Origin of the sequence: Paenibacillus alvei DSM 29, assembly GCF_000293805.1 — a bacterium.
Lineage (GTDB): Bacteria > Bacillota > Bacilli > Paenibacillales > Paenibacillaceae > Paenibacillus_B > Paenibacillus_B alvei.
The window spans coordinates 230,687-288,357 of the sequence record NZ_AMBZ01000006.1; the positions used below are offsets into that span (position 1 = coordinate 230,687).

The 57,671-nt window shown below is 45.4% G+C and carries 50 protein-coding genes, 4 pseudogenes and 1 riboswitch (2 of these 55 running past the window's edge); of the genes and pseudogenes, 17 read left to right on the forward strand and 37 right to left on the reverse strand.

All coding sequences use genetic code 11. The features are described from left to right. Both PAV_RS37375 and PAV_RS20310 read left to right on the forward strand, forming a co-directional pair. A protein-coding gene (locus tag PAV_RS37375; protein WP_005549432.1) for an ABC transporter ATP-binding protein crosses the window boundary here: on the forward strand, positions 1-35 show its 3' end. Its footprint begins 508 nt before the window's first position; only the last 35 of its 543 coding nucleotides appear in the window; its start codon lies beyond the left edge, outside the window; its stop codon occupies positions 33-35. Further along, positions 32-838 carry an energy-coupling factor transporter transmembrane component T family protein gene (locus PAV_RS20310; RefSeq protein WP_005549433.1) on the forward strand — a complete coding sequence of 269 codons (807 nt, stop codon included), beginning with the start codon at positions 32-34 and terminating at the stop codon, positions 836-838. Before PAV_RS37375 ends, PAV_RS20310 begins: the two co-directional genes overlap by 4 nt. A gap of 54 nt (positions 839-892) precedes the next feature. On the opposite strand, the gene PAV_RS20315 is transcribed toward PAV_RS20310, so the two are convergent. The 5 genes from PAV_RS20315 to PAV_RS20335 all read right to left on the reverse strand — a co-directional run bounded on the left by PAV_RS20315 (position 893) and on the right by PAV_RS20335 (position 6,262). After that, complete coding sequence (locus PAV_RS20315; RefSeq protein WP_167549043.1) at positions 893-2,593, reverse strand: DUF4179 domain-containing protein; 1,701 nt, start codon at positions 2,591-2,593, stop codon at positions 893-895. Then, positions 2,550-3,137: an RNA polymerase sigma factor gene (locus PAV_RS20320; protein WP_005549435.1), complete on the reverse strand. Its 588-nt coding sequence runs from the start codon at positions 3,135-3,137 to the stop codon at positions 2,550-2,552. The genes PAV_RS20315 and PAV_RS20320 overlap by 44 nt, the downstream gene beginning before the upstream one ends. Before the next feature lie 147 nt (positions 3,138-3,284). Next, positions 3,285-4,226 (reverse strand): DMT family transporter, encoded by a 942-nt coding sequence (locus PAV_RS20325; RefSeq protein WP_005549436.1) that lies wholly within the window; start codon positions 4,224-4,226, stop codon positions 3,285-3,287. A 283-nt stretch (positions 4,227-4,509) separates the two neighbouring features. Beyond that, complete coding sequence (locus PAV_RS20330) at positions 4,510-4,851, reverse strand: ArsR/SmtB family transcription factor (protein WP_005549438.1); 342 nt, start codon at positions 4,849-4,851, stop codon at positions 4,510-4,512. Between the two features lie 337 nt (positions 4,852-5,188). Beyond that, positions 5,189-6,262 (reverse strand): hypothetical protein, encoded by a 1,074-nt coding sequence (locus tag PAV_RS20335; RefSeq protein WP_051135171.1) that lies wholly within the window; start codon positions 6,260-6,262, stop codon positions 5,189-5,191. A gap of 164 nt (positions 6,263-6,426) precedes the next feature. On the opposite strand from PAV_RS20335, the gene PAV_RS20340 reads away from it, so the two are divergent. Next, positions 6,427-6,894 (forward strand): DUF421 domain-containing protein, encoded by a 468-nt coding sequence (locus PAV_RS20340; RefSeq protein WP_005549441.1) that lies wholly within the window; start codon positions 6,427-6,429, stop codon positions 6,892-6,894. A gap of 229 nt (positions 6,895-7,123) precedes the next feature. Here PAV_RS20340 and PAV_RS20345 read toward each other — a convergent pair whose 3' ends face one another. From PAV_RS20345 to PAV_RS20375, 7 genes are all read right to left on the reverse strand, one after another. Continuing rightward, complete coding sequence (locus PAV_RS20345) at positions 7,124-7,426, reverse strand: antibiotic biosynthesis monooxygenase family protein (protein ID WP_005549442.1); 303 nt, start codon at positions 7,424-7,426, stop codon at positions 7,124-7,126. 39 nt (positions 7,427-7,465) lie between these two features. Continuing rightward, complete coding sequence (locus PAV_RS20350; RefSeq protein WP_005549443.1) at positions 7,466-7,918, reverse strand: hypothetical protein; 453 nt, start codon at positions 7,916-7,918, stop codon at positions 7,466-7,468. Positions 7,919-8,282: 364 nt separating this feature from the next. After that, on the reverse strand, positions 8,283-8,981 hold the full coding sequence (locus tag PAV_RS20355; RefSeq protein WP_455430105.1) for a PA5033 family protein: 699 nt from the start codon (positions 8,979-8,981) through the stop codon (positions 8,283-8,285). After that, positions 8,912-9,136 carry a hypothetical protein gene (locus PAV_RS20360; RefSeq protein ID WP_005549445.1) on the reverse strand — a complete coding sequence of 75 codons (225 nt, stop codon included), beginning with the start codon at positions 9,134-9,136 and terminating at the stop codon, positions 8,912-8,914. Before PAV_RS20360 ends, PAV_RS20355 begins: the two co-directional genes overlap by 70 nt. Before the next feature lie 215 nt (positions 9,137-9,351). After that, positions 9,352-10,695: a branched-chain amino acid transport system II carrier protein gene (gene brnQ / locus PAV_RS20365; RefSeq protein ID WP_005549447.1), complete on the reverse strand. Its 1,344-nt coding sequence runs from the start codon at positions 10,693-10,695 to the stop codon at positions 9,352-9,354. Positions 10,696-10,799: 104 nt separating this feature from the next. Further along, positions 10,800-12,143 carry a TldD/PmbA family protein gene (locus PAV_RS20370; RefSeq protein WP_040736438.1) on the reverse strand — a complete coding sequence of 448 codons (1,344 nt, stop codon included), beginning with the start codon at positions 12,141-12,143 and terminating at the stop codon, positions 10,800-10,802. Positions 12,144-12,152: 9 nt separating this feature from the next. Further along, positions 12,153-13,541 carry a TldD/PmbA family protein gene (locus tag PAV_RS20375; RefSeq protein ID WP_005549449.1) on the reverse strand — a complete coding sequence of 463 codons (1,389 nt, stop codon included), beginning with the start codon at positions 13,539-13,541 and terminating at the stop codon, positions 12,153-12,155. A gap of 316 nt (positions 13,542-13,857) precedes the next feature. On the opposite strand from PAV_RS20375, the gene PAV_RS20380 reads away from it, so the two are divergent. The 3 genes from PAV_RS20380 (at position 13,858) to PAV_RS20390 (ending at position 18,244) form a co-directional block, all read left to right on the forward strand. After that, positions 13,858-15,948 (forward strand): serine hydrolase domain-containing protein, encoded by a 2,091-nt coding sequence (locus PAV_RS20380; RefSeq protein ID WP_005549451.1) that lies wholly within the window; start codon positions 13,858-13,860, stop codon positions 15,946-15,948. A 164-nt stretch (positions 15,949-16,112) separates the two neighbouring features. Next, on the forward strand, positions 16,113-16,802 hold the full coding sequence (locus PAV_RS20385; protein ID WP_005549453.1) for a response regulator transcription factor: 690 nt from the start codon (positions 16,113-16,115) through the stop codon (positions 16,800-16,802). An 11-nt stretch (positions 16,803-16,813) separates the two neighbouring features. Further along, complete coding sequence (locus tag PAV_RS20390) at positions 16,814-18,244, forward strand: sensor histidine kinase (protein ID WP_005549455.1); 1,431 nt, start codon at positions 16,814-16,816, stop codon at positions 18,242-18,244. Positions 18,245-18,292: 48 nt separating this feature from the next. Here PAV_RS20390 and PAV_RS33665 read toward each other — a convergent pair. From PAV_RS33665 to aspA, 6 genes and pseudogenes are all read right to left on the reverse strand, one after another. Then, positions 18,293-18,744 (reverse strand): annotated as a pseudogene (locus PAV_RS33665) (C40 family peptidase). A gap of 411 nt (positions 18,745-19,155) precedes the next feature. Next, a complete protein-coding gene (locus PAV_RS20395; protein WP_005549457.1) occupies positions 19,156-20,301 on the reverse strand; it encodes an AI-2E family transporter in 1,146 nt (381 codons plus the stop codon). A gap of 3 nt (positions 20,302-20,304) precedes the next feature. Further along, complete coding sequence (locus tag PAV_RS20400) at positions 20,305-20,883, reverse strand: hypothetical protein (protein WP_005549458.1); 579 nt, start codon at positions 20,881-20,883, stop codon at positions 20,305-20,307. A gap of 242 nt (positions 20,884-21,125) precedes the next feature. Then, the gene (locus PAV_RS20405; RefSeq protein WP_005549459.1) at positions 21,126-24,311 is read right to left on the reverse strand and encodes a bifunctional cytochrome P450/NADPH--P450 reductase; all 3,186 of its coding nucleotides are present in this window, start codon (positions 24,309-24,311) and stop codon (positions 21,126-21,128) included. A 188-nt stretch (positions 24,312-24,499) separates the two neighbouring features. Beyond that, a complete protein-coding gene (locus PAV_RS20410; protein WP_040736347.1) occupies positions 24,500-24,718 on the reverse strand; it encodes a cold-inducible protein YdjO-related protein in 219 nt (72 codons plus the stop codon). A gap of 159 nt (positions 24,719-24,877) precedes the next feature. Next, positions 24,878-26,296 (reverse strand): aspartate ammonia-lyase, encoded by a 1,419-nt coding sequence (gene aspA / locus PAV_RS20415; RefSeq protein WP_085981378.1) that lies wholly within the window; start codon positions 26,294-26,296, stop codon positions 24,878-24,880. A gap of 215 nt (positions 26,297-26,511) precedes the next feature. Here aspA and PAV_RS20420 point away from each other — a divergent pair, with 215 nt between their 5' ends. Beyond that, positions 26,512-27,156, forward strand: a complete 645-nt coding sequence (locus PAV_RS20420) for a metal-dependent hydrolase (protein WP_005549462.1) — start codon at positions 26,512-26,514, stop codon at positions 27,154-27,156. Positions 27,157-27,332: 176 nt separating this feature from the next. Here the strand turns inward: PAV_RS20420 and PAV_RS20425 are convergent, their stop codons facing one another. After that, positions 27,333-28,211, reverse strand: a complete 879-nt coding sequence (locus PAV_RS20425) for an AraC family transcriptional regulator (protein ID WP_005549463.1) — start codon at positions 28,209-28,211, stop codon at positions 27,333-27,335. A 218-nt stretch (positions 28,212-28,429) separates the two neighbouring features. Between PAV_RS20425 and PAV_RS20430 the strand changes: the two genes are divergently transcribed. Next, positions 28,430-30,640 (forward strand): GH92 family glycosyl hydrolase, encoded by a 2,211-nt coding sequence (locus tag PAV_RS20430; protein WP_005549465.1) that lies wholly within the window; start codon positions 28,430-28,432, stop codon positions 30,638-30,640. Between the two features lie 109 nt (positions 30,641-30,749). On the opposite strand, the gene PAV_RS20435 is transcribed toward PAV_RS20430, so the two are convergent. Then, positions 30,750-31,418 carry a DUF1232 domain-containing protein gene (locus PAV_RS20435; RefSeq protein ID WP_040736443.1) on the reverse strand — a complete coding sequence of 223 codons (669 nt, stop codon included), beginning with the start codon at positions 31,416-31,418 and terminating at the stop codon, positions 30,750-30,752. 347 nt (positions 31,419-31,765) lie between these two features. Here PAV_RS20435 and PAV_RS37710 point away from each other — a divergent pair. Both PAV_RS37710 and ytaF read left to right on the forward strand, forming a co-directional pair. Beyond that, a pseudogene (locus tag PAV_RS37710) lies at positions 31,766-31,870 on the forward strand (DUF3973 domain-containing protein); the annotation flags it as partial. A gap of 172 nt (positions 31,871-32,042) precedes the next feature. Next, complete coding sequence (gene ytaF, locus PAV_RS20450; protein WP_005549470.1) at positions 32,043-32,690, forward strand: sporulation membrane protein YtaF; 648 nt, start codon at positions 32,043-32,045, stop codon at positions 32,688-32,690. 127 nt (positions 32,691-32,817) lie between these two features. Here the strand turns inward: ytaF and PAV_RS20455 are convergent, their stop codons facing one another. Continuing rightward, on the reverse strand, positions 32,818-33,738 hold the full coding sequence (locus PAV_RS20455) for a DMT family transporter (RefSeq protein WP_005549472.1): 921 nt from the start codon (positions 33,736-33,738) through the stop codon (positions 32,818-32,820). Between the two features lie 100 nt (positions 33,739-33,838). Continuing rightward, positions 33,839-34,017, reverse strand: a riboswitch (FMN riboswitch). A 228-nt stretch (positions 34,018-34,245) separates the two neighbouring features. Here PAV_RS20455 and PAV_RS20460 point away from each other — a divergent pair. The 4 genes and pseudogenes from PAV_RS20460 to PAV_RS20475 all read left to right on the forward strand — a co-directional run bounded on the left by PAV_RS20460 (position 34,246) and on the right by PAV_RS20475 (position 37,845). Further along, the gene (locus PAV_RS20460) at positions 34,246-35,427 is read left to right on the forward strand and encodes a GNAT family N-acetyltransferase (RefSeq protein ID WP_005549473.1); all 1,182 of its coding nucleotides are present in this window, start codon (positions 34,246-34,248) and stop codon (positions 35,425-35,427) included. A gap of 84 nt (positions 35,428-35,511) precedes the next feature. Next, the gene (locus PAV_RS20465; protein ID WP_005549474.1) at positions 35,512-35,823 is read left to right on the forward strand and encodes a hypothetical protein; all 312 of its coding nucleotides are present in this window, start codon (positions 35,512-35,514) and stop codon (positions 35,821-35,823) included. Positions 35,824-35,947: 124 nt separating this feature from the next. Next, a pseudogene (gene pdaA, locus PAV_RS20470) lies at positions 35,948-36,732 on the forward strand (delta-lactam-biosynthetic de-N-acetylase). Between the two features lie 183 nt (positions 36,733-36,915). Further along, complete coding sequence (locus PAV_RS20475) at positions 36,916-37,845, forward strand: DMT family transporter (protein ID WP_005549480.1); 930 nt, start codon at positions 36,916-36,918, stop codon at positions 37,843-37,845. A gap of 81 nt (positions 37,846-37,926) precedes the next feature. On the opposite strand, the gene PAV_RS20480 is transcribed toward PAV_RS20475, so the two are convergent. The 9 genes from PAV_RS20480 to PAV_RS20525 form a co-directional block, all read right to left on the reverse strand. Further along, entirely contained in the window at positions 37,927-39,003 is a 1,077-nt protein-coding gene (locus PAV_RS20480; RefSeq protein ID WP_005549481.1) for a lactonase family protein, read from the reverse strand. A 163-nt stretch (positions 39,004-39,166) separates the two neighbouring features. Then, on the reverse strand, positions 39,167-39,898 hold the full coding sequence (gpmA, locus tag PAV_RS20485) for a 2,3-diphosphoglycerate-dependent phosphoglycerate mutase (protein ID WP_040736350.1): 732 nt from the start codon (positions 39,896-39,898) through the stop codon (positions 39,167-39,169). Between the two features lie 142 nt (positions 39,899-40,040). Next, a complete protein-coding gene (locus PAV_RS20490; RefSeq protein ID WP_005549483.1) occupies positions 40,041-40,976 on the reverse strand; it encodes a Gfo/Idh/MocA family protein in 936 nt (311 codons plus the stop codon). A 26-nt stretch (positions 40,977-41,002) separates the two neighbouring features. Beyond that, positions 41,003-41,581: an SCO family protein gene (locus tag PAV_RS20495; protein WP_005549484.1), complete on the reverse strand. Its 579-nt coding sequence runs from the start codon at positions 41,579-41,581 to the stop codon at positions 41,003-41,005. A gap of 170 nt (positions 41,582-41,751) precedes the next feature. Continuing rightward, the gene (locus PAV_RS20500) at positions 41,752-43,032 is read right to left on the reverse strand and encodes an MFS transporter (protein ID WP_005549486.1); all 1,281 of its coding nucleotides are present in this window, start codon (positions 43,030-43,032) and stop codon (positions 41,752-41,754) included. Positions 43,033-43,313: 281 nt separating this feature from the next. After that, positions 43,314-44,240: a TetR/AcrR family transcriptional regulator gene (locus tag PAV_RS20505; protein WP_005549488.1), complete on the reverse strand. Its 927-nt coding sequence runs from the start codon at positions 44,238-44,240 to the stop codon at positions 43,314-43,316. A gap of 155 nt (positions 44,241-44,395) precedes the next feature. Continuing rightward, positions 44,396-45,622: an MFS transporter gene (locus PAV_RS20510; protein ID WP_040736352.1), complete on the reverse strand. Its 1,227-nt coding sequence runs from the start codon at positions 45,620-45,622 to the stop codon at positions 44,396-44,398. Positions 45,623-46,580: 958 nt separating this feature from the next. Further along, entirely contained in the window at positions 46,581-47,438 is an 858-nt protein-coding gene (locus tag PAV_RS20520) for an ATP-binding cassette domain-containing protein (RefSeq protein WP_005549491.1), read from the reverse strand. A 548-nt stretch (positions 47,439-47,986) separates the two neighbouring features. Then, positions 47,987-48,448, reverse strand: a complete 462-nt coding sequence (locus PAV_RS20525) for a DMT family transporter (protein ID WP_005549492.1) — start codon at positions 48,446-48,448, stop codon at positions 47,987-47,989. A 221-nt stretch (positions 48,449-48,669) separates the two neighbouring features. Between PAV_RS20525 and PAV_RS36395 the strand changes: the two genes are divergently transcribed. After that, entirely contained in the window at positions 48,670-48,795 is a 126-nt protein-coding gene (locus PAV_RS36395) for a hypothetical protein (RefSeq protein WP_005549493.1), read from the forward strand. 63 nt (positions 48,796-48,858) lie between these two features. On the opposite strand, the gene efeB is transcribed toward PAV_RS36395, so the two are convergent. The 4 genes from efeB to PAV_RS36945 form a co-directional block, all read right to left on the reverse strand. Continuing rightward, positions 48,859-50,100, reverse strand: coding sequence for an iron uptake transporter deferrochelatase/peroxidase subunit (efeB, locus tag PAV_RS20530; protein WP_005549494.1), 1,242 nt, complete (start codon positions 50,098-50,100; stop codon positions 48,859-48,861). 17 nt (positions 50,101-50,117) lie between these two features. Then, entirely contained in the window at positions 50,118-51,296 is a 1,179-nt protein-coding gene (gene efeO / locus PAV_RS20535) for an iron uptake system protein EfeO (RefSeq protein WP_005549495.1), read from the reverse strand. Continuing rightward, the gene (locus PAV_RS20540; protein WP_005549497.1) at positions 51,293-52,759 is read right to left on the reverse strand and encodes an FTR1 family iron permease; all 1,467 of its coding nucleotides are present in this window, start codon (positions 52,757-52,759) and stop codon (positions 51,293-51,295) included. Before PAV_RS20540 ends, efeO begins: the two co-directional genes overlap by 4 nt. A gap of 91 nt (positions 52,760-52,850) precedes the next feature. Then, on the reverse strand, positions 52,851-52,979 hold the full coding sequence (locus tag PAV_RS36945; RefSeq protein WP_268593605.1) for a hypothetical protein: 129 nt from the start codon (positions 52,977-52,979) through the stop codon (positions 52,851-52,853). Positions 52,980-53,084: 105 nt separating this feature from the next. Between PAV_RS36945 and PAV_RS20545 the strand changes: the two genes are divergently transcribed. Continuing rightward, complete coding sequence (locus PAV_RS20545) at positions 53,085-53,750, forward strand: glutamate--tRNA ligase family protein (RefSeq protein WP_306416472.1); 666 nt, start codon at positions 53,085-53,087, stop codon at positions 53,748-53,750. 61 nt (positions 53,751-53,811) lie between these two features. Here PAV_RS20545 and PAV_RS20550 read toward each other — a convergent pair whose 3' ends face one another. Together PAV_RS20550 and PAV_RS20555 are read right to left on the reverse strand one after the other, a co-directional pair. Beyond that, positions 53,812-54,702 (reverse strand): DMT family transporter, encoded by an 891-nt coding sequence (locus PAV_RS20550; RefSeq protein ID WP_005549500.1) that lies wholly within the window; start codon positions 54,700-54,702, stop codon positions 53,812-53,814. Between the two features lie 156 nt (positions 54,703-54,858). Continuing rightward, positions 54,859-56,052, reverse strand: coding sequence for a dicarboxylate/amino acid:cation symporter (locus tag PAV_RS20555; protein WP_005549501.1), 1,194 nt, complete (start codon positions 56,050-56,052; stop codon positions 54,859-54,861). Positions 56,053-56,449: 397 nt separating this feature from the next. Between PAV_RS20555 and PAV_RS20560 the strand changes: the two are divergent. After that, positions 56,450-57,120 (forward strand): annotated as a pseudogene (locus tag PAV_RS20560) (peptidylprolyl isomerase). Between the two features lie 193 nt (positions 57,121-57,313). On the opposite strand, the gene PAV_RS20565 reads toward PAV_RS20560, so the two are convergent. Next, positions 57,314-57,671 carry the 3' portion of a hypothetical protein gene (locus tag PAV_RS20565; RefSeq protein WP_005549505.1) on the reverse strand. The gene runs 125 nt beyond the window's last position, so the window shows 358 of its 483 coding nt (coding positions 126-483); the start codon falls outside the window, past its right edge; its stop codon occupies positions 57,314-57,316.

A 57,671-nucleotide genomic window follows, 5' to 3' on the forward strand; every position in this document is an offset into this window, starting at 1 on the left:
CTGTTCCTATCCTCAGGGAGGTGCAGTTGACATGAATTTGCTTGCGCCTAAGTCTGAGACATGGCTGCACCGGGTGAATCCCGCAATCAAGCTTGTCGTTTTTATCATTCTGCTCCTTGTAGCACTGCTTAACCGACAGCTTGATTTTGCGCTCTATCAGCTTGTCCTGTACACGCTGCTCCTGTTCCTATGCAGTGGTCATTCCAAGACAAAGCTGCTCTTATTGACGCTCCCCTTTCTGTTCTTATTCGTCTCGACAGCGTCCACTATGATTCTATTTGGTAAAGGAGAGCATGTATGGTGGTCTTGGGGATTGATCCGCATCTCGGAAGAAAGCTTCTATCGTGGGCTTGTCATCGGGGTGAAGACACTCTGCTTCGGTATGCTTGGGTTGACATTTGCCTTTACGACGAAGCCGATACTTCTGTTCTATGCACTCATGCAGCAGTTCCGGCTTCCGCCGCAATACGCTTATAGCTTCATCGCTTCCTTGCGGCTGCTCCCTGCGATTTGGGAAGATTACCGAACGCGATCACATGCACTCCAAATCCGTGGGGTTCGATATAAAAGCGGCTGGAGAGGAATCTTTGAACGCCTTCATACGTATGCCCTACCATTGCTCGCACAAAGCATTCGGCGCGCTCAACGCGTCGCTGTTGCAATGGAAGCGAAACGATTCCAAATGAACAAATCACGTACGTATTTTTACATTACACGGTACCATAGTATCGATCTTGCCTTCGTATTGTTGGTGTTCACTTTAGTCACGGCTATTTTTTGTTATCGCTTCGTTTTCCTCTATTTCACTTGGTCTATTGAACATGTTATCTCTGGATGATAAATGAAAAGAGGCTCAGTCCTGTTTGGACAGAAGAGCCTCTTCGTTCTTTCCTTATTCCTCGTACTTCCATGACACGGAATGCTTATACGCAGGGAGTTTCATCTTCCAATTGATATCCCGATAGATAAAATCGGTTGCCGTCCGTGTTAAGGTCAATTTCTTCGGCACATGATCCAACCCTAGAATGGTAAAGTCGCCATCGTAATCGATACCACCTCTAACATACGAGCCCCTGACGTCAATTGGATATTCATGTCCCTTCTCATCCTGGGCAATCCACCTTTGCCCAGTACTAACCGTAGACATGGTTCCAATCGCTTTTAACTTTAAAGATTTTTTGATCCCTTCAGCTTTGCTCACATAGGTTTCCTCGAACCCGTTCGGGTTCAACATTTTAAATTCATCACCAGCAGCCTTGAATACGGCTGGACCATCTTCCAAGCTTGCCAACGAGAAACTGATAGAATGATTCGTAAACTTCGGGAAGTGATAATCATCAATCCCTAATTCTCCTAAATTACCGAGATCCTTAAAAGCGCCAAACGTATCTATGCATGTCACTACTTTCGAATCCCCTTCTTCTCCTAACGTACAGCTTGACCGCAAGGGGAACATTGCCGGGCGCTCATCATAATCATGATATTTGTGGTCTCGAATATTGAGAGCTATATACTTGCCCTCTGTATCCTTAATGTAGTATCCGATTTCATGATAAGTATATAGCGCTAGATCCTCATTACGTGGTGCGGCACCTGCAGGAAGCTTCGACTGAAACTCGATTTGAAATGCGCTAGCGTGAAAAATCATGCGCGTCGGCTTAATTCTTGTTCCATCAGGTGCCATATATTCGCCGTTCAATGGAATCTCCCTTACCTTCTTCCTAGCTTCCGTCATATCCACATCAATTGAGAAGCGCCAATCTCCATTTACTAGTGTATATGCAACCTTGTCGCCTTCCCAACCAATTACGTCTATATTTCCGCGTATTGTAATCTGGTCGGTGTCTAATGTCCCAATAAGGCCGAGATCAATCATCCCGTACTCTTTCCCCTTCTCGCCGCCTTCCATATTGTGCAGCCCAAATGACGCATTCGGATCGATAATCGACTTGCCATCCGCGTCAACAACATCAATGGAACGACGTTGCAGGTAATCGTTTTGCGACTTGCCGTCTGGCCGCAGCAAGCGGTAAGCGATGACAATGCGCGACGTATCCGCCACGACTTCCTTCACTTCCAGCGTGTAACCTTTATCTTTCTTTTCAATATTTACGAAATGATGAATACCGATGATATCGGAATTTAGTAACCCTACGTCCTCCGTGCTCTCGATCTGGAATAGTGACTTAATCCAGTTGGCTACTGTCGGTTGCGTGAAGCTGAGGATAGAAGCAAAAATCAAAATAATTGCGGCAGCGACCCATTTTTTTCGTGAAATCCTCTTTCGGGAAGCCATTTGTTCCATTATGGACACATTTCCCTTAGCATCCTCATTCCTTGCTTCTTGTTTCCCTGCAACTTCCTCATCTTCAATAACCGCCATGATGCGATCTGTAAAGGAATCATCCAGCTTGTACGGATACAACGTTTGGTGCATTACACCCTGCTCCTCTATGCATGTCTCCAGTAAATGCTGGCACGGTGTACAGCTCTCAATATGATCCATGGCGCTATCAAGCCGTCCATTTACCATCAGTTCCTCCATCTGCTCATACGTGAGACATCTCCCCGACATCACTGACTTCCCTGACATCATGGCTCCCTCCTTGTTCAATCAACTTCTTCAATGACTTTTTGGCTCGATACAACGCATTTTTCACTTGGTGCATAGTCAAGCTCGTAATCTCGCAGATTTCCTCATACGTACACTCGTTGGTATAGCGGAGCAGGATGACAATACGTTGCGCCGGCGGCAATTGCTGAATGAATTGCTGCACATGCTGCCGAGATTCCGCTCGCAAATACAACATCTCCGGTGTAGTTTCGTCTGCCACGGATTCTTGATCCCATTCGATTAATGTGATCTGCTTGCGTTTACATCGATCCTGATAAGTACGAACAGTGATGGTATATAACCATGCGGCGAAGCTCCTGCATGGATCATGATCGGCCAGCTTACGATATGCCTTGATAAACGCCTCTTGCGCAACGTCCTGAGCATCCTCATGGCTCGCCCCAATACCTCGCAATAGCCCGTACGTTTGCTCCCTATATCGATTGACAAGGACAGCGTATAATTCCTGCCTGCCGCCAAGAACCTGTGCGATAATATCTCTATCTAACTCGGTGCAGCTCATGGCTCTCCTCCCTCATTGTTGTGTGTTCATAGATATAGACGAACCTAGTGCTTGCAACTTCTCATATTTAGGACAATAATTTTTACGCGCAAAAAAGGAGAACCGAAGTTCCCCTTCCTATTTTCTATTCTACCTGATATTGTTTGTCTATTTTTTCACTGCATGCATTTCATTAAAGAATTGAGTAGACGACCGACTTGGTTGGATCGTTGCTAAGCACACACCTGCCAACACGAATAGGAGCCCAGCGAACAGCGACCAGGTCAAGCTGGCGCCATACAGCCACACAGAAAGAAGTGAAGTCACGATAGGTGTAAGGTTCAAATAGATACTTGCCTTGCTCGCCCCAATCTGGTGCACACCTAGATTAAAGATGATATATCCGATAAGTGTTCCGCATACCACCATATAGGCCATCTCCATCCATCCTTGAATGGACATTTCAGGCACCATCTCCCATCCTCCCTCAGGGATAGAACTGAATCCGAGAAAGATTGATCCGAGTAGCGTCATAACGGCAGTTGCAAACACGGGCGATACATCTTTGACTACCTTTTTTCCAACAAGACTGTATACAACCCCGCACAACAATGCACCGATAAATAATAAATCTCCCTCATTGAACGATAAGCTGGCCAATCGCTCAAGCGATCCCTTCGTAATAACCAGCACCACACCGATAAATGAAAGAGCCAAACTGATTCCCAGTTTTCCGTTCCAAGCCTCCTTGAAAAATAAAATAGCCCCTAGAGAAACGAACAGCGGCATCGTGGCGATGATGAGAGAGCCATTAATGGCTGATGTGTAGTGCAGCGCCACAAAAAACAAAGCATTATACCCGAATATCCCTGTTAGCGATATAATAACGAGTCCTTTCCAATTTGTCTTCAGCCCTTGCAGATTCCATTCTGATCGGACAGTAACTAGAAGCAATAAAAGGAGACCAGCCAATCCAAACCGAATCGTAGCGGCAACGAGCGGCGGAATTTCCGTGATCACATGTTCAGCCGTTGAAAATGACCCACCCCAAAATAAAGGCACGAGCAGCATAAGAAAATAAATGCTTTTGTTGACGCTGTGATTGTTCAAAATGAATCATCTCTCCCTGTATATAGATTATATGTTTAAACTTATAAACATAATGTGCAAAAAAATAACCACGCAGCAGCACACAATACGCCTATGGCCATTAGACTACTACGCGCCCATCTCCTCCAACATCAGATCGATGTGGTGGACGACACAGTTCGGACAGAAGAAGGAATTATCCGATTTTATGTAACAGATCCATTGGGAAATCGACTGAAGTTCTTAGAAAAGAACTAGCAGCTACGGACGATTCTTCTCTCCGAACCTAGCCATGCCCCCTTATTCACATACCCGCTTCAATGGACATCATCAAGTCTTTAATCGTCGTCATAAATTCTCTAGCGCTTAAGGAATACAGTTTCTCATTCGCTTGCTTATTGAATGTAATGAGACCGGCTTGTCTTAATATTTTCAGATGATGAGAGACGGCCGGTCTTGATATGTCCATCTGTTCGGTTATTTGATTCACATTTAAGGCGCTATGTTCAAGCAGAAGCATTATGATTTGCTGTCGATTCGTATCTCCAAGTGCTTGAAATATAGGTGTTGCCTGTTGAAACTTCTCCAGCACTTGGTCTTTATTGCTGCAATCGTATTGTGTGTGCTCAACTGTGATAATTCTCACCTCGTATGTTCAAATGTTTAAACATACTCTATTATGAGATCCACTTACTTGAATGTCAAGCGTAGTCAATTGATCTTGACGAACGATGTCTCGTTCATTCAGCCTCCAGCTCATGATCAATCTCAGCCACTTCGTCACCGTGTTCCAATTGCGAGCCGTCACATCCTTACCCAATTTTCAGAAATTGCTGGCTAGCTTGGAATCTAGGACACTTTGCGTCGATATAGACTATAAATTTCTCAGCCAACAATGTGAAACCCATCCTCACCGCCAATGCCATGAGACAGCATGGCAGCAACGTTTGGTTCAGGTTCAGACGCACGGCCTGTTTAGGGTGTTATGAAACCAAATAAATGCCCAACGGAAGATTCGATTCTCCAGCCGTCATCAGTTTACAGGTGAATGAACTCTCCCCAGGGGGAACAACAATCGCAGCAATCAAGCACACATTTGTGTTGTTAAGCATAATGGGTATACCTTTTACTTCTCCATCAACGAGAATAGCACCTGTATAGGCACCCCCACGCGGATTCAAGTAAATGCGGATGGCCGCTTCTCTTTCGGTATGATTATGCAGCGGAATATCAATCGAGTAAATAGCACCGAATTGGCCAAAATTATCGACTGCCCCCTCACCAATATCACTCGTGCTAACCGTGAACAGCAAGTCGGCAGCCGCCGCTCCGTTCATTTTCGTTCGCGCACACACCCGATAGACGCTTTCCGTTCCAACGATATATGCTGGCATGGCTGCATGTACCTCGGAATAAGACCAGCATCCGCGCGGATGGGTGCCATACGAAGGAAGGGGGTCTGAATGGACTAGTCGCAAGTCCGCAGCCATATCCCGGCTTACAACCGTACGGACAACATACTCCATGACATCAGCAGATGAATCTCGTGTTACTGTGAACTCATAAATGAACCCGGCAAAATAACCATGTTCCAATCTCACAGATTCGATTAGTGCCGTCCTCTGACAAGCTGCCTCTTTATCGACAGGAATACAATGCTCCATAGTATCGCTAAGACAAGCCTTTACAAGACATTGCCCTGCATGAATCATTTGATCGTTGATTGGTTGAACAAGAATCTCTCTCCGTACCTGCTGAATAGTAATATTACTTGATGTGGATATATTTTGAATGGTTACTCCTAGTTGCAATGGTTGTCCTGTTTCGTTGCGATGCCAGCCGAATATCCGATGTAGAACGAATTGCTCGTCCGAACGCATGATATGATGCCACAATGTCCCTTCTCTTCCCGGGAGTGACGATGAATTTAATATTTCAGGATTATCGCTAACCAGCAGACATCGTTGAGCAGATGATTCTGCAAGCTCTACATCCATAAATACCGAGATCGGTACATTCATGAAGTCGACTGGCAGGTCGTTTTGATAGTAATTCACAAAATCACTCATCCCCTCAACGTTTATATTCAAGTCTGCTGCTGCATTTACATGCTATGTACAAAAACGAAAAATAGCAAAAAAACCGACCAATGTCATTGCCGGCTGTTCGGATATTTCCCTATATCAGGGGTAAAATACGAAAAATAGAAAGGTGTGTATTTATGGAGGTTATAGGACGTACATTTTTAGCATTTATCGCCATGCTTTTATTCAATCGAATTCTTGGCAAGAAGCAAATGAGCCAAATTACCTTATTCAATTACATCACCGGTATTACCTTTGGTTCCATCGCTGCAGCCATGGCAATTGACCCGCATATATCTCTTCTCGACGGTGTCATCAGTTTGACAATGTGGAGCTTATTAACAATAGGAATTGGCACGCTCACCTTAAAAGTTCCACGTCTTCGCGTTATGTTAGACGGCGAGCCCACGATTATAATCAAAAAAGGCAAAATCCTAGAGAAGACAATGGCGTCTATGCACCTGAACATGGATGATGTAAGCATGCTGCTACGCGAGAAGGACGTATTTTCAATTCGAGATGTCGAATATGCTATTCTCGAGCCGCATGGCGGATTGAGTGTGCTAAAAAAAGTGACAAACAAGCGCCCACTAAAGAAGATTTGAAAATAGGCACGGAACCCATCTTATATATGCCAACCGAAGTTATCACTGATGGTTCCATTGTATATCAGAATCTTAGAGAGCTGAACCTAACGAAAGAATGGCTGAATCAAGCGCTGCACAATGCATGATGCTCGCCTGATCATATTCAAGAAATTTTTTATGCCGAACTTCAAAGCGACGGTACACTGCATATTGACAAAAGAAGAGACGCCGTAAAGTGAAAAGGGAATCAATAAAGCTGCACTGGTATCTGAACATAATGGTTCACGATGGGATCTATCTCATAATACTCATGCAACAGCGCATTCAACTGTTCGTATTGAACAGTATTTCGAAAGCCAACCGCATGCTCCTTCAACGAATGCCACCGGACGATAAGCAAATATCGATCGGCGGCCTCAACGCATTTATGCAGTTCATGGGAAATATATCCTCTAGACGATGTCAGAAGCGGCGATGCGTGACGGAAGCAGCTTTCGAAATCATTGCTCGTACCTGGTTTAATATGAAGCACCGCCACCTCTCTAATCATTTGACAATACGCCCCCTTTAAACATTACCTGCTACGGCATTAGAACCATGTCATGAAATAGGTATGGTTAACGGGTACCTCGTTCCGCTTGGCCCACTTCATCAGTTCTTCAATGCCACTCTGCGACTCTTGCGCAAAGGCAAAGCAGCAGTTCATCGGAATTATATGCTTTGATTTGAGTTGTATGCCGATTGCTGGACAATTTATTCCTTTTAGCTTAATCGCTTGAATCTCACTGCAATGGATCATGCGACCATTAACCGTGATCGTATCAGAAGCCGAGCTAATTTCCACTGTACGACGCGAACGCACCGCATATACCTCTACTGCTAACGATACAAGCACGATAGCTAGAACGGCCATCTGCATCATAAACAACAACGGGAAGGTTCGACCCGTCATCGCTGTAACCTGCAGCATTCCAAAGCTGAACAATAGAGAAGCTCCCAAAACTGCCTTCGTGCGCGTTGGATATTTCACCCGATAATTCATATCATCCGCCCCAATCTGATTCTCAAATAGGTTGTAAGATATCGCATTGGTGTCATTCCTTATTATACCATTAAAGTTAACGTATTTGACACATTTTTTCACAACAAAGACACATTTTTAGTTGCAAAATCTTATCAATAAATGATACCCATTCTTTTCGACCTATCTGTGCCTGATTTTTCACGTTATGCGGCATGTTCATTTTCGGGAGAAAAATTAGGGGGAAGTAAAAAAACTCCATTGGGAATAGCGCGGAACTCGCCGTCTACAATGGAAATTTCCACAAAAAAAGAGAGGGAAGCCCTCTCTCCAAATAGCTTATATCCGATTACAGTAACAAAGTCGTCGCGTCATACACCTATTTTTACATATTATAGATTGTACCGGCACGGTCATTGATGACCCTCATTTTCGTATTATCATTGATAATAATCTCCGCTCCCGGTTGACCGTCCATATTAACAATTTCCGTTACCTTCCAAGCATACGAATTCATCTTATAGTCGCGCGTCGATCGCGACCGATCGTCCACGATTCGAACCTTATCTACAAAATTCAAGATTACCTCTGCGCCCGGCTGACCATTCGTATCGATAGCATCGATTATCGCCCAAGTTCCGCTGTTGGCGGCATACTCTCGGGTCGTACCGTTCGTATCACTCACAATAATCAGTCTAGAGCTGCCATTCACGATAAGCTCGTCTCCGGGCTGACCGTCCGTATCCGCTATTTTTGCGAGTGCCCAGGACACATTCGGCATCTTATAATCTCGGTACGTTCCTTCGCTGTCCCTGATGACGCGAATCCCCTCTCCAATGTTCAATATAAGCTCCGCACCCGGCTTGTTATTCGTTTCGGCCGTGCCAACGATGGCCCAGCTTCGATTGCCTCCGACGGGATACTTGACCGCCCGATTGCTCCGGTCATGAATAATGTACGCGTCTCCTCCAGCCTTGATGGAGATTTCTTTACCTGGCACGCCATCCATGTCTTCTACGGGCCCGACAGCCCATACTGTATTGCCGAATGAATAGGAACGAGTCCCTCCCCAGCTGTCGACAATGTCCCGTTCCGATAGACCATCTGCATTGTGCCGTCCCCTCGCAAGTCATACGTACCTAAGTATGTACCGGATGCTGCTTGGGCTTGAGGAGCTTGAATCGTTAACACTCCTGCCAGCATTGTGGCAGCTGCAAGAATAGAGAGAATCTTTTTCATATGCGCATCACCTTTCCTTGCTTGGATTGGATGCCGTCACCTGATCCCGATCTATCTCCAGTATATTCCTCGTGCAAAACTTGAATCTATAGATTCAAAACGAAAAACGAATCTTTTCTTCCTTTATTCACCATTTTGTAAAATGTGGTACTTTCATTCCAAAGCCTATTTTTACATAAAAAGCTCCGTTTCCAACTGGAAACGGAGCTTTTATGTTATTCAACCGCTTCCGATACCGGCAGATCGTTCGGTTCACTGCGCATGAAGGACCAAATGCAGCCGATCGTTGCCCCTGCAAGCGCAGGCACGACCCAGCCCAGCCCTTCGGAATACCAAGGCAGGTAACGGTACAATTTCTCAACGTGCTCAACTTCAAGCCCCGCCTGTTTCAGTCCGTCCACAATGCTGATCAATGAAGTGGCAAGCAAGCTACCAATATATACAGCCGATCGCCCCTTAAAAACATGGTGCATCAGGGTCAAGACGATAAGGACAATTGTAAGCGGGTAAATGGCCGATACGATTGGAACTGAAAATGAAATAATCTGATCAAGACCAAGATTCGTTACACCCACGCTTATGATGCATAATATTCCGATCCACTGCTTGTAAGAAATGCGCGGCACAATAGAGTGGAAATATTCCCCGCAAGCAGCGAGCAGGCCAACCGATGTCGTCAGACATGCCAGAATAAAGACAATGCCGAGCAATATCGTACCCCATTTACCAAATAAATGCAGCACAATGGCCGTCATAATCTGACCGCCATTCGCGGCTCCTTCAATGATGGAATGACTTGTTGAGCCAAGATAGCCGATCATCATATAAATGATGGCCAAGAACACGCCTGCTATTAGTCCGGCCTTTATCGTGATGGCTGACAGCTTCTGCGAGCTAGATATCCCGCGCTTGCGCAGCGCAGATACGACGACACTTCCTAGCAGCAGAGCGGACAACGCATCCATCGTCGAGTAACCGTCAATGCCGCCTTTGAAGGCAGCTTGATTTACGTATGCTTCTCCCGGTAGAGCATATTCCCCTAACGGATGGAACATGCTCTGTATAAAGACGAGTATGATCATGATCAGCAGGATCGGGGTCAGCACCTTGCCGATTCGTTCAAACAGCTTCGATGGATTCAGGCACAGCCAATAGCTGATAACAAAATAAATAAAAGAGTACACAAATAAAGACCAGCCACTCGTACGCAGCACTTCAGGCAACAGCGGAACTGTTCCCATTTCAAATGCCACACTTCCTGCACGCGGAATAACAAGAAATGGCCCGAGTGCTAAATAAGTAATAAAGGTGAACACAAATCCGAATCCAGGATGGACACGATTCGTCAATGACTGTAAATCACCGGATTTTGCAATCGCAGTAACGCCTAAGATCGGTAGACCTACAGAGGTAATTAAAAATCCGATCATAGCTTCCCATACATTTGAACCTGCGGCATATCCTACAGCCGGCGGAAAAATGAGATTGCCTGCACCAAAAAATAAGGCAAAAAGCATTAAGCCAAAATAAAACGTTTCTTTCTTTGATAGTTCAGTCATGCTGCAACTCTCCTGCTGTCATCTATCAACCGATTATAACAATACATTATAAAAAGCCAGCTTCTTTCCTGTCAAATCCAATTCCTGTGCATCGTCTTGCAGAATTACGCTCCAGAAATGGTTAAACCCTTTACCTTTAAGGATGGCACATTACAGCTGCCTGTGAACCACAAATCATTAGCAACTTCTTCAATTTGCTTTAGGAGATCGAACAAGTTACCGGACACGGTAATTTGGTTAACTGAACGTACAATCGTACCTGCTTCAATAAGGAATCCGATACAGGATAAGGAGAATTCACCTGATATCGCATTCGTCCCTGCGTGCAGACCTTGCAGTTGTACAATCAGCAGACCCTTCTCCGTCCCTGCGATTAGATCATCCAGTGATGCGGAACCCGGTACCACGTACATATTGTGAGGAGCAATCCCTATTTTACTGCGGTATCCCCTTTTTGAGGCATGGCCTGTTGACGCTGCGCCAAACTTACGAGCAGTCTTTAAATTATGCATATAGGTCAGCAGCTTGCCATCCTTAATGATCTCTGTACGCATCGCAGCATGGCCCTCCGCATCAAAGGAACACGCCCCCGGAACGCTATTCATCAACGGATCGTCCACAATCGTAATATTGCTGCCTGCGATCTGCTCACCAATTTTGTCCTTCAAACCAGAGAAGCCTTTATCAACTGCATCTGCCGAGAAAATAGACGTATACGCCCCAAGCAGCGTACTGGCAGCATCATGTCGGAAGATGACTGGATAATTATCCGAGACAACGGTGTCTGCACCAAGCTTAGACACAGCTTCGTGCGCAGCTCTGCGAGCTACAGCGGCAAAGTCGATATCCTCAAATCGTTCCATTGAAAAGTCGTACCAGTCTCCAGTTGTCGTCATGCCGAGCTGTGTTGCCACTACAGATACACTACCTGCCACAGTGCTATAGGAAGCGCGGCAATTCAGCCCCTCCGTATTGGCAATCAGTACATCACTCTCGGTCACTATTACTGAAGAGCTGCGCACTAAAGTGATACGTTCATCGAACTCCAGTGCAATTCGCTCCATGTCCATTGCAGCATCAATGAATTGTTGCGGCGGTGTGCTTTTCAACGCAGCATCATACGTCTTCACCGCCGAATAGGAGGCTGAACCCGCAAATAGCTGATCCAACTCACTGCTCTCCGTAGCTTCCGCATTACTTTTAGCTTCTTGCACAAGGAAATCGATGACATCCTCTTCTATCCGCTCCGAATACGCATTGCCCATTTTTCCATTGTATTCGGCGCGGAAGGAGACTCCGCCACTTTCCTTAATCGTGTAGGCATCAATATCTCCTTTGGACACCCGTACCGATGTTGAACGCGTCTGCTCATAATAAATTTCCATTTTTACGCAGCCGAGTTCCCTGCCCGCTTCAAACAAACGCTGCTGAAATGCTGCTATCTCCATCGCCACTTCCTATTCCCCCTTTCTTCCGCCAACCGTCATGCTGGAAACGCGAACCATAGGCTGTCCGCAGTTGACCGGAATACTGCCGCTCAATGATCCACACATGCCTTGGCCGTGATCAAGGTTATTGCCGACCATATCGATTTTCTGTAGGATATCAATCCCCTTGCCGATCAAGGTCGCTCCTTTGACTGGCTCTTCAATTTTTCCGTTGCGCACCATATAGCCCTCATTAACTGCAAAGTTGAATTCACCTGTTGCCGTATTCACAGAGCCTCCGCCCATCGTCTTGGCATATAATCCATACTCCGTATTTGCGATAATCTCTTCTGGCGAAGAGCTGCCCGCCGCAATATACGTATTATTCATGCGAGAGGTAGGCGCAAATTGGTACGACTGCCGCCGTCCTGAACCTGTAGACGGCATCCCCATCTTGCGGCCGCCGAGCTTATCGATTAGGTAGCCTTTTAGCACGCCGTTCTCGATCAGCACGTTGCGCTGCGTTGGCGCTCCCTCATCGTCTATGTTCAATGAACCCCACGCATTCGGAATTGTACCGTCATCGATAGCGGTAACGAGCGGGGACGCTACCTGCTCTCCTAGTTTGTCAGCGAACACAGAAGCCTTCTTCGCGACAGCCGTCGCCTCAAGTCCGTGACCGCATGCTTCATGGAACAGAACGCCCCCGAAGGCATTATCGATGATAACAGGCAGCTTGCCGCTCGGCGCATAAGCAGCTCCTACCATCGTCGTCGCAATGCGAGATGCTTCTCTGGCGCATCCACGGATATCCATCGACTCGATGAATTCCAATCCTGCATGAGCACCCGGACCCACATATCCCGTCTGCTTAATGCCGCCTGACTCTGCAATGGCGCTGATCATCATTCGCCCGTATGTGCGCTGATCCTCAACGAACAAGCCTTCCGTATTGGCGATGCACACATTTTGCACCCAGTTATATAGAGAAACTGAAGTTTGCGCGATCACTGGATTATACTCCTTGGCAGCTAGATGCGCTTGTCTCATCCATTCGATTTTGCGGTTCTTCGTCACTTCATTTGGCGGAACGAGAATCGGATGCTGATTGACGAATGTCGATTTGCGCAGATCAATTGAAATATCCTTCGCTTGGCCTCGTATCGCTTGAGCCGCAGAAGATGCAACCTTCATTAAATTATCGGAACTGCAATCGTTCGTGTAGGCATATACCGCAAAAACGCCGTTGAGCACCCTTATGCCGACTCCATAATCTCGGCCGCCAAGCGCTTGTTCAACAACGCCTCCGATCATTTCAAGACTCGATGCTGTTCGATCCTCTATAAATACTTCAGCAAAGTCCCCTCCGGTAGCAAGCGCAGCGGTAAGTATGTTTTCAATCAACGTCGGATGAAGCATGACTATAAACCTCCTTGTAAACTAAATTTCTTATTTGCATATGTATGTATTGTGATGTAAGGAATTCCTTGAAAAAAGCTTGCTTTCGGTAGGAAACCTCATCCATATGTACTCTATTATACATGAATATCATATCGCTCGACTCTATCGAATAAAAACAATAGCAAGTGCCTTTTGCTTCATTAAAAAATTCTTACAATTCAAACTGCGCATTTATGGTAATCCTGTGAAGTATAGTGTTTAAAAGCCACAGTCTCATATGTACTGCAAAAGTTCAGACTCCATCGTTCTATATCCGAATTATGAGGAGGGTAACATGCAACGATCTTCTGTACATTCATCTGCAAGTCCCCACATGAATCGTCGCGTACGCAAGCTATTTTTAATACTATCTTTAGCTGTTGCACTAGCGACCGTAAGTTCGGTTCATGCTGCTGATGCCCAATCAGCACAGGTCAATCCAAACGTTTTACAGAGTGCTTCATCAAAAATTTCTACGATCCCAACGACATTGACGAACGGCCCCTCCGATCCAAAGGAGATTGAGTCCTTTGCTGATCAGTTGTTTGCCTCGCCATCCTTACAGAAGCTCCCGGGCGCGGTGTTTGTCGTTGTAAAGAACGGACAAATTCTGCTTAGTAAAGGATACGGCTATGCAGACGTCAAAACGAAAAAACCAATGGACCCCGACACCACAGTTTTGCGTTTTGCCTCTGTTACGAAGCCGTTTGCGTCTACAGCGCTGCTTCAATTAGCAGAGCAAGGCAAGCTTGATGTAAAAAAGGATATAAGTGCCTATCTGGGCGATCTCACAATCCCCCGCAAAGTTGACGGCGCGCTAACTGCCGAGCATTTAATGACCCACACAAGCGGATTCGATTATCCAGAAGCCTCTGACGATCTATCCATTACCTCGAATGCCGATTATGTTCGTAAACATATGCCTACAGTTGTACGCAAACCTGGCACTTCCTACAGCTATGATAATTTCGGCTTCAAACTTCAGGGCTATCTCGTAGAACGCATCACAGGAGTGCCATTCTATGAATATGGCATGAAGCATATTCTTCAGCCTCTCGGCATGACACACAGCAGCTTCATTATGACGCCCGAAGCGAAAAGGAATCTCGCAACAAGCTACACAGGCACAGGCGAAATGATACCTTACTATGAAGTATCACCAGCAGACGGCCCCGATGGGAGTCTTGTATCAACCGGTTCAGATATGGCAAAATTCATGATTGCGCTGCTAAATGGAGGTACATATAAGGGACAGCGAATATTACACTCCGACACGGTACATGAGATGATGAAAATTCGTGTTTCTGCCCACCCCAAGGTGCCAAATACAACATATGGTTTCGAATCGTTGTATCATGAATCCTTCAATGGTCAGCACATAATTGGCAAAGGCGGCAATCTTCCGGGATTCGGCTCGTTTATTTGGCTTATGCCCGAAAGAAATGTTGGATTCATGGTTATCTATAATCGAAACGAAGATTCCAAGGAAGACTTTCGCAATATCGTATTTCGTTCCTTTATGAATCACTACTATCCAGACCAACGGCCTGTTCCCGCAGAAACGACGCTTGACAAAGATACGGTAAAAAAACTGGTAGGTGAATATCGTGATTTGCGTATCGGGTTCCACTCAATTCGAATTACTGTACAATCGGATGGAAAAATAAAACTAATTGACTCTATCAATGGCAATTCTCAATCTTTGTCACAAATCGATCCGCTATTATTTCGTACAGAGAAAGGGAAATATGTTGCCTTCAAGCAAAATGACATCGGCGAGATCTCCTACATGGATTACAATAACGTAGCCTGGTATGAGAAGCTGTCCTTGCCTGACATTCGCTATACCGATGTTGGTACCGATCATCCGTATCGCAGCTATATTCAAGATATCGTTATGCGAAGCGGAGACACCGAACATAAAGGGCTCTTCCGCCCTGCTTCACCAATCACACGTGCTGAATTCGTATCTATGTTCATGAAGTGCTTGCGTATGCAGCCTTCTCAACACCCAAGTTCTTTTTCAGACATGAAGGGACACTGGGCCGAGAAGGATGTCCAGGCAGCTCATAAAGCAGGCTTAGTTTCCGGCTCATCTGGACAGTATTTCAATCCCGACCAGCCGATTCAGCGGCAAGAAGCAGCCATGATTGCATGGCGATTCGCCAAGTATCTCGGATCCCCCCCTCAACAAGTTAAATTGGCAGGCGATACTGACGCATGGGCCATTGACGGAGTTAAGTATGCAGTTGCTATGCGCAAGTACGGCCCTGAAATCACTACGGATGCCGACAGCTCGATAGACTATGAGTCAAAACGCAGCATGCTGCGGCAAGAAGCCGCGGCATTAATCAGCACTATATTTAAGCAGGCTATTTCTTTCTAGATCATAAGAGCTCCCATCGATCCTTTCATTATGATCGTGGGAGTTCTTTATTTACAAACATGATTGCGACATTTTACCTTCTTATCACTCAAGTGCCCCATGCAGAATGCATTATAAACATCGAGGCAATACTATAGGCAAACTTTTGCAAACGTGGTGAACACATGTCAGCCCACTCCATATTATTAGTCGAAGATGAACAAAGTGTATCCCAGTTCATCCAACTTGAACTTGAGCATGAAGGATATGAGGTACTTCTGGCTGAAGATGGCGAACAGGCACTTGAATTCTTTTATCAAAATGAATGGAGCCTGATCCTTCTCGACTGGATGATACCCAAGCTGAATGGTCTGGAAGTCTGCCGCAGAATTCGCCGTACTAGCGATGTCCCTATCATTTTGTTATCTGCTCGTGATTATGTAGGGGATGTCATTGCCGGACTCGATACCGGCGCAGATGATTATATCACGAAGCCGTTTGAAATTGAGGAACTGCTTGCTCGCATACGCACTGCTCTGCGCCGACCCAATCAGGCCGCAAGTACAGAACAGAAGGAAGTATACCGGCTTTCAGACCTGACTTTAGATGTAAAGAAAAGAATCGTTTCTCGTGCAGGTGATCGGATTGAGTTAACGCAACGGGAATTCGAGCTTCTGCAATACTTATTGGAGCATGCTGGTGAAGTCATTAGTCGTGAACAACTATTATCTTCCGTATGGGGATATGACTTTGTTGGGGAGACCAATGTCGTTGACGTCTACATTCGTTATTTGCGCAACAAGCTGGATCGCGGCTATCAACATAAATTAATTCAGACTGTGCGCGGTGTCGGATACGTACTGCGTGAACCATAAGGATCAATGAAATGTCCATGTTCAAATCGTTAATCCAGAAAATGAAGCACTCCTCCAACACGCTAATGTTCCGATTTACGATCTGGTATGTGTTAAGTCTATTAGCTGTAATCCTGCTTATTGGGATATGCATTATGGGTGCAGTAACTCACTTTTTACTTCAGGACTCTAAGCAGGAATTGTTCGCAGTTGAACGCAAGCTGAGGGAGAGCATTCAGGAGGGATTTGTAGATTGGCAATCCTTGCTGGATGAGCTGCTGTACCCCGATCATGCAAATTATGATGTGCAAATTGTGTCCTTTGATGGGCGTGTACTAGCTCAAACCCGCAACTGGGATGAAGATTTTCTTACCGAACAAAAGATTCGATACTATTGGTTGGAAGCTGTTCAGTGGAATAAAGACTTCGGATTATTTATTCAAGATGATGTCATATGGAATCAATCGAATGGTCAGGTCGGGAAAATTTATATTCATGTACAGCTCCATTCAATTGAGCGTATTTTGCTTATTATTATCAAAGTCCTGTTCATTACTGCATTAGCTAGCTCATCGGTAGGATCGTTGCTGATCTATCACATTACACGCCGGAATCTCTCTCCCTTATTCAGCATAATGAATTCGATCGTCCAAATGAAGAACGCACCGAATTTAAGGCAAAGGGTATATGTCCCTGAGACACCTATGGAGCTGACTAAGTTAGCGGAGCGTCTCAATCAGCTGTTGGATGAGCATGAGGAACTGATTGAACGGGAAATGAACTTTGTAACGAACGCTTCCCACGAGCTCCGTACTCCGCTGACCGCATTTCGTGGGCATGTGAAACTGCTAAAACGTTGGGGCAACCAAAACGCAGAAGTGCTGCAAAAATCACTTCATTCATTGGATCAAGAAAGCCAGCGTATGCAGCGCCTTATCGTTCAATTGCTGGCATTAGCTCGTTCGGGCAATAACGCCCCGCCAAAGGAAAAAGTAAATCTCACCGACGTTGTACGAGATGCAATCAAACAATTATGGAAACCTGATTCTCATATCACCTTAAAGCTTCATCTGAACAAGGATACTTATGTATCTGGTGATAAGGAACAATTGCGCCAAGTTGCCGTTATCCTTATCGAAAATGCCGTGAGGTATACAAATGATCCTGGCTGGATTGAAGTTTCCGTCTTTCAAGAAAAGGAACTTGCATGTCTTCGTGTGTCAGATTCTGGAATTGGCATTCCCGAAGAAGAACTGGACAAAATATTTGATCGGTTTTATCGTGTTGACAAGGCACGCTCAAGGGTAACAGGAGGGACAGGCATTGGCTTGTCAATTGCTAAAGAACTTGTCGAGCAGCATCAAGGCCGGATTCGAGTGGAGAGCACCGTTGGCCAGGGAAGTACATTTCTTGTAAGCATCCCGTACTTGCATGAGTCCTCAGAACATACAACAAGCCTATAGCCGCATATTCCCATGCACGCTATAGGCTTGTCTCATTCATTTATCCAATTAAATCACGCGGCGAACTTTCGTGAGGCGTGATTTCCAACTGCTCAAGTTGTCGATTCTTACCCCGCCTTTGCCGTATGTGTGCAGGATTTTTCCGTTACCCATGTAGATGCCGACATGATGTACCGGTGAGTAGAAAAAGAGAAGATCGCCTTTTTTCATATTGTTCTTGCTTACTGCAACGCCAACTGTGGACTGCTTCTTGGACGTACGTGGAAGTTTAATGCCATATTTGCCGTATACATATTGAGTAAACGAGGAGCAATCAAAAGCAGATGTGCTTCCTGCTTTCGCACCGAATTTATATTTAACACCTAAGTATTTTTTCCTGTTGCTATAATCTTGTCTGCTTTTGAGCTTTGTGATGTAGAAGCAGCGCTAACTGTATGGACTGGCATTACTGCACCAGCTGACAATGCGAAGGACAAGCTTAATGTGACACATACAAATATTTTTCCAAACTTTTTTTATTAAACAATATTCTCATCTCCTAGAATAATGGATAGTGTGCTGCGGTCACCAGCGACGTAACAACCATAACACATGATTTTTATCCACCATTTACTAGGAAGAAGGCGGATCACCGCCGTTTCTTACTTTTTGTAATCTATTAGAACAGCATTATAAAATTCTCATCTTTCTCTTCTTGACAAATAGGTAGATGTGAACTGGTCTCCTCCCGAAATGATAAATATCAATAAGATTCAATACTAGAAACATCAGGATTTTGCGGTGCATCTACTACTATTATCTCGCGTGATGCGTATAAACAATGCAATCAAAAAACAGCGCCATCTCATCGCTTACGAGCGTTGAAATGGCGCTGCATTATTATTATTAAATACCTAATCTGCAGAGTCGACTTACATCGTAAGATGATCGTCATAGAGATTAGAGCGACGCTTGAACCAATCAAATAAATGCGTCACAACAACCTTAAGCACTGCATATCCAGGCACGGCCAGAATAATACCCACTACACCGAACAGGTTGCCGGCTGTCAATATGACAAAAATGATCGTAATCGGATGTATGTGAAGTGTCTTCCCCATAATTTGCGGCGAAATGAGCTTCCCTTCCACCAATTGGACAATCGTCCAGACGATGATCATTTTCAGCAACATCATTGGTGAAGTGACAAGCGCGACGATTAGGGCGGGTGTGATTGCTATCGCAGGACCCAAGTACGGCACAATACTCGTACAAGCTGCGATTACTGCTAGAATTAATGAATATTCAAGCCCGATGATTAAGTAGCCCGCATACAATAATATGCCGATGCAGAAGCTTACAATAATTTGACCCCGTATGTAGGAACTGATTTGATTATTCATCTCGGACATCACTTGATGTGATTGCTTGCGCAGCGAAGTTGGCAAGAATGTAAGGATATACTCAGGCAGCCTCCGGCCATCCTTCAGTAAATAAAATAGAACGAATGGAACGATGACAAGGCCGAGAATCGTTTCTGTGACTGCACCTAGAAATCCGCCGATTCCATTGAATGTGTTGTTTAAGAGTGAAGTTGCCCGTTCGGATAAGGAGCTTACGAAGTTGCTGGAATTAATATCGATGCTCTGCTGGATACGGTTGAAGAACTCGCTGCCAATCATGTCGCGGAACAACGTTTCAATCTGGGTACTAAACCCTGGGACGTTGGCTATCAAGTCAATCACTTGCTTCCGAATGACAGGAATAACAGCAAGAACGACGACCGTAATAATGCCGATAATAAGAATATAAAGGATGAGAATGGATATGAATCGTTTGATTCTCCATTGCTCCAGAAAATCAACGATCGGATTCAGCAAGTAATAGAGCACACCTGCTAATAGCACTGGAAACAGAACTGTCTTAATGAAAATAATGAATGGAGAGAAGATAAATGAGATTTTTGTGAAAATAAACACGTTCAAACTAACTAACAGCACAATCAACAAAAACGAGATAAGTTTATGATTCAAGATGAACGTTAACATTCTGACTGGCCTTGTTGCTCGTTTCTCCATGCATTAGCTCCCTTCTGTGTTTGATGTAATCTTAATCAAGAATTGCTCCTCTCCATCCGGAATGATTGCTAACTTCCAATCAAATGCTTTCGCTATCCAACGTACTTGTACATACAATTGACCGTCTCGGATCATAGGACCGCGGTATGTCTCCTTCAATACTTCACAGACATCCGACTCTGGAGCACACTTCTGATCCGGTTGATAAACATGGGTGTAATCTTCGTAATCCTGCTTGCCATTCGGATGTGTGCTGACCCAATATCCACGATAGTCATTCCCCCAAACTTCGACTGTCTTGGTCTTCTGCGGCATAGCGTATACATGGTAATCATATAATCCCGGTTGAAACGCATAGGACATGTCTAGCCCCATCGAACCCTTTATTGCGGACAATGGAACCAGGATCATGCCATGCTCATTGAACACCTCATTCTGTGCTACAGTTACATTTCCCAGCTGAACTGCATATTTTGTTTTCGCAACGGCGGCGGCATCATCAAGACCAACATTCCACCCCAGCAAAGCAATCCCAAGCAGCACGCCAGCGATTAACGTTCTTTTTATATGATGTACAGTCAACTCCAGTCCTCCTTTTTCGTTTTTAAGATTAAATTTCACATCCATATAATACCATAACAATTAACAAGTTGAGAAAGAACATTTTGAAGCATTTTCTGCAAAAAAAAAGCAATGACATGAGACGACAACACCGCCGTTCCATGTCATTGCAAGTTGTTTCTTTCCACTGTGCATATTCCTATCCATCCGATAAAATGCCGTGTTTCTTATGAACGTCGCCAGAGCCACTGCAGCTAAAGACGTTACAACCCCGACCACACATCCTTCGCGAATTTACCTTCTGCTTGTAGGCGTTCCAGCCACTGCTTCGCCTCCTGCTCATGGACGCGGTGCACGGTCTGGTAAGCTTGCCGCAAAGTTGCCTCTACATCCGGCGCCATTTTGCTTCCATCTCCACAGATGTACAAATGGGCTCCTTGATCCAGTAATTCAATGATTTGTTCCGCATGCTGCGCGATAAGATGCTGGACATATGTTTTGACCTCACCTTCCTTACGCGAGAAGGCAGTATGTACGATCACGATTCCATCTTGTACATATCGCTCCAGTTCCTCGCGGTACAAATAATCCGCCTCATTGCGGCAGCCGTAATAGAGAATGGCTTGTCCAAGCGATTTGCCTTCTTGCTGCAGCGCCTGTCTAGCTTGCAAAAAACCGCGGAAAGGTGCAACTCCGGTTCCAGGACCGACCATAATGATTGGCGTGACAGGATCGGCTGGGGGCTGGAATCTCGATTCAGGTGTTCGGACGAACATCAGAATCGAGTCCCCTGCTTCCCGAGCAGCCAAGTAGTTGGATGCAACTCCGCGATATTCACCATTGCCGCTCCACGCCGGGCCGCGCACAACCCCAACCGTGATGCTCGCCCGTTTCTCCTGAATGCGGGGTGAACTGGATATCGAATAATATCGAGCCTTAAGCGGAGGCAGCAGTTCTAAAAACCGCTCGAACGGCATCTCGCAAGCTTCGTATTTCTCTAACAGATCAAGCATGGATACCCGTTTGCGCAACACCTCAGCTACATACTTATCTTCGGTTAGAAGTGATTCCAATTCACGCCTATGAGGCGGACACGCCGTATAAGACGCCAATTCGCGCAGTTGAGCTCGAGTCGCCGCTTCTTGCAATTCTACACTATGGCTTAATAAATCGGACAGGCTGACAGGTTGGCCTGTAGGCAGGTGAGCCGCGCTGCGTCCGCTTGCATTGACGATGAGATGATCACTGCCGTTTAGCCCGAATCTGCGCAGCACGCGCCCAACCTGAGCAGCGTGATTACGCGGCAGCACGCCCAAATGATCGCCTTCCTCATAGGTGACTCCATTAGGCAGTGCGATCTCGATATGGCGGGTACTGCGTCCGCTCCCCTCCTGCTGCAGTTCGCAATTGCTAACTACTTCAGCATGAACCGCTTCATACGATTGGGCCAGGCGACTGCCTGCGTAATCCTTCACGAATTCGACAGTAAGTGTACTGCGAGCACCTTCGGATTGCTTGGTCGGCTGCAACCCTAACACATTCATCATGTCCGGCCACAGCTTCGTACGCCAGCTTTCGACGTTGAGCTCGAAGTCTCCGCTCGCATCTCCTTCCCCACGCATCATAAGCCGTTCAGCGCCCTTTTTCTGCATCTGCTCGTCTACGAATCGCGGTACATCTTGATAGGTGCTAGCCCAATTGCGATCTCCACATCCGAATACAGAGTAGCGAACCCCTTCCAGCTCACCATCATCTAATCGCTCCAGCCACTCCACGAATGTCTGTGCATTGCTTGGCGGCTTGCCATTGTAAGATGAGGTCACAATGAGAACGGCCCCGGTTCTTGGGAGCTTGCCCACATAATCACTCAGTGGGGCGACCTGGCTGAAGAATCCCTGATACCGTCCTTCATCCGCCAGCTCGCGGGCAATGCCTTCGGCCGTTCCGAGATTGGATCCGTATAGGACGAGAAGCGGAGTGTCGTGCGCTTCGGCTAATGGAGCTTGCTGAACATGTTCCTGCTCTCTTGATTCACCAGCCGCCGCTCCCTTTTCAGACCAAGCGACAGCCCCTAGTTTCTTCCGCTGCCGAATGCGAATCCGAAAATCGTCAGGCTTCAGCGTCAAGGCTTCCTTCACCTTTAGTTGATAGTTGGTATGATCGATAATTTCGAAATGCTTGAGCACCATGCCCAAAACGAGCGCAGCCTCCTGCAGCGCGAACTGCTGGCCGATACAAGCGCGCTGGCCATTGCCGAAAGGCTTGTAGGCATGATGAGGAATTTGGCTCGGATCCTCGAAGCGCTCGGGACGGAACTGTTCTGCATCTTCTCCCCATACAGCACTGTCTCGATGCAGCCTCGGCACAAGCACATTCACACTCTCCCCCTTCGCAAGCGGGTACTTGCCAGCCAGCAGCGTATCCTCTTTCGCAAATAGCGAGAATGCCGGGGCGGTCGGCCATAAGCGAAGAGATTCATTAAGTATCATCCGTATGTATGGCAATTGTCTCACCTGTGCATACGTCGGAACAGGATCCGTCAACACTCGATCTACTTCCTCGTAAGCCTTCTGCAAGCAGGCGGGATGCTTCAGCAAGTAATAGATGGCGAACGACAACAGGCCGCTTGTCGTTTCGTGACCCGCGATAAGAAACGTAATAATCTGATAGCGGATGTTCTCGTCATCCAATGACTCTCCAGTTGCAGGATCCTTTCCGCTTAACATATGACTCAGCAAATCCTGTCCGGCCTCTTCCGGCTGTTGCTTCCGCTCTGCAATGATTTTGTCTACGAGCGAATACATGAACTGAATGTCATGGTGAAACTGCCGCTTCGTGACTACCATGAGCTTATCTTGGATATTGAGGCGCTGAAGCTGATGCATCGCTTCGCTTAGAGCGCGAACCATGCTTGTAATAAACGGATGGGGCTGATCGCGATAGAAGCTGTTGAATCGATAATTGAAACCGCAGAGTCCGATTGTATCAAGTGTCAAGCGTGTCATATCTTCGGGTACATCGATACTTTCATCCGGATTGAGCCTCGACCATTTTTGGATAAGCTGCACTGCAATATCGACCATCATCTCATGGTAACCGCGCATAGCCGACTGACTGAAGCTCGGCAGCAATATATGATGAGCCTTTTGCCAGTTCGGCTCTGCTGTTTCGCTTGTGAACAACCCGTCGCCGGTAAATGCCCGCACACTGCGCAAGGGTGCCCATACGTTCTTATCGAAGCGTGACTCGTCGCACGCATCCTTCACCAATTCATGGCCAGAGATAAAAATTTCACTTCTCCCCGGCAAATCAATGCGAAATATAGGGCCATACTCCTCAGCCAACTGCACCATAGATTGAACAGGCGCCTCCAAATTCAACTGCGGTAAATTCCCCAGCAGACCAAACGTTTTCGGCTGAGGAATATGGGGTGAATTTGATTCTGACATTGCGGCATCTACTCCTTACAAATAGACATATTAAAGCATATAAACTTTCGGTCTATTATTCGCAATATCGCACTCCTTCATCCCACATAGCAAAAGAGCCGCTGCAAAAACAATAACGGCTCCACCGAAATTATCTTTACAGAGGCTCTTTTTACATAGAGGCTATATGTAAGTGCAGGTTCGCTTGCTTACCACAGCTCTTCTTTCTTTTTCTTAGGTTGACGCTTTATTTTATTCTGAACGGCAGGCAAATGCTTAATGCTGCGAATCATTGGACCTTTACATAACGGACAACTTTGTTCATCGGAGGAGAACTCGTCTCTTACCCATGCTTTACACTCTGGATTTCTGCATTTCAGAATTTTTGTAGGAATCAATTTCGGCTTCTCGTCTTGACTAATTGTCACTTTCCAGTACATCCCTTTCCAATCAACATTCTATAAATATTTAAGCCGATAAAATATATCATCAGATAGCTGCTTATGTCAAAGTAAAATGTATGCATCGAAACATGAAAAAAGAGGCATCCCGCTAGAGATGCCCCTCATTCACCCTGAATCTATATGCTATTCCCGATCAAATAAGGCTGCACCTGCAATTCCTGGCTTCGTCATTTCATACGCATCCAGAATGGTGTCGAGCTCTTCCTCTGTCAGAACGTTATACAGCAAGCACAGCTCGCGTACGGATTTGCCGTTCTCTGTAGCTTCCCGTGCAATGCGGGCAGATACCTCGTAACCAAGATGCGGGCTTAATGCCGTAATAATGCCTACACTATTCTCCACGTACGCACGACAACGCTCCTCGTTGGCTTCAATTCCTTCCAAGCAATGTGTGCGGAACACTGTGAATACATTGTGCATCATGCTCAGAGATTGCAGCAAATTGAATACAAGTACAGGCTCCATTACATTCAACTCAAGCTGCCCCGCTTCCGATGCCAAGCATATCGTATGGTCGTTGCCGATAACTTGGAAGGCAACCTGGTTAACAATTTCACACATAACCGGGTTCACCTTGCCTGGCATGATAGACGAACCTGGCTGACGGGCTGGCAAGCGAATCTCGCCAAATCCGGCGCGTGGACCTGATGCAAGCAGACGTAGGTCATTGGCCATTTTCGACATGTTCATCATACACACTTTGAGCGCAGCAGATACTTCTGTATAAGCGTCCGTATTCTGTGTCGCATCCACAAGATGCTCTGCATGGACGAGCGGCAGCTGACTGATCTCCGCCAGGAGTTCGACCACTCGCTCAATGTATCGCGGATCCGCATTCAAGCCTGTGCCTACAGCAGTTGCCCCCATATTAACCTCAAACAAATGCTGCTTCGATTGCTCAATGCGATGCATGTCTCTTGCCAATACGCGGCTATATGCTTCGAACGACTGGCCCAATCGAATCGGAACTGCATCTTGAAGGTGTGTGCGTCCCATCTTAATGACATGGTCAAATTGCTTCGCCTTGCTGCAGAATGCGCTGTGCAAATCTTTCATCACGACAAGGAGCTTATCTACGAGCGTTAATACGGCAATATGAATGGCACTTGGGAACGCATCATTCGTCGATTGAGAACGATTGACATGATTGTTCGGGCTAAGGCTGGCGTAATCGCCCTTTTCCTTGCCCAGCAACTCAAGTGCTCGATTCGCAATGACTTCATTTGCATTCATATTCATCGAAGTTCCTGCTCCACCTTGAATCGGATCGACGATGAATTGTTCATGCCATTGACCATTAATGATCTCATCCGCGGCTTGTACGATGGCATTGCACGTGTCTGCTTGAAGTTGCTTCACCTCCATGTTGGCAATGGCGGCAGCTTTCTTTACAATGGCCAAGCCACGAATTAATTCCTTGTTCATCCGCGTGCCCGAAATTGGAAAATTCTCTACGGCGCGAAGCGTTTGAATGCCGTAGTAAGCTTCGGCTGGTACTTCTTTCTCCCCTAAAAAGTCTTTTTCGATACGAGTCGGGTTCATAATCATTGGATTCCCTTTCCTTCTCTCATGAGTAGTAGGTTCATGTATAAGGCAGAAAAAGCAACGCTCGCTTTGATTGTAATACTGTTTCCATAAATGTTCAATTTCTCATTTGAAAAAACATACATTTAATTTTTTATTATTAACGATATAATAGATTTGCAAACATACGTTTGTATAAACAAGTCGATTGTGTACATTAGAAAGGAGTATGTATGAAAGGATCAACACACCTTAGTATCGGTGTGGCCATTGGTGCCGCTGCTGCGGCGCATTACCCATTCTCCATCCAGAATGCGTCCATTTACCTTGCTGTCGCTGCATTGTCTGCGCTCAGCGCGGATTTGGATGGACCGAGTATACTGAGCAGACGAATTGGCAAAGCAGCCAAACGGGTACATAATTTATGCATGTGGCTTGGCGTCTGCTGTGTGGCAGGAGCTATTTATCTATATGCGACGAGCGGATCGCTGAGTCAGGAGGCAATCGTTCTAACCATTGTTATGCTTTTGCTCGGTTTTGTAGCGAAGGAAGGATTAATTCGCAACATTATCATCAGCTGTGTCGGAGGAGCTATGCTCATAGGCGGTGTGCTTCTGGGCTGGGGCTGGCTTATCGGACTGGGAATTTTCGTGGGCTGGGTTCCGTGGCTGAATCATCGCGGCCTCTCCCATACAATCTGGGCTGCGCTGCTATGGGGAGCGATTGGCTGGGGATTAGAACAGCATTTGGAGCTCGAAGGAGTTGCTCTCGTATCGCTGCTCGGATATGGTTCCCATCTCCTTGCGGACACCTTAACCCCTCGCGGCGTAAAGTGGCTCTATCCGCTATATAAGCGGTCGATCAAGCTTCGACTATAAGAGCCGTTTGTTTCTTTCAGAAATGGCCATACTGTTGCTGAATCCGAATGCTGTATTCGAATCATATAGCGACTAGAGCTGCATTTGTCTATCATAAAGGTTGTAAACCAGCACCGACAGGAGCTTCTTCAATGACCGTACATTTCGTACGAATTCAAAGAAGCTCCTGTTTATTTTTAGGAAGACAATAGTGCAATATGATTTTTCCTGCGATATGTCGTTGGGCTCATCTCCATTCGGTTCTGGAATACCCGAATAAAGGTAGGATAAGATCGGAAGCCTGCTTCATACGCTACATCTGTTATTTTCATATCCGTACTGATCAACAGATTGCACGCGTGTGCAATTCGAATCCGCTCCAAGAAGGAATAATAGTTCTCGCCGACCAACTGCTTGAAGGCAGTGCTAATATAAGAGGAGCTATAATTATATGTCTTGGAAAGAAACTCCAGCGTAATCTCCTCTTTGAAATTTTGATACACATAATAGACAACCTCCCACATTCCCCGCCGCAAATGATCGTCCTCAATATGGGAACCCTCATTCAAGTGGGCAATCCGGTATCGGTCGAACCATACAAATAACTCGGTAAGCTTTGCAAGGTATATCATCCGGCTCCAAGGCTTGTGTTCTTGCATTTCCTCATACATGTCTTGCAGCAGCAAGTGAATTCGGTTCGACGTGCTCGAATCCAAATGATAGGTTGTATTCTTGTCTCCCTCTGCTCCCTTCAGCAAACTGTGCAGGGCCAAGAGAGATTCCCCCGCACCAAAAAACGCCTTCAATCCGATTGCCCCGACATAGAGCCGCAGCTCATCCCCTTCTTGTATAGCTAGCTCATGAACTTGATGAGGGAATACGAGAGTAAATGTGCCTGGTGTCAACTGCTTCTCCACTCCGTTGATCATCTCTATGCCAGTTCCCTCTATGACATAAGTAAACTCAATGAATTGATGTACATGGGCAGGAACCGAGGCTTGAAGATGATGAATCTTCAGCGTGAACGGAAAATCACTATAGATTTCCTTATCACCTTGCAAATTGTACGGGAACATGCACACACCTCCTGCTGTTAGCATCCTTTTGATAACCACATTCTAACACAAAAATTGAGAGGTTTTTTAAAATAATGATAGGATAGATAGAGATTTATATCATATAATACATTATGTAAGTCATATTCAATATAACATTTTAAAAAATAAGAACATGTGTCTGTCACGATTGTAATTTGCAAAAACAGCGCACAACAAGTACAAAGGAGCGAAAATAAATGAGCTTGCTATCTCACGTAAACCCATTGCAAGGTACGGATTCGATATATCCTTATTCTAACGGCAACACATTGCCGCTCATCTCCCTGCCTTTCGCTATGAATGCATGGAGTCCGCAAACGACGGAAGCTGGCGGCGGATGGTTCTTCAATCCAAACCATAATCGTTTCGAAGGAATCCGACTTACGCACCAACCGAGTCCTTGGATCGGAGATTACGGGCATATGACATTCATGCCGCAATCCGGACCATTGAAGGCTTGGGCGCCTGAGCGTTCCTCCTCCTTCCGCAGACAGGACATGGTTGTACGCCCTGATTATTTCAAAGTTCGGATGCTGCGCTATCAAGCTACATTGGAATTGGCTCCAACGACGCGCTGTGCAAGCATGCGCCTGACGTTCGATCGCCTGGAGCAATCCCGGTTGATTCTGTCACCATTCCCTGGTGAATCCGCGATGAAGATTGATCCGAAGAATGGCACACTTACGGGCTATACGACAGCTAAGGCTGGAGGAACTCCCGATAACTACCGCATGTACTTCGTTGTGAAATTCGACTGCCCAATCGATGCTGAGGCAAGCGGATTGACAAATCATGAGTCGAAGCCTGTTGCAGGGTTGTCAGGTACAGATGAGCGCCTTGGCGCATATGTAGGACTGCAAGTGCCAGCCAATCGTGTTGTTCACGTACAGGTAAGTACATCCTTCATCAGTGAAGAACAAGCCTTCATTAACCTGAATCGAGAAATTGGCGAGCGCAGCTTCGATGAAGTACAGAAGCTGGCAGCAGATGTATGGGAAAAGCAGTTAAGCGTCATTCAAGTCGAAAGCGATGACAAGGACAAGCTGGACACGTTCTATACTTGTCTGTATCGGACTTCCCTGTTCCCACATCAAATCCATGAATTTGATGCGAATGATAAGCAAATCCACTTCAGTCCTTACAATGGCAAAATTGAAGAAGGCCCGCTCTTCGCTGACATCGGATTCTGGGATACGTATCGTACATCGTTCCCGCTGTACAACCTGCTCTACCCGTCCTTCATGAACGAAATGATGCAGGGCTGGGTCAATGCATACAGAGAAGGCGGTTGGATGCCAAAATGGGCTTCCCCGGGTGAACGCAGCATGATGCCAGGCACGCTCATTGATGTCAGCTTCGCAGACTCTGTTGCCAAGGGTGTTACCGGATTCGATGTGGCTACTGCGTTCGAAGGTTTGCTGAAGCATGCGATGACCGTTGCTGATGATCATCGTGTAGGACGTAAAGGAATGCAGGAGTATTTGAAGCACGGCTTCCTCCCTGCTGATATTCATACACATGAGAGTGTGTGCAACACACTTGACTATGTATATGGCGACTTCTGCATCGCACAAATTGCCAAGCATTTGGGACGCGATGCAGAGTATAAGCAGCTGATGGAGCGCGCTCGCAACTACAAGCACTTGTACGATCCAACGATTGGCTTCATGCGCGGCAAGCTGGAAGACGGAAGCTGGCTTGAGCCGTTCGATGCTACAGAATGGGGCGGCCCGTATACGGAAGGCGGGGCATGGCAGAGCAGTTGGGCCGTACAGCACGACCTTCTTGGGTTAGCAGACTTGATCGGCGGACGCAAGCAATTGAAAGAACGACTGGATGCATTGTTCGCTGCGGATCCAGAGTTCAAGGTTGGCTCTTATGGCTTCGAAATTCATGAGATGTCAGAGATGGCTGCAATCGACTTCGGTCAATTTGCGATTAGTAATCAACCAAGCTTCCATATCCCATACGTATATACCGCTCTAGGTTACCCTTCCTTGACGCAGCATTGGGTGCGCAAGACAATGGATGAACTGTTCAGCGCTCGTCCTGACGGCTTGCCGGGCGATGAGGATAACGGCAGTTTAGCTGCTTGGTATGTATTTGGCGCAATGGGCATCTTCCCTCTTACGCCTGGTGTTCCACAGTACGTGTTCGGAACGCCATTGTTCAAGAAGATGACTGTCAACCTGGACAACGGAAAACAAATTGTCATTGAGGCACCTAACAACTCTGCCGAAGCTAAATATGTAGCTGGTGTGCGTGTAAATGGTGAGCAAGTGTCCCATTTGTATATTGACCACGAACAATTAAAGGATGGAGCTGCCTTGTCCTTCACAATGGCAGAGGAGCCGCATGAGCAGCAATATGATGAATCCGCATTACCTTATGCAATGTCAAGAGCGTAAGGCAAATTCGATTGTTTCGTTCTTCATTAGGCTTGCTTCTTAGTCAATCGACCAAATAGAATGCAACAAGGCTAGGGGTGCTCCGGTCAAATTGCGACCTGGAACACCCCTATTTTTCTGCTAAACGCTGAGAAGCCTGAAGGTCAGATAATCTCTCCATTGCCAGCTGCACAGCCATCGCGTCATCAATATATCCGATTGGGAACAGATAATCTGGAATGATATCCGCTGATAAAATAAAATACAGCAGCGCACTCCCTAAAATAGCCCGCTCTTCTCTCGTTGCTTGATCGCTGCAATATTGCTCGTAAGCATCATGCAATTGATCAATGAAGGGGCCCCACCCGCTCACTTCTTTAACCTTAGCATGAAAATTGTCGCGAATCATCCGGTCACCTTCATCGGTTTGTGCATATTGCTCATATTTATCCAGCTCCTGCCTGACATGCTCCTTCGTAAATGGATAATCGAGCAGTTGTATCGACTTGACTATAAATTGAATGGTATCTTCCTTTAGTTCATCGCCAGTTGGCTCCACAGGAACCGATTCGAGCTTGCCGAATTCAACGCCGACGGCCTCCATCAATTGCTCAACGGGAATGGATAAATGCTTGGCGAATGAAGTGAGATGATGAATTTTGGCAGGCTGCTTACCGTTAATAATTCGAGAAATTGTTGCTGTATCCATTCCAGTTTGTTCACTCAGCTTGCGCATCGAGAGTGATTGCTCTTTCATGCACTTTTTCAGTATATCACCCAGTGGATTGCTCTGTACGATGGCCTTCACCTCCTGTCTTGATCACTTGCAATCCTTGCTCTCATTATGACCAGTATATGCACGGGTTCGCCTTGCCTACCCCATAATTTTATCTTCCATTGTGTCAAAGCGAACAAAACGAACGGGACGATGGCCGCAGACCAAATCCAATACCTGATCATTCCGTACACCAAGCAGTATTTCATCAACATGCCATTGATCATATGCGTAAGCCAACCGCATTCTGTTGAATTTTTTTCAACATTTCGATCGATACCTTATCACAACTCTCAACATCGTGACATATGATACCTCAACAGTGCTGCAAGCAGCACCGAACCATACCCACAATAAGGAGTTGAACAGCTATGTATTACTGCCTGAAATGTTCTCAAGTTCATTACGATGATGGCGCATCAGTAGTGTTTCGGAATGTGTTCTATGTGGATGAGATCACCAAACGCAAATTCCAGCTAGGAGAATGCCATTTGAAATCTCCGTTTCCCTACCCGGCAGGAAGTAAGTATCAGCAAGTATTCGTTCCTACCAGAGAAACCGTGCTGCAGATGCTGCACGAATAAGAGGAACGTCAATCCATTACTCATCGTTTGAATAAGTACGAAAGTAACAAGGGAGAGGTTCAGCATGCAGTGGATTATGATCCTAGGATTAGCAGTCGCATCGAGTATAGATAACTTAGGAGTAGGAATTTCCTACGGCATTCGGAAAATAAAGATTGGAGCTTTATCTAATGCTTTTATTTCAATCATTTGCTTTATCTTTAGCATGGCAGGCCTTATGTTCGGCCAGTGGATATCTAAGGTACTGCCAGGTATATTACCAACTCTATTAGCGGCATTTATTTTGCTCGTGGTTGGCATGCGCATCGTCTTACTCACTTCTCATCATGGGAATACGAAGGAAGAAGCTACAGTAGTCCTGAAAGCAAGTGGTGAAGAAAATTCTGGTTATGCGTTGGAGCGCATGCTGCAGAAGCCCGAAGAAGCAGATAAGGATAAATCAGGAACGATTAATTTGTGGGAAGCAACTATTCTTGGTGTCGCGCTGTCTGCCAATGCGCTGACAAATGGTCTTAGTGCCGGACTAATAGGATTGTCTCCGCTTGCCATATCATTGACCGCAGCAATTGGGAGCTTCGTTACATTATGGGCTGGCGCATTGCTTGGTCATAAACTGGCCAATATTCGAATTGGACGGTACACAGTAGGACAGTTCAGCACTGTGCTTAGCGGCGTTATCATCATCCTGATCGCGATCAATTCTTTCTTCTGAAAACACAATAGAACCCTTCTACAATGCGTTCAGGGGCATTGCAGATGGGTTCTATGTGATTACGTTTATGTTCAGAAGACAAATTCGCAGCGACAGCCGATCACATGCTGTGCCCCCTTATTGTCTGTCAATTTTGTCTTGATACGATATACAACGCGATCCAGATGAGAACGAAACCAGTAATTTGTGCACCCGTGACTACTTGATGGAACACAATCCAGTTCATTAGCATCCCTACCAATGGAAATGACAACTCCGCAAGTGTTGCGTAAGAAGCCTTTGTACTGGATAGACCGCGATAATAGAGCAAGAGACTTACTAGTCCTGGAAGCAGCGCCTGCAAGAAAATATATAACGAAAGTGTTCCCCATTCTGAGGCTGCAAAATTCCAGCTTGGCGACTCGATTGAAGTTAACACAATAAGCAGCGGGAGCGCAATTACAAATCGAAGAGATGTAACGGTCTCATATTCCATCTTGTCGAGAAGCATTCGACCCATTACGGTAGAGCCGCCCCACAAGAATGCTGCCCCTAGTGCCAAAATACTGCTATAGCCAATCACTTCATTATAGTGCCCAATTGGCAAAGACCATCCAAAAGTCAATAAATAAGTACCGATAATGGCAAGCAGAAGCAAAAGAGAGAACCGACGCGGCAGCGTCTCCTTCAATAACAATCTTGCCAAAATGATCGCAAAGACCGGTTGAAGCTTTTGCAGCAGCAGTACGCCATTCGCATCACCGTGTGCAAATGCCTCTGTGAACATGATTGTGGCAATGACAGAGCCACCCCATGACAGGAACAACAGTGCGAGTACATGCTTCCATGTACAGTTGCGCAGTTCCTTCCGGTGAATCCATAATACCGGGATCGCATACAGTGCGAGCATAAGATGCTCAATCAATACGATCTGAGTAGAAGTCATCGACTCCATTACCCATACCCGGAACAGTGGGCCAATACCCCACAATGCCGCTCCCATCGCGACGAACCATACTCCTTTGCGGGAGCTGTTCATTCGTGTGTCGGCCTCGATACGATGTTCCATATTCAATAACCTCCGAGGTTGTTGAATATCGGATCTAGACATGCAGAAGAGACAAATTCGCATTAGACCTGTTGTATGCAGTTGTTCCAAACAACGTGTGCGAGATCTTCTTCCATCCGGACTATACCGTCGGCCTTGGCTTCTCACCAAGTCAGTCGCTGTTCTTCCGTTCTCCGCTTAACCGTTACAAACAACCAAATAAGCGAACAGCGAGTCGCGGGCTCGGGCAGCTACGCCCATACCGCCGGTCAGGAATTTCACCCTGCCCTGAAGATCCATATTCAAACTACATAGTAGCATGTTGTTTAATTATTCACATGCCCTGTCTACATTATATCGAGATTTTAAATTTGAGCAATACGATATATCTCATTTTCATGAAACTTTTCATTGTTTGCATATATATACCAAATTCAAATATATTTCTTTTCTCCATTGCATCCCTTTCCATTTCATTTACAATAGATCGTATACCGCAACCTAATCATCTTTCCAGGAGGGGGCATCATGTCAATCGTTCGTTTGAATAAGGAACAATTATGGGAAACCTTTTCATTGTCCGAATATGCTTTTCAATACAAAATAAAACAAGAAGAGCACAATGAACGTCTTCAAAACCTGGAGCAGCATGACGTATATGGCATATTCGATCAAGGTCGCCTCGCTGCAAAGCTCCATATCATTCCTTTTGAAATCTATCTAGGACAAATGAAGCTGAAAATGGGCGGCATTGCCGGAGTGGCGACCTATCCCGAATATCGGCGCAAAGGCTACGCAAAGGAACTGCTGCTTTATTCTTTACAAGTGATGAGAGATGCAGGAACGTCCCTATCCATGCTCAATCCCTTTTCCTTCCCTTTCTATCGCAAATTAGGTTGGGAGGCTTGCAGCGATCGGATGACATGCCAATTTACACACCATGAATTGATTCCATTCCAGCATGAGCCGAGTGGTGTGGTTCGCCGCTTTTACAAGGAGACACATTCTCCGGATATCGAAGACGTATATGAAGCATGGTCTTTCCGGCATGCTGGCATGCTCGTGCGAGATAGAAAATGGTGGCTTGACTTGTATGATAATCATACTGCGGCAGTATATTATGACGAACATTCGCAACCTCAAGGATATATGTTGTACACGATGAACAACTCTGTGATGCAAGTAAGGGAATTCATGTGCATTACACCAGAATCCAGAATCGGATTGTGGAATTATATTTGCCAGCACGATTCCATGGCAAAACAAGTAGAGATGCGCCTTAACCAGGATGAACGGCTTCTGTTTGCCCTTGACAATCCACGAATTCCACGTACGCTGCATCCGAACTTCATGGCAAGAATAGTTGATGTTGCTTCGTTTCTAGAACATTATCAGTTTGCTCCCGTTTCCTTACACCAACCCATTATTTTGAGCATTCGCGATGTTCATGCACCTTGGAATAATATTTCAATTCTTTTACAGGAGGGGCACGCAACATTACTCTCTCCAAATGACTCACAAAATAACCCATTACTCAGCACAATTAACAATATCTATGTAGACATTCGATCATTGACAGCTTTACTGCTTGGTTATCAGCAGCCACTCGAATTGTATGAGTGCGGGATCCTTACTGGTGATTTCAGCAGCATCAAGGTTCTTGAGCAGTTAATCCCTAGGCTCCGTCCCTACATATCAGACTCTTTCTAGCCCCTTGTTGCGCTAGAGCATTGAGAATCGCAATTCATCTTCGTTATAATAAGCTGTATGAATCTATGTAAGGGAGATTTCTCAATGACTCGTAATCAAGTAGAACAGCAAATTATCGACAATTATGAACGTGATGAACAAATGATGATTCTTATTTTTGCCCAGTGGTGTGTAAACCATAATCTTGATCCTGCCGAACTCTATCATCGCGCATACCCGAAGCAAGGCGACAACTATCCATTGCAGCAGGCCATTGAACTTACCGTACCGAAGGAAGAGGCGGGGCCGATCCCAGATGAGACTTTGTTCGCCGTATTGTCGATGTATAATAACGAAGATCTTGCATTCGTCGTATCGGAAGAGATAGCAAAGCTGAAGCAAGGCCGCTCCAAATAATTTGCAAAAAATTAAAAAGTAAAATAGCGAAAGAATTGCAATTCTGTTCACGTATAAGATCATTGCAAATATGGAATAGTAGTCCATGATTGATACCAACTAACATCAAGGAGTATATTTGCATATGAAACGCATACGAATTGCCGCTCTTCTTCTCTGTTTGCTCGCAGCAAGCATCCATACGACCGCATTCGCTGGGCAGAGCCCCGCCTATCACTTTGGATTCAAGAAGAGTGTGAACGGCAAGCTTCCTTCAATTGACGAGGAAGGCTTCAAACCGACTATCGAGAAGCATGGAGCCATTTTTTTGGGCGATACAAACAAAAAATGATTTATTTAACCTTCGATAACGGTTATGAAAATGGATACACGGCACAAATCCTTGATACCTTAAAGGCCAAGAAAGTTCCCGCCATCTTCTTCGTTACAGGACATTATGTAAAAACACAACCTGAATTGCTGAAACGAATGATTCAAGAGGGGCATCTCATCGGAAATCATTCATGGAGCCATCCAGATATGACAACGAAATCTGATGAGCAAATACGTACAGAGCTGGATAAGGTCAAACAAGCTGTCACTGAGATTACTGGTGTAAAGGAAATGCCTTATTTACGACCGCCACGCGGTATATTTAATGACCGAACACTAGCTATAACGAAAAATATGGGGTATACCAATGTATTCTGGTCAGTGGCCTATCTGGATTGGGATGTCAATGCCCAACGTGGAACGAGCTACGCGTATGATAAGGTCATCAAGCAGCTTCATCCGGGTGCGGTCATTCTGCTCCACTCTATATCGAAGGATAATGCCGGGGCACTGGGTGCGATTATTGATGGCGCTCGCCAACAGGGATATGAATTTGCAAGTCTTGATCAATTGCAAGTGCAGCAGCCAGCTAAATAATACAGCTTCATCACATTTCACGATAAACGAATATCGTACCGATAAGGGCTGAAGAACATCATTATGTTCCTCAGCCCTTATTTGCAATTAACTATAGACTTTATATTTCAAGTTGACTGCAATTCGTGTATACTTGCTCATTGTGATTGCCAATTCATTCATATTCCGGGGTGTCTTTAGCTTATGTCATCAAGAAAAACATCGCAAGTGTATGCTTTGCTCATTGTAGGTATGATCGCAATTTCTTTCTCTGCCATTTTTGTAAAGTGGTCAAATGCACCAGCTTCTATTATCGGCATGTATCGTCTCCTAATTACCAACATTGTATTGCTTCCTTGGGTGTGGGCATACCGTTCCGAGTGGCGTTCTGTCCAGCGTAATGATTGGGTGCTCCTATTCCTGTCAGGCTTTTTCCTGGGACTTCATTTTCTGCTCTGGATGGAATCACTGCGCTATACAACCGTAGCCAGTTCGACGGTGCTGCTTGCCTTAGAACCGATACTCGTTATGGCAGGATCGTTCTGGTTTTTTAAACAGAAAACAACAGCTCCTGCATTAGTAGGCGTAGGGATCGCTCTATGCGGCATGATGCTGATTGGATGGGGAGACATGGCTGTATCCGGTCAAGCGTTGTACGGTGACATCCTATCCATGCTTGGCACGATAGCCGTAGTCATCCATATGCTGCTAGGACAGGATTTGCGCCAGCGCGTCTCTTCATATGTTTATAATTTCACGGTATTTCTTGTTGCTGGTCTAGCATTGGCTGCATATAACCTTTCTGCGGGATATTCCTTCACTGCTTATGAACCAAAAGAGTGGATTTTATTTGCATGCATGGCCATCATCCCAACTGTACTCGGACATATGCTGTTTAACTGGCTCCTGAAGTACATCAGCGCTACGTCCATTTCAATGAGTGTGCTTGGCGAACCCGTTGGTTCTATCATTTTGGCGTGGCTGCTCTTAGGGGAAACGTTAGTAATGACCCAACTCATCGCCTGTCTCCTGCTTATCATTGGTGTATGGGCGTTCCTTATGAGTGATCGGCGTGCTCACCACCCCTCTCCGCCCGCAATAACGGAAGCCGCACCATCCCGCTCCGTATTGTAATTCTGCCGAATGTAAAAAGCCGGTACTCGCAGCTAAGCGAATGCCGGCTTTATTGACTTCAACCATGCTGTATATTGAAAATTAGCTGTTCACGTACACAGGCTTCACACATACAGGCTTGGAAACTTGTACGGAATGCCCTGTATAGGCTATTTTCCCAGTGGCTCTATCTACATGGAACACTGCAATATTATTTGAATCTCGATTCGCAGCAAGCAAATAGGAACCTCCTGGTGTCAAAGCGAAGTGACGCGGATGCCCTCCTTCTGTAGACACATATTCTATAGTCGTCAGCTTTCCTGTATCCGGGTGAACGGCGTATACAACGATGCTATCGTGCCCACGATTTGAGCCGTACAGGTATTTTCCATCTTCAGAAATGGCTATCTCGGCACATCCGTTTTCGCCATCATAATTCGCAGGCAGTGTAGAAACAGTCTCAATTGGTCGAAGCTCTCCATTTTCCGAATGATAAGAAAATACGCTTACCGTCGAGTTCAGTTCATTAATCACATAAACGAATCGCCCATTGGGATGGAAGGTCAAGTGACGCGGCCCGGAGCCTGCTGGAACTTCATATTCTCCTTGCGGAACCAATACATTGCGTTGCTTGTCAATCGAATAACACTTCACGCGGTCACTTCCCAAGTCGGACACATATACATATTGCTCGTCTGGACTGAAAAAGGCAGAGTGTGCACGTGCCTGATTTTGATTCGGATGAGGCCCTTGACCAACATGCTGCTGAACATCGAGCTGTCGACCTACCTGTCCATTTTCCTCCAGCGCCAACAATCCAATACGACCACCATGATAGCTGGATACGATTAGATAACGGCTGTTCGAGTCGCGCTGGATGTGGCATGTAGGAGCATCAAGTGAAAAAACGCGATTCAACTGTGTCAGCTTTCCTGAATCTGTATCGATTGCAAAGCTAACCGCTTCCGCTGTCTTCGTACCATCTTCAGCAGCGCATTCCCCAATTGAATAAAGCTTCTTATGATCGATATCGACATTTATGAATGTCGGGTTCTTCAGTCCCGACACGTCATCCAGCTTCGTGAGCTGTCCAGACTTCTCGTCAAATGAATATACATATAGTCCAGAAGAATCTGCTTCTGCATACGAACCAACAAAAACTAGTGTACGTTGTTCCATGTATGTAACTCCCTTCGGTAATTGTCCTTAAGTAGACAGGAAAATAATATTGTTTCTCTACTTTACACTTGGTGCATCGGAATATCAACATGAGTGTCTTACATACAAAAATTAAGCAAATAGAGAGCTGCTTCTATCGCAGCTCTCCCTGATCTTCCGTATTCTAAATGTGTTCAGGAATGATTCCTGTAGGGATTTCACCATCCAGCCCCAAATAGTAGCGCCGGATTGGCGCTAACTTCTCGTCAAGCTCATATACAAGCGGTGTTCCCGTTGGAATGTTCAGATTCGCAATGCCGTCAGCAGGTATGTTGTCCAAATACTTTACAAGCGCCCGCAGCGTATTGCCGTGAGCGGCGATGATGATGCGTTCCCCTACACGAATAGCCGGGGCAATGGACTCATGCCAATAAGCGAGCACACGCTTCTCAGTATCTTCTAAATTCTCTGTCAGTGGAAACTGTCCCGGTTGTAATGCTGCATATTTTCGGTCATCGGCTTCATAGCGGGGATCATTCAATTCCAAAGCAGGCGGCCGGACATCAACGGATCTGCGCCAGAGATGAACCTGCTCTTCCCCATATTTTTCTGCCGTTTCTGCCTTATTTAGACCCTGTAATGCGCCGTAATGCCGCTCATTCAGCTTCCATGTATGATGAATCGGAATCCACATTTGATCCATTTCGTGGAGTGCAATCCACAGTGTGCGGATCGCCCGCTTCAAGACCGAAGTATGGGCCGTGTCAAACTCAAATCCATGTTTGCGCAAAATTTCTCCTGCTTGTCTCGCTTCAATTAGACCCTGCTCAGACAAGTCAACATCCGTCCAACCTGTAAATCTATTCTCCAAATTCCAAATGCTTTGACCATGTCGGATAAGTACAAGTTTCATCATACGCGGCTCCTTTCCGTGAGCGTACCACGTTCACTACAACCTAGTTGATCATGAATGATTTCGTCCTTCTACTCTCTTTTTATCCAAAAAACATGTAAATGAAACAAACAATGAAATGTAATGTAACTTGATGTAAATCCTTTCAAAGTTTCTTGTTCCTCGCACATAATGTCTCGACAAGCTCGTGCGAGGCCAGCACTTGATCTGCGCGTATAGTGCATTGCTCCGGCATATCAATGGAATCGAGAAAATGATTAATAATGCCGTGGAAGCCGCGACGATAGCTAATAGACTCCCAGCTTCCGAACTGTTTTACCTGCTGGCCGTTTGTTCGATCATGCCATACTGCTTGCTCCAGATTCGTAATTTCAACAGTCCGTCCACCCCCATGCAGCTCAACCTTTTCTAGGTCTACCCCAGCACGGCGATTCATACTGAATATTGCAGTGGCTTGATCGAACAATAAGCTTCCCGTTGCATGCAGTAATTTCCCTGATTCGTCTTGCGACTCGACATAGGAAGCGAGCTGATGCGGTTTCATGCCGAGCCATAACATGAGATCCAACATATGGATCATATCATCATACAATGTATGCTTTGCACTCATCTGCTGCTGTCTTGTCCGATGCTTTTGAGAAATGCACAGGTCGAACCCTCCTGCCTCATCGATCCATCTCTTCGCTTCTGTATACATCGGAGCGAACCGTCGATTAAAACCGACAGCTAGCAGACGTCCCTGTTCCTGAGCGACTTTAGCCATCCGCGTCGATGCCTCTATGTCATAGGACAATGGTTTGTCCACATACACATGAATCCCCTGCTGTAAACAAGTGATTACGATTTCTTCATGCGTTGGGGTAGGCGTATGAACGAATACGGCATCAGGCTTTTGATCCAGTAATGGTTCCAGCTCCGTATATCTGCCTTCCATTCGATATCGCTGGCCAACCGCATCTACCGTGGATTTTGTTCGGCTCATCATTCCTACAATGTCAATACGATCAGATTGACCCAGCACAGGAAGATACGCTTTCTGCGCGATGTCCCCCAGCCCAATGATCCCAATTCTTTTTCTCATCACTTTTCTACCTCCATAACCACCCATCAATCCAACAAAGATTTCACGTCTTCGATGATTTTATCCTCCTGCGGCTCTAATCCATTGTAGCGCGTGAGCACCGTTCCTTCTTGATCAACGAGGAAAATAGAAGTTGGATGATTCACTTGATCATCTCCATCTACCTTTTGCACATGTGATTTGAACGTCTCACGGCTGTAGGATTCAATGGCTGCCTGATCATAGCCTGTAACAAAACGCCAATGCGTTGTATCGGCTTTATATTTGCCAAGAAACTTCTTAATCTTCTCTGGCGAATCAATCGAAGGATCAACACTAAATGACAAAATATGTATATCCTGGATTCCGTTTTCTTTTAATTTGTCTTGAATTTGCGTTAAGTTGAAGGTCATTGGCGGACACACCGTATTGCAGCTTGTAAATGCGAAGTTGACCAGCCATACCTTGCCCTTCATTTGTTCGGTGTTAAAAGGCTGCCCATCTTGATCCGTTGCCTCAAAAGAAGCAACCTTCCAGTCATAATCATTTGGCTTGGGCTTGCCTCCGCAGGCGACTAGAACGACCATCAGGATAGCAATTGCACTGCTAACGAGTATTCTCTTCATACTGGCCTCCACAATACGATACCAACATCGTTTTTTCCTTATTGTACCGTAATTACAAGCCTATTTTTACCACGTATGACCCTATTAAGCTACGATATTGTGACAATTCTGTACATTCATGCTAATACATGCAAGTGTTTCGTGATCATAAAGGAGTAGACCGGCACTCCTTAGCACTTTATAGGCACATCTTTTTCCAATGATAATTCATGAAATGATTTCACACGTAGTTGTAAAAATGGGGTGAACAGTAATGTACAAGCCGAAGCTAACAATCCAATGCCACCCGCAAATAAAGCGAACCGTAACCCCATTGCCCCCCCTATCATCCCTCCAATTAACGAACCAAGCGGTAAAGAACCCCACGAGATAAATCGAAATGTAGCATTCACGCGCCCTTGCAGGGCATCGGGTACAATTACTTGACGTAAACTGAGGGTACTAATGCTAAACATTGAGACTCCCATTCCGAAAAGAAGCTGTCCAAGCATCATAATCAACGCAATACTTAATTCTGATCCTACTGCTAATGGAGCAAGCAAACCGCCACTTGCTGCGATCGTAGCGGAACCCACAATAGTTGGACCTACTCCAAAACGACGTACAACCCTTTGGGCAAGCAGAGAGCCAAATAGGTACCCTACTCCTAGCGTTCCATAAATGATGCCGAGAATGCTCGCACTGATTTTGAGTTCTTGCGATGCATATAGAACATAAATACTAAAAATAACATTCCAGGAAAGGTTAAAGACTGTTGAGCAGCGCACCACTCCCCACAGCAACGGTTTTGTGTAAACCGTATGCAGACCTTCTTTCATTTCCAGCCATATGTTTTTTTGTTTTTTCGCATCTGTCACGACTGTCTCCGACTTGCGAATCCGGGCTATGTACACAGCGGATACAAAAAAGGATGCCGACGTGAACAATATTGCAAAAGGAGCGGTGATTAACTGTTCCAATCCACCTGATAAACCTGGCCCAGCAATTTTTTCGGTAGATTTACTTGTCTCTAGTTTGCTATTCCCATCAATAAGCTGCTCCTTCCTCACAATGGAAGGCAAAAAGGATGTATAGGCAACATCAAAAAAGACAGTACAGATACCCACTATGAAGGCTACCAAATATAGAACTGTCATATTCAGGAATCCAGCTAAGGCTGTCAGCGGCACAATGAGCAGTATTGCACCCCTGAAAAAGTTAGCGGCGACAAGAATTGGTCGCCGGGGAAATCTGTCTATCCATACACCAGCGATCAAACCGAAAATAATAAATGGCGCATACTCGGCAAAACCAAGCAACCCCATTTGCATGGGACTGGCCCCTAAATAGAGAGCTGCCACTAATGGCATTCCTAATAATGCAACCTGAGTCCCAAACTGTGATGCAGTTTGCCCAATCCAGAGCCTGCGAAAATCTGTGTTCGTTAACAATCCTTCCACCTTGTTATTCATGCTCATTCCCCCATTTTTTCGTCACAACGAATTGCCAGTCAAATTTGCATTTTTAGTATAGGGGAAATTGCGTTTCAAGATCTTGCGCTTTCATTATCGCAAATGTTGGATGATTCATTTTGCCCGTAAATTCATTCATTTTCCTGTCCGCTAGCGTAATGGCGCATCGTCAGTCTAATACTATACTTTCTGAGTCTATAACATTATTTACACGATCTAACACTTTGTCTTCCGAGTCTACAACATTATTTTCTTCGAACAGCAAGAAGCACTCTCGCGAATTAGCGAAGAGTGCCCTGGGTATAACCGAATGTACTATGAATCGATTGACGCAAGTGATCGTATAACGGAGTTCTTGTCGCGATTACTTTCAAATTGGACAACATTCCAAGCAAGATTACCTTGCGTGGACGTACCTGAAGCAATTCTTCTTCGAGAACGAGAATCGAATCGAGGATATCCTGCTTATTCAATCCTTCCTTCGAACCATCTGCCGCGTTGTCTACAACCTCCCGCAATTGCTTTACAAGTACAAGCGGATGCAGGTTCTTCATCTTCATTTGATCTTCGTTCCATAAGTCGAACATGCTGCCATTCAGCAGCGGTTCAGGCCGATATTTCAACAGCCCCTCAGCCAAATAATCCATGCTGCTTACGAGATATCTGCTTAACCGCTCTATCTCAATCGGAACATGATCAAATAACCTCATGTACATATAGGTGAAAATTAAACTGCTCAGCAAGGTGGCAGCATCCAGCGCATAAGGAGTAAATGGTTCCCCGTAAATTTCGTGCAAGGACTCCGTAAGCGTATCAAGATTGTACTTGCTTATCTTCTGCATAAATTCGCGTAGCTCTTGGCTTGCTGCATGCTCTGTATTGTCCCGCATCTGCATCTTAACAAGCTCTGGATGCTCGTTCCAGATATGCAGATAGATCTCAATCTTGCTGACTAACCGATCACGCGGATTAAGCTGATTCTCCCGTTCCATCAATTGCATGCGATCTTGCAGCAGCTTCGCTTGATATTCAAAAATAGTCAGCAGCAGTTCATCCTTAGAGCTATAGTACTGATACACGCTCCCTTTCGACATTTTGCAAAAAGAGGCGACTTCCTGCATCGTTGTTTGCATAAAGCCCTTGGACGCAAACAATTTCATGGCAGATAATAGGATTTGCTTCTTCTTTTCTGGCATAAGTTCTTCCATGTAAATGTCCTCCATGACATCATTCCATTGAGTTCCCAGTATGACTAATAAGTTCCCACCATCATAACAAAAGTGGCTGTTACCTGCAACCACGGGAGCAATAACCTATAAACATGGAGATCTTTTCAGATGTCGCTGTATGATGACCAGGGCTATTATAGTGCCTTCGCATCTTTACTATGCTTTGACGCTGTCGAATATGCGGCATCCTGCTTCCAGCTTACCAGCATGCCTGCGCTCGCGAATAACACGATTGCTCCGAAAGCATATGGGATTTGGACATGAATGTCAAACAGTATCCCTGCGATTGCCGGCCCAATAATGTTGCCAAGACTCATGTAAGCATTGTTCATTCCTGCGACAAACCCCTGTTCATCCCCTGCCATTTTCGATAGCAATGTATTGATAGCCGGACGAACGATTGAAGTCGCCACAAAGAACAGCATTGTAACAAATAATATGAGGAAATAATTCGATACGAACAAAAGCAAAATCATACTTATCCCCGAAAGACCGAACATGGCGAGCAGAACCTTCTTTTCTCCGAACTTTCGAAGCAAGCGTTCGATTAGCACGGCTTGGCATATCACTCCGATAATAGCTCCTAGCGTAATCATGAGTGAGATATCCTTTGGTGTAAATCCATATTTCACATCCACATACAAGCCAAATATCGCTTCAAAATTTTGCAGTCCAAACGTTAAGGAGAGCACGAGCACCAAAAGCATAAAGTATGGCGCTTTCATTGAAGCTGCCATCTGCCGAAGAAGGTTATCTTGCTTCTTATGACTGCTTCTGGCTCGCATGCGCTCTTCCATCGACAGCGATTCAGGCAAGAATAACAAAGTGACTGCTGTTGAAACTCCAGCAAGTGCAGCTGCCGTGTAGAATGGGATACGTATTCCGTAATCCGCCAACATACCGCCTATTCCTGGTCCTATGACTACACCGAGCGTCATAGATGCCATAAGCAGTCCAAGTCCCTTCCCACGTTTCTCTTCTGTCGTGATATCCGCCACATAAGCCATCATAGGAGGTGTCATCAATGCTGCTGAAATCCCTCCAAGCAGACGAGAGGCATATAACATCCACATTTCCTCTGCAATCCCGAACATGATCTGCGAAATCGTGAACAACCCGATTCCTGCCACAATAGGCAGCTTCCTCCCATATTTGTCCGACATCTCTCCTGCGATTGGCGAGAACAGGAACTGTGTTAGCCCGAAAGCTGCAACGAGATATCCCATCGCTTGCCCAGTAGCTCCGAACTCAGTTACATATTTGGGCAATATGGGGATAATGAGTCCCATCCCTACCATCGCAATGAACATGTTAATCATCAGAATGACAAGTGAACCTGATCTTTGTGTTGATTCAGACAATCCCTTCAACTCCTCTTTAGAACCCATAAGTTTTATTACTGACCTATTGGTCGAATTCAATACTACTTCACCCTGATCCACCTTGTCAAATCCTTTTTTTCATTGCCTTTGAAGCATAATTGCATCTGCTTGGAATTTCTGCATACTAAAAAAAGCAGCTATCATGACGAGAAATCTCGCCGATAACTGCTTTAATTCATTATTATGGTCAACATAAAATATACAGCAAAAAATGATGTGCATTTCTTTCTTATGGTGAATCTAGTTTACGTTTATTAAGTACAAATAAGAATAAAGCACCTATCATGATCCCGTAAAGTAGTGATGCTCCAATCGCCGATATTTTTACAAAAAATTCCGTATCGTCATAATCAGATAGAACATTTAGCGTTTTGTTTACGGGCGGGAATAGTAAAATTGCATATTTCAGCCTCTCTGGTAATAGATTTTCGAGCGGTGTTGCACTAAACGTAATAACGACTAAAAGACTTAGCATTAGGAAAGACGTTACACGCGAACGAATGAATTTCGAACTAAACCAGCAGGTTAACGAAACTGCTAGCCAGGATATAGATAAATGATAGAGTAAAGACATGAATAATTCTTCAAAGCTAGGATTCCTATCAAATTTGTGAAAGATCGCCGGAAACAGTACTGCGTATAGGGCAAGTGGAATAGTAAAGATCCAGCTATATAATAATTTTGATAAATAAAGACGATATAAGCTGCCGGAGTGTATCATCGTCACTGCTTCTTGGCTAGGTGTCTCGAGATCAATGATTGTATAGCATAATACGCATGCAACAACAAATAGAAATGATGTAGAAAACGCATAGCTTTCCATTACTGGATTAGGTACTACACTATAAACAAAAAGATTCCAAGGATAAAACAAAAGTAGGCGGTCCATATCGATAGGAGCGCATAAAACAGGTATGTAAAAACGAAAACATAGAAATCATGAGTGGGCCATCTCCTTTCGTTGTAAGGTGATGATCTCTACGCCTCTATGTACGAATTCTATCATAAAACCATGATAATCCTTTTGCATAATGATAAATGTAATCCGCCCATTTTCATCTTTCCAAGTAACCTGTGGAAAAAGACTCGTTAGGTGGCCAAGTGCTCCCTTAGTTAAAACACATTCAAGCTCGAAAAATGTAGTGCACGGACGTTGAGAAGCTTCGATACGTTCCTCCCTTAACCTGCCTTGTTGAATCCAATAGATACGACTTTCTAATTGAGTTGCAAGTAAAGGATCATGAACAGCAGCTAAAATAGATGTTCCGTTTGCTTTTATTGTTGTCAGGGAAGCAAGCAAATGCTCGATCGATTCTTTGTCCAGACCAGAGAAAGGTTCATCCAACACAAGCAGATCCGGACTATTGATCGTAGCCTGCATTAAGTTAACTTTTTGCAGCATCCCTTTCGAGAAATGAGTCATCTTTACGCTTTGGCTTTGTTCGAGATTAAAAAACGTGTGCAGCTCCTTAATGCGCTCTTGAAGATCATTTCTTGGTACATTTGATATTTTGCCCATGTGGGTCAGGTATTCCGTTGATGTCATCCTTAATTTTGACAACCGATCGGGCGTATACCCGATCACTACTTTTGAATGCTTCAGTACTCGTTGGCCCGACGTGAATGGAATTAATCCGGTCACAATTCGAAGCAGCGTGCTTTTGCCTGATCCATTGCTTCCTCTTAATATGATACATTCTCCTTGCTTAATATTTAGCGAAATATCCGACAAAACAACTCGATCACCATATTTCTTCGTAACTTCCTTTAATGTCAATAGTGCATCCGATGCCATTTCCCCACCACCTTAAAAATACATATATTTATCATGTTAACATAGTTACCCCTCTCAAGGGATATAATGCCTTCCAATGCGATGAGCATCCAACTTAAGCAGGAGGGAGCCATGAACAATATTGATGTACCGTTCGGTAAGATCCGCTCTAGTTGCCTGTACCTTGTCACTCCGCACCTTGATTAATGTTGACGGAATAAAGGCCCAAGCCCATAACGGTTGTAAATTCCATCGAGCAATATTCGTTGTTCTTATCAATCAGCCTACAGCAAGCGGGCAGTATCTTTCAAAGACGGTTAGACGCAAAGAACCCGAGAGAGGGCACTTGTATTAACGTGTCCCTCTCTCGGGTCATATGATTCTCAAAAGCTCAACTTTCGTAGCAAGAAATGTCGCTAAGAGCATCTGATTTAGTTCCGCATTCGGAGTAAAAAACTATTGTTCTCCAGCAACTTCGTGCGCAATACGGAATCGGCATCATTCTCATCAACAAAGATTGGCCATTGGCAGTCCACTTGTCACCAGACACCTATCTAAGCGCCTTCTATCTAGCCTTGAACACGATGCTGCTCACCTTGTTCGGGGCCGCTTATCTCGTCCTCCATGGCAATAGGCGCTCCCTCTGTCCGGTTCAGTTTTGCATCCGCTTCGAGTGCTGGCCTCACTGCATCAGATTGACTGCTTTCATGACCTCCACCCTGCAAATTCAACCCAATTACGCCGAGAATAATGAGCAGGATAGAGATAACCTTAATCCAAGACATTGACTCAGAGAAGAAATAATATCCGATAACTGCGATCGCAGCAGTTCCCATACCAGACCATATAGCATATGCAACACTAACATTAATCTGCTTTAGTGAAAAATTCAAGCTCGTAAATGCGAGCAGATAGCAGACAATCATCAGAACGGACGGTATTGGCCTTGTAAAGCCATTCGACATCTTCATTGAAATCGTTCCGATAATCTCCAGTGTAATCGCACCAATTAAGTAAAGCCAACTCATCATCCTTGAATCACAACTCTTCCCCCATGTCTATCGGCATTCATCATTATGTCTATGGATAATAGGACAATAGAGCTATTATGTTCCATGCTCCACGACTTGTCAAATGACTAGAATGCATATAAATTAGGCGTTTCCTTCCCCTTATTCGTCTAGTCAGCGTGCTCCTAACCTACATACACATATAACGTAAGATAAATGCATGATGAAAGGAGCCAATGAACATGTCTGAAGTATGTGGTCCAGTTGGAGGCTTTTGTGGAGGTTTCACTAGCATTGGCGTAATTCTTGTTCTCTTCATTTTGCTCGTCATCATTAGCCGTTCTTGGGGTTGCGGTTTCGGTTTCTAACCACACCAACAACCCCGGCTGTTGCTGCCGGGGTTGTTCCTCTACCGTCTGCTTTTTGATTAATTACGATTCAAATAATGCCTGAGCGATATACTGTCCTTGTGCGCACCCTCCTGGCATTGCAAATAATGCGCTTGCCACCGTCTTCGTATACTCGTTCATCTTATCCTTCTGCCCTAGGATTTTTAACATAGGGACAAGCTGTTTGTATGGATTTTGCTGATAACTGATAAACAGCAGGCCTGCGTCCGAATAGCCCGTCTTTATGTCCAATTCGCCTGTGTAAGAATAAGCTCTTCTCACAATCTCCTGTCCGGTTCCTTTTGCTAATCGAACATGCGAGTTTTCAGGCTGTGCACTCATATCAACCGAATCGAATTCATTGGCACGGCCATAGGGAGCTCCAGAGTATTTATACCTTCCGAAGGTATCCTCTTGATCCTGCAACGAAGAACGATCCCAAATTTCTAGAAACATCTTAATCTTTCTGTAGGCCATATAAGAACCGCCGCTCATCCATTCTGGCTCATCCTGCCCTGCCCACACAACCCGTTCCATCTCCATATCCTTGCTCGTATCGATATTGGCCGTCCCATCCTTAAAGCCAAATAGATTGCGAGGCGTTCTCCCTTCCTTCATGCCAAGGAAACCATGCTGCATCCATCTGACGGTTGCAAGGCCAAGTGCATTGCGTGTTAAATTGCGTATTGCATGAAATGCGACCTGCTGATTATCTGCGCATACCTGTATGCACAAATCGCCATCACTATGCTCAGGATGAAGTTCCTCATTCGCAAATGAAGGGAGCGTCTTTAAGAATCGCGGCTGATGCTTGGCTAAGCCATATCGATCTACTCCGTCCTTCAAGAAAAAGCTTGAACCAAAACCAAATGTGATCGTAAGACGACTGGATGAGAAGTCCAATGCTTCTCCCGTATCAATCGGCGGCAAGTACTTATTATCTTGCTTCGTACTAATAGCTTCCCCCTTCGTCAACACATAGCTTAAACTGGTCCAATCCCGGAACAGCTTGATGACATCATTCCGGCGATTCGTCGTCAAATCGAGTGCAGCCATGTACATAAATGATTGCTGTGGTGTCGCGATGCCTGCCTGATGCTTCCCGTAAAAGGAAATCCCCTTCTCTGACTCCTTACTTTCTTCGGTTGTCTCCTTCTGTTTGCCTGCTTCAGGCTTCAGAAGACTGAACGCACCTAGTCCTCCAAGCGCAACTGACGTTCCTGTTAATGCCGTAAGTTTTAACATTTCCCGTCTACTCAGCTTGCTTGATTGCTTTCCATCCATTGCTGGTCATTCCCCTCTTACAACACATTCGCAATTTGAGACATCGTCTGCGACAACGAAGTGAGCTTCTGGCTCATATCGCGAATTTGTTTCTCCTCAAGCTTATCATAGGCGATAAAAGAATCGCCTTGGCGATATTGGTTCAATGCTATTTCGAACTCTTCGAATTGCTTATCTAGTTTTTCCGTTACATCTGAATGTGAGCTTACGAGCGCGCTCTTCACTGTCAAATAGACTGCCTTGGAGCCCTCTACATTGGCTGCTAAGTCAACCAAATCCATACGAGAATAGCGCTCTTCCTCACCAGTAATTTTCGAGATGCCGGCCTCATTCAACAATTCCATAGAGCCAGCAACCATTTGTTCCGGTGTAAGCTGCACATTTTGGATCATGCCATCAAGCTGGGCTACATCCTTCATAAGCTGCTTCGCCACATTGGTTTGACCTTCCAACTTCTTTTCGATCCAGAGAGCCTTCTCAATTCGGTGGAAGCCTCCCCATTTCGCAATATCCTCTACATCGTTCTCACGTGCATCAATGCTTGGATCAAGGTCACCGAAGCTTTCCGCAATCGGCTCGATTCGTTCATAGAAGACACGTGCCTTCGGATACAATTCCTTTGCAGCATTCATATCTCCTTTAATAACTGCATCCGTGAATGCCTTAGTCGCCGAGACAAGCTCTTTGCTTTGCTCCCGTACATATGCTTTATATTCGCCTGCAGCCTTTTGGAGCTGCTCACTTGCTTTGTTATTGCCCTTCTTCGCAGAAGCCAACTCAGACAGCGCCGTCTTCAGCAATGGTATCTCTTTCTTCATCGTTTCTGTATTCGGTTCATCCTTAACTGCTTCAATATAGATAGGTTGAAGATGCTTCTCAATTTCCGTATACTCGAACGGGAATTCCGTGCGAACCCCATTTTCGAACGAAAGCCAAAAGCTGTTCATTTCTTTGCCCTGCTTTTTGACATCGTCCATTTTATTGGCGTTAACAGCCTGTTCCAGTTTGTCGATGAATCCATTGAGCTTATCAACCGAGTCCTTCATTTCACTGGTAATGCCAGAATCCTGTGCACTTTCTTGAACGGCCTGCTTCCCAGTATTCGCTCCATCAGTACCCGTGCTTGAACTGCTGGAGCAGCCTGCAGCCATCCAGAATGTACATGCAATTGTTGTTAATAATAGAATTCGCTTCATAGACTTCGTTCCTCTCTACTCGATAATGAATGATTGCGCTTAGGTATGAACAGCATGCCAAGAATGAACAAGATAATGACAAGCTGTGGAATTGTACTGTACAGCGACGGGAATACGCCCAAAGCCGAAATCGTCGGCATATGGTCTGAAATGCTGGAAGGAATCAGGCCTGCCAGCTGTAAGCTATGTACGCCGCTTCCCATAAATTTAAGGCACATATATAGAACAATAACTGTGGAAATTAAGAAGAATGGCTTCAACGGTATTCGAACACCCAGCTTCAGGATCAGCACACCGACAATCAAGAGAATCACGAAGCCTGTTAACAGCCCGCTAACCAGTTCAAATGTACTCAACTTTCCAGTCAATCCGATCAAGAAAATGACCGTTTCCAATCCCTCACGCAGAACGGCAAAAAAAGCAATGAGCGCAAAGGAGACTATTTTGCCGCTTACCGCTTCCCTCTTCTTTTCCTGAAGCATGCTGTTCCACTTCTCTATATTGGATTTGCTATGCAGCCAGTACCCGACATAGAGCAGCATCAGTGAAGAAAATACCCCAGACACACCTGCCAGCACAAAATTGTTCTGTCCAAACATCGACGCAGATAGCACGTAAGATACGATCAGCCCAATAATAAGACTGGCAGCTAAGCCAAGCACGGTTCCCCCCCATACCCATCGGGAGGATTTCTGTTCATTCGTTTTCTTCGCAATCGTCAGCAAGGAGCCAATGACCAGAAGAGCCTCCAAGCCTTCACGAATGGGGATCAAGGCCGCATCCCACATATTGTAAGCATTATTCTCCAATGGAGTTAGGCTGTCGATCATTTGCTGCAGTGTGCGGATTGCCTTCTCTGGCTTTGAGTCCACATAGGACAGCAGCAGACCTAAGTTTTGCTCGGACTCGTTATACACCTGCTGCGATTGGGTCACTACATCCGCCTCTACCGTAAGCCAAGATTGAACCAGCATTTCAATGCTCGATTTTGCTTCCGCAATTTTTCCATCTTGAATCTGCTGCTTCGTCGTTTCGAGTGATGTTACATACTCACTTAGCGTCATGGCGCCTTTGCTTTTATTTGCTCTTGCTACGAGAATGCTCTTCTCATAGGTCTCTACAGTCGACAAGAGCTGTTCAAGTCCCTCTTTCATCTCGTTGCTATCATGATTCAGCAAGCGATTCGCAACAAGCGCCATACTCGATTCAATTTTGCTGGCTGCCTTCCAATTCTCTTTCTTTACAGCTCGTTTACTGTCATTCCATACTTCCTTAAATTTTTGGAAAGCTAGATTCCCCTCTGTAATGTGAGAACTGCTTGCCGCGTCAACCGCTGTCTTGGCAGCTGATACAAGTTGCTTTGCGAGTTCATAGCTGTCAGATTGTTGTGCTAACACCACATTCGTGCAGCTTGACCATAACACGGCACAGATAATGACCGTCGCGACAACTAACTTCTTCATGCTTCACCTTCTTATTGCCCGAGTCTTATAATTGATAATGATTATCAGTATTGTTAGATTAGTACGCTCAACAGGGATTGTCAATCTTTTTTTAGAGGAATAAGCAGCCAACTGGTTGATCCTGATTGTCATGCGGCATGTAGAGAGAAGCAGTGGTCAATACTGAAAGAATACGATTCGCCTCAAGCTTGACCGCTCGACGCGCTTGGACGATTTCCATATGATAGGGCACATACACATTTTAATGACGGGAAATGGTGATTAAGTTGATTAGAAGAGGGAGGTTCGCTCAACTCCATCGGGATCAATGCACCTTGGCAATGCAATGACAGCATTATTGGCATGGCTGCAAATGCGAAGTGTAAATGGAGAGCTAGTACTGCGTAACAATGGCGGCCCATATGAACCATACACACAGAGCTTGCGCCAATCTTACTATGAAGAGGCCTTGCAAAAGCTGCATGAGAATGATTGGCTCTATCCCTGTTATTGTAGTCGGGCTGAACTGCAGTCTATCGCGCACGCCCCTCATGGTCTGGCTGCTGAAGGCTCCGCTTATCCAGGTACATGCAGAGGCGTATCAATAGAAGCGCAAGCGATTCGCGCTGCACATAAGCAGCCTTCGCACCGCTTTAAAGTCGCGAATAAAGTTATGTCCTTTCATGATGGTGTACTCGGAGAAATGACATCAAGTTATAACAATCGCTTATCCAAAAGGAATTGTTCACTTTCCATCGCTGCTGCTCGACAGGCAAGCACGCGCCCAGAGCATCTTCTTGGATGGCTTGCTTACTGGAGCGGCATCATTGATCGCCCAGAGTCCGTGCAGCCTAACGAACTCGTGGAACATTTCAGCATATCACGGATTGGACGTCATTCTGTTGTTGTCGAACAAGAGGCTATAAAGCAATTAGTCGGGAAGCTCACTTCATTACAAGGCGCATCCAGCATTTCAACAATTTTTCCATATAGACGGGCTCCCTTCGACTGATTGCTCCCCAAATCATTGCTACGACCCTATGATAAGCCGATTTCAAATTACGTAACTTCGCTCAATCACAAGTAAGCTTCGCTTGTTCTTTGGGCTTTATCATGGCGCAAGCCATTCCCGCGAAGATGAGCAAAATCCCTCCGATCTGCAGCGTCGTTGGCCGAAAACCTGTAATGAGCGTGTCCAACAATATAGCGACGGCAGGATCAAGAAAGACCAGTACCGATATCATACGTGTCGGCAGTTCCCGCAAACTGTCAAAGAATAATAAATAAACAAATCCCGTATGTATGAAGCCTGTTGCTACAATCGCAAACCAATTGCCAGCTGTTAATGTAGAGTAAGAAGACATATCAACGAATGGCAGCAGCAGCACGATTCCTAGGCTCGTTTGTATAATCGTAATCGCATACCCGCTTAATTCGACAACTCCCTTGCCCAGCAAGGTTGTCATTGCATAAAAGACGGCTGCCATCAAAGCCCATACTACTCCGGATGATAATAATTCGCCAGCACTTGCCCCTCCCTCGATACCGATAACAAAAACAGTACCTACGAAACAAATACCAACAGACAATACAGACCATACCGTTAGCTTTTCTTTGAATAATATACTGCCCATCAGCACCACAATGACCGGGGCAAGATGATAAATCGAGATGGCTATCGTAATGGACATCCATTCAAAAGATTTGAACAAGAACACCCAGTTTCCAACGAGAAACACGCCACACGCTAACGTTTGCAGCAATTCTCGCTTGCTCCACTTTTCCCTCCGATATTGTCCAGTTGCGATCCAGCAGAGACCCAAAAATAAAGATGCACAGATGCACCGGACGAAGACAAGCTCCATCGAAGGCAGACCGGTATGCTCTGAGAAAAATCCGATAGAGCCAAAAATACACATCGATACGATCATTTTGATCATAGGCAGATAACTCTTGCTCTTCATAGTAGTGAAATCCTCCTTCTCTGTATTTCTCATGGTAGATTTGTTTTCAATAGGATGCGACATTACTGCCTTACTATATATTACCACATGATGGAAACAGAAAGAGAAGGGACAAGCTGTTGCCTGTCCCTTCTCACTATTCGTGTTCTTATACCGTTACTCCATTGTCTGTTCTTTGGTATTTTCATTCAATCTTAATCTCTGCTTGAAGGAGTGAATGATCTGTGCAATCGCTCCGTCTCCTGTCACATTAGCAGCTGTTCCGAAGCTGTCTTGTGCAATATAGAGCGCGATAGCCAGACTGATCATTGCTTCGTTGAAGCCAAGCATCGATTGAAACAATCCGACAGCCGCCATCACGCCCCCACCTGGCACACTTGGTGCCGCAATCATGGATATGCCTAACATGAAAATGAATGGCAGCATCGTGCTTACTGACAATGATGCCCCGTTAATATACATGATCGCACTGGCTACTGAAGTAATTGTTACGGTAGAGCCGGTAATATGAATTGTAGCGCACAGCGGCACTACAAAGTTCGATACCTCTTCATCAGTGCCTAGCTTTTTCACTTGAGACATTGTCACAGGAATCGTCGCTGCTGATGATTGCGTACCTAGTGCGGTAAAATACGCTGGAAGCATCGTACGCAGCATCGAGATTGGGTTGCGCTTGTTTAAAATTCCCGCAATTGTGTACTGTCCGATTATGACAACAAAATGAAGAATTAAGATCATAATAAATACTTTCAAGAATACTTGCAAGATGAAGGCAACCTCTCCAGCCTGCGTCATGTTCATAAAAATACCCGCAATATGAAACGGAAGCATCGGAATCAAAATCGTATGAATTACCTTGCCTATAATCTCTTTAAACTCCAGCGAAGCCGTAAGCAGCACATTGGTTTTTAAAATTGTAATACCGACGCCAATGACGAACGATAACAGCAGCGCAGTCATAATATCGAATGCAGGCGGCATATCCAGTTTGAAAAAGCTCTTTAGCAGCATCTCTTCTGGATTGTTGGCTCTAAGTCCGGATGCTCCTGAGAGCAGCCACGGAAATGATGTTTTCGATACTACGTAAGCGAGTATGCCTGACAAAACCGTCGATACATAAACGATTAACGCCGTAATACCGAGCAGCTTGCCCGCCCCGCGTCCCAACTCACCTATGCCAGGGATAATAAAGCCAAGAATGATTAACGGTATGAGAAAGCTCAGAAATTGCCCGAATATATGATTAAACGTAGCAAATATGCGTATAAACCAATCTGGCATAATAAACCCCGCGCCAATTCCGAGCAGGATCGCAATAACAATGCGCGGAAATAATCCTAATTTTTTCATCATCTACGCTCCTTCCTGTCCACGCAAACAAAACAAATTGATTGTCCATATACAGTAGACATATGTATTCTTCTTGAACACATTTTCCAATATAGCATACAACAGACTGGAACAACACTGACAATTTACGGAATTTTTAATATCGCTTTCGCCACACATTATGTACTGATGTGCATGAAGTCTATTAATCCAGCTATGAAGCATCACCATTTCATTGGTTTCTTAAAGGTAGTAACCACGATGATTTTTGCCCTATTGATTGTCTCCGTAGTTGTTTAGGATTATGCTTCGCTGCTCATATGTGGTAATGTGTTAATGAGACTATGGCAAAAGGGCCTGGACAATCAAGGAGGTTATGTAGTTGAAGCGTACACGCTATATTCAAATCTTCACCCTCATGCTTGCCGTACTGCTTATTGTCGCTGGCTGCGGCAACAAGCCGGCTTCTGAACAAAATGGAGCGGCAGACACCACAAACACGGCTCAAGACAGCAATAAGCAAGCATCGAAAAACGAAAAGGAAGACACCAAAAAACCATCCAATTCCAAAAATCCAATCGTCACAATCGAGATGGAGAGCGGAGACAGCATGGAAATTGAGTTGTATCCGGATAAGGCTCCTAACACCGTGAACAATTTTATCTCGCTTGTAAACAAAGGATTCTATGATGGAACCATCTTCCATCGTGTCATTCCTGGATTTATGATTCAAGGCGGCGACCCGCAAGGCATTGGCATAGGTGGGCCTGGCTATTCCATTAAGGGTGAATTTTCAAATAATGGTGTGGAAAATGATCTGAAGCATACGGAAGGCGTCCTATCTATGGCGCGCTCTCAAGATCCGAATTCAGCAGGCTCCCAGTTCTTCATTATGGTAGCAGACGCACCTCACTTAGATGGGGACTATGCAGCGTTCGGTAAAGTAATCAAGGGTATGGAGACCGCTCAGGCGATCGTGAATGTGCCAAAAGGGGCTGACGACAAGCCTGAAAAGGAACAAAAATGAAAAAGGTTACGGTTAATACATTCGGAATTACGTATCCGGAACCAGAGAAAACGCAGAACTAACGTATAGCATATATTTGATAACAGGGACAAAAGAAGGCTGGCTCCTTCTCATTGTCCCTGTTCTATATCTATATATTACCCATCAATGGGAATCTCGAAATCATGCTGATGTGCTGGTGTGCACTCTATTTATCGGCTCAAGGTGATATCGCAGCCTGAATTGAGTCGCAAGGAGAAGGAGACAGGGGCTGCACTACTTGCGTGCGGCCCGTTGTCCTGTGCTTGCAGCGCTGCGAGATGAATGCGATTGAATCGACGGGTTCAATTTGCGCGCTCGCTTTCCAGAATGACGCCGGCTGACCGCTTTTGCACGAGTCCCTTTCGTGAGCGCGATAGGGCCCATTAACGATTGAAATGTGTTATACATGGATCGCGCTTGCTGGAACATGCCGAACATCTTCTGAATTTTGCCGAACGTGTTCATCAGATCGTCGATTCCGTACTGTCTATTGAACGATGCATAAGGACCGCCTGTTGCATCGCCTGCCGCTTCCTGATTCACAGCAACCGATGATGCAGCGGGGTCAGTTGGGGCTGTTAGTCCAAATACA

What these genes read in the sequence shown, in the direction of transcription:
- PAV_RS20520 (WP_005549491.1), bottom strand. Translation starts at nt 47,438, where the DNA reads ATGGCATCGGATGCACTATTGACATTAAAGGAAGTTACGAAGAAATAT.
- PAV_RS36945 (WP_268593605.1), bottom strand. Translation starts at nt 52,979, where the DNA reads ATGGAAATCGTCCAAGCGCGTCGAGCGGTCAAGCTTGAGGCGAATCGT.
- PAV_RS36395 (WP_005549493.1), top strand. Translation starts at nt 48,670, where the DNA reads ATGTCTGAAGTATGTGGTCCAGTTGGAGGCTTTTGTGGAGGTTTCACT.
- PAV_RS20550 (WP_005549500.1), bottom strand. Translation starts at nt 54,702, where the DNA reads ATGAAGAGCAAGAGTTATCTGCCTATGATCAAAATGATCGTATCGATG.
- PAV_RS20375 (WP_005549449.1), bottom strand. Translation starts at nt 13,541, where the DNA reads ATGCTTCATCCGACGTTGATTGAAAACATACTTACCGCTGCGCTTGCT.
- PAV_RS20420 (WP_005549462.1), top strand. Translation starts at nt 26,512, where the DNA reads ATGAAAGGATCAACACACCTTAGTATCGGTGTGGCCATTGGTGCCGCT.
- PAV_RS20460 (WP_005549473.1), top strand. Translation starts at nt 34,246, where the DNA reads ATGTCAATCGTTCGTTTGAATAAGGAACAATTATGGGAAACCTTTTCA.
- PAV_RS20310 (WP_005549433.1), top strand. Translation starts at nt 32, where the DNA reads ATGAATTTGCTTGCGCCTAAGTCTGAGACATGGCTGCACCGGGTGAAT.
- PAV_RS20495 (WP_005549484.1), bottom strand. Translation starts at nt 41,581, where the DNA reads ATGAAGAGAATACTCGTTAGCAGTGCAATTGCTATCCTGATGGTCGTT.
- PAV_RS20475 (WP_005549480.1), top strand. Translation starts at nt 36,916, where the DNA reads ATGTCATCAAGAAAAACATCGCAAGTGTATGCTTTGCTCATTGTAGGT.
- PAV_RS20540 (WP_005549497.1), bottom strand. Translation starts at nt 52,759, where the DNA reads ATGAAGAAGTTAGTTGTCGCGACGGTCATTATCTGTGCCGTGTTATGG.
- PAV_RS20480 (WP_005549481.1), bottom strand. Translation starts at nt 39,003, where the DNA reads ATGGAACAACGTACACTAGTTTTTGTTGGTTCGTATGCAGAAGCAGAT.
- PAV_RS20380 (WP_005549451.1), top strand. Translation starts at nt 13,858, where the DNA reads ATGCAACGATCTTCTGTACATTCATCTGCAAGTCCCCACATGAATCGT.
- PAV_RS20350 (WP_005549443.1), bottom strand. Translation starts at nt 7,918, where the DNA reads ATGAATTATCGGGTGAAATATCCAACGCGCACGAAGGCAGTTTTGGGA.
- PAV_RS20500 (WP_005549486.1), bottom strand. Translation starts at nt 43,032, where the DNA reads ATGAATAACAAGGTGGAAGGATTGTTAACGAACACAGATTTTCGCAGG.
- PAV_RS20455 (WP_005549472.1), bottom strand. Translation starts at nt 33,738, where the DNA reads ATGGAACATCGTATCGAGGCCGACACACGAATGAACAGCTCCCGCAAA.
- PAV_RS20555 (WP_005549501.1), bottom strand. Translation starts at nt 56,052, where the DNA reads ATGAAAAAATTAGGATTATTTCCGCGCATTGTTATTGCGATCCTGCTC.
- PAV_RS20385 (WP_005549453.1), top strand. Translation starts at nt 16,113, where the DNA reads ATGTCAGCCCACTCCATATTATTAGTCGAAGATGAACAAAGTGTATCC.
- PAV_RS20525 (WP_005549492.1), bottom strand. Translation starts at nt 48,448, where the DNA reads ATGATGAGTTGGCTTTACTTAATTGGTGCGATTACACTGGAGATTATC.
- efeO (WP_005549495.1), bottom strand. Translation starts at nt 51,296, where the DNA reads ATGAAGCGAATTCTATTATTAACAACAATTGCATGTACATTCTGGATG.
- PAV_RS20545 (WP_306416472.1), top strand. Translation starts at nt 53,085, where the DNA reads ATGACAGCATTATTGGCATGGCTGCAAATGCGAAGTGTAAATGGAGAG.
- aspA (WP_085981378.1), bottom strand. Translation starts at nt 26,296, where the DNA reads ATGAACCCGACTCGTATCGAAAAAGACTTTTTAGGGGAGAAAGAAGTA.
- PAV_RS20370 (WP_040736438.1), bottom strand. Translation starts at nt 12,143, where the DNA reads ATGGAGATAGCAGCATTTCAGCAGCGTTTGTTTGAAGCGGGCAGGGAA.
- PAV_RS20505 (WP_005549488.1), bottom strand. Translation starts at nt 44,240, where the DNA reads ATGGAAGAACTTATGCCAGAAAAGAAGAAGCAAATCCTATTATCTGCC.
- brnQ (WP_005549447.1), bottom strand. Translation starts at nt 10,695, where the DNA reads ATGACTGAACTATCAAAGAAAGAAACGTTTTATTTTGGCTTAATGCTT.
- PAV_RS20465 (WP_005549474.1), top strand. Translation starts at nt 35,512, where the DNA reads ATGACTCGTAATCAAGTAGAACAGCAAATTATCGACAATTATGAACGT.
- PAV_RS20490 (WP_005549483.1), bottom strand. Translation starts at nt 40,976, where the DNA reads ATGAGAAAAAGAATTGGGATCATTGGGCTGGGGGACATCGCGCAGAAA.
- PAV_RS20390 (WP_005549455.1), top strand. Translation starts at nt 16,814, where the DNA reads ATGTCCATGTTCAAATCGTTAATCCAGAAAATGAAGCACTCCTCCAAC.
- PAV_RS20360 (WP_005549445.1), bottom strand. Translation starts at nt 9,136, where the DNA reads ATGAAAAAGATTCTCTCTATTCTTGCAGCTGCCACAATGCTGGCAGGA.
- PAV_RS20315 (WP_167549043.1), bottom strand. Translation starts at nt 2,593, where the DNA reads ATGTCAGGGAAGTCAGTGATGTCGGGGAGATGTCTCACGTATGAGCAG.
- ytaF (WP_005549470.1), top strand. Translation starts at nt 32,043, where the DNA reads ATGCAGTGGATTATGATCCTAGGATTAGCAGTCGCATCGAGTATAGAT.
- efeB (WP_005549494.1), bottom strand. Translation starts at nt 50,100, where the DNA reads ATGGATGGAAAGCAATCAAGCAAGCTGAGTAGACGGGAAATGTTAAAA.
- PAV_RS20320 (WP_005549435.1), bottom strand. Translation starts at nt 3,137, where the DNA reads ATGAGCTGCACCGAGTTAGATAGAGATATTATCGCACAGGTTCTTGGC.
- PAV_RS20430 (WP_005549465.1), top strand. Translation starts at nt 28,430, where the DNA reads ATGAGCTTGCTATCTCACGTAAACCCATTGCAAGGTACGGATTCGATA.
- PAV_RS20395 (WP_005549457.1), bottom strand. Translation starts at nt 20,301, where the DNA reads ATGGAGAAACGAGCAACAAGGCCAGTCAGAATGTTAACGTTCATCTTG.
- PAV_RS20340 (WP_005549441.1), top strand. Translation starts at nt 6,427, where the DNA reads ATGGAGGTTATAGGACGTACATTTTTAGCATTTATCGCCATGCTTTTA.
- gpmA (WP_040736350.1), bottom strand. Translation starts at nt 39,898, where the DNA reads ATGATGAAACTTGTACTTATCCGACATGGTCAAAGCATTTGGAATTTG.
- PAV_RS20345 (WP_005549442.1), bottom strand. Translation starts at nt 7,426, where the DNA reads ATGATTAGAGAGGTGGCGGTGCTTCATATTAAACCAGGTACGAGCAAT.
- PAV_RS20405 (WP_005549459.1), bottom strand. Translation starts at nt 24,311, where the DNA reads ATGTCAGAATCAAATTCACCCCATATTCCTCAGCCGAAAACGTTTGGT.
- PAV_RS20425 (WP_005549463.1), bottom strand. Translation starts at nt 28,211, where the DNA reads ATGTTCCCGTACAATTTGCAAGGTGATAAGGAAATCTATAGTGATTTT.